The following is a 56,154-nucleotide window of genomic DNA, read 5'->3' on the forward strand; positions in this document are numbered from 1 at the left end:
GATGTCGTGCATGGTCCGAGGCACCGCGCCGACGCCGGTGAGCGACGGCGGCAGAGCATCCGGCCCACACCCCCACGTGGAGGGTGAGGGTCCCATCCGGAAGTCCAGCACAGCCCCGTCGGCGAGCACCGAGTGCGGCACGTACACCCTGTCCCAGGGCTTCCCGTTGATGGACAGGCTCTGCACGTACACATTCGTAGGACTGTTGCCCGGCGCGTTGACGACGAGGGACCTGCCGTTGTCCATCCGCACCACAGCACGGGTGAACAACGGCGACCCGATCACGTATGCCGGACTGCCCACCCGCAACGGGTAGAACCCGAGCGCGCTGAACAACCACCACGCGGACATCTCGCCGTTGTCCTCGTCGCCGAGGTAGCCCTGCCCGATCTCGCTGCCCGCGTAGAGCCTCGCCAGGATCTCGCGGACCTTCGCCTGCGTGGCCCAGGCCGCCCCGGCGTAGGTGTACATGTACGGAATGTGGTGCGAAGGCTGGTTGCTGTGCCCGTACTGTCCCATCCGGACATCCCGGGCCTCGAGCATCTCGTGGATGGTCTTCCAGTAGGCCCCCCGCGCCCGCCCGGTCTCCTGCGTGGCGAAGAACTCGTCGAGCTTGGCGGCAAGCGCGGCCAGACCACCGAACAGGCTCGCGAGCCCGACGCCGTCGTGCGGCACGCTGAAAGCGGTGTTCCACCCGTTCGTCTCGACGTAGTCCCCGCCCCACGCCCGCGGGTCGTACTGCTGCGGCGTGTGCCGCAGGCGGCCGTTCTCCTTGCGTCCCTGGAAGAACCCGGTGCTGGGGTCGAACGAGTGGACGTACCCCTGCGCCCGGTCGAGGAAGTACTCGTGGTTCTCGGTGTCGCCGAGCGCGTGGGCGAGCCCGGCGAGCGCGAAGTCGTTGACGCAGCCCTCGAGCGTCCACGACAGACCGAACTCGGTCGTGGTGGGCGTGTAGCCGAGGAAGATGGACCGGTCGATACCCTTGCGCCCCACGCCCGGCCGATCCGGGGCGACGGTCGCGTTGCGCAGCGCGGCCTCGTAGGCGGACTCGATGTCGAAGTTCCGCACGCCCTTGAGGTAGGCGTCGGCGAACGCGACGTCGGAACTGGTGCCGGTCATCAGGTCGGCGTAGCCGGGGGAGGACCAGCGGGCGATCCAGCCGCCGTCCCGGTACTGCTGCACGAACCCGTCGATCAGCTCACCCGCATGGTTCGGGGTGAGGAGCACGTACGCGGGCCACACCGTGCGGTAGGTGTCCCAGAACCCGTTGTTGACGTAGACCTTTCCCGCCTGGACGGTCTTCCCGGTGTGTGTCGGCGTGTCCTTGCGGGCGTCCGGTGCCACCGGGCTCGCGTAGGCGATCGAAGGCACCTCGTCGGTACCGGTGTTCTCATGCCCGCGGTTGGGATAGAGGAAGAGCCGGTACAGGTTGGAATACAACGTGATCAGCTGGTCCTCGGACGCCCCGTCCACCGAGATCCGGGACAGCAGCTCGTCCCACGCGTCGGCGGCCCGGTCACGCACCGACTCGAACGTGTCCGAGTCGGCGATCTCCAACCACAGGTTCTTCTTCGCCTGCGCCACGCTGATCAACGAGGTGGCGATCCGCATGGTGACGACCGTCGGCCCGGCGATGTCCGGCTCGAACTTCACGAACCCGCTGACCCGGCGCGAGAACCCGCGCCACAACCGCCCGGTGGCGGAGATCGTCCGGTCGAACGTCGCGTACACGAACAGCCTGCCCGCCCCCTCGGATAGTCCACTCCGGACATCCGAGTACCCGGTGATCGTGCCGGCCACCGGATCGATGGCGAGCCGCCCGTGCCGGGTGATGTTGTCGAAGACCAGGTTCGCGTCCTCGCCGGGGAACGTGAACCGCATCAACGCGGCGTGGTCGGTCGGCGCGACCTCCGCGGTGATGCCGCTCGTGAACCGCACGCTGTAGTGGTGCGGGCGGGCGATCTCGTTGCCGTGCCGGAACGTCAGCGCCCGCCTGCGCCGCCGGGTGCTCGGCCGTTTCGCCGCCGGGGAGGGCAGCACCTGGAACGTCTGCCGGTCGCCCATCCACGGGCTCGGCAGGTGGCTCGCGGAGATCGCCTCGATCGCGGGCAGGTTCCGGTCGTTGTTGTGCCGGTGGTAGCTGTACAGCCAGTCCTTCGCGCCCGCGTCGGTGACCGGCGTCCAGAACGTGAAGCCGTGCGGCACCGAGGTGGCGGGGATGGTGTTGCCCCGCGAGTACGCCTTGGTGGAGTCCGTGCCTCGGGTGGTGAGCACGTAGTCGACCGGCCGCGGCCGGGTCGCCGGTGCGGGGCGGTCGGCGATCGTGACGTCGTCGAGCCAGCCGGAGAAGTCGGCGGGACCGTGCGGGCTCGCGTAGGAGAGCAGGGCGCGGACCGCGACCTTGCCCTGCGCGACCCCGCCGAGCCGGACCACCCGCTGGTTCCACTGGTTCGGCGTGAGCGCCTTCGACTCGCCCTGGCCGGGTGCGGTCAACGGGAAGCCGAGCTGGTCCGACGCGCCCAGGCCGCTGAGCAGGGTGCCGTCGGAGAACGCGAGGTCGAGCGCCACGTACGTGCTGGGGAAGCGCAGGTCCTCGCCGCTCAGCTCCGGGAAGATCACGTACGACAGCTCGGTGTCCGCGCCGATCGGCAGGTCGAGCAGGAACAACTTGTTGGTGACGCTCGCCGGGCCGCGCGCGCTGTGGCTGCCCTGGTAGCGCAGGGCGCGCAGGCCGGTGAACCCCACACCGGGTTTCGCGGTCGCCGGCTTGGCGGGGCCGCCGCCCTCGCGTGTGCTCATCGTGGCGCCCTCGGCTCTCGGCTCGCCGCTCTGGTCGAGGTCGGTGGCATCGATCCAGGTCAGGGGCGGGTCGGTGTTCTCGAACGACGAGAAGAAGCCCGGACTGCTCATTGCGCTCCTGATCACGAGTCGGAGGGCCGTGATCCTATTGGGTGCAGAATGCCGGTATGCACCCCGCGCGTCTCCTCTGGTCCGTCGTCGAACCCCTGCACGCCGTCGTGTACTTCGCGCCCGAGGTCCGCGCCGCGGGCAAAGAAATCGGGTTGAAGGGTTTCTGGGACACCTACTTCGCGTTCCGCGCCGCGCCGCTCGGGCCCGTCGGCGCGGCGCCCGTGGTCGGGATGTTCGCCGGATTCGAGCCCGGGATGGTCGGCCGGTCGCTGCCCTCGGCCTGGTCGCGGGCGTCGGCGGAGACGTGCCTCGTGACCCGTGCTTCGGTGTCGGCGGACGTGCTGCGGGGGATGGGGGTGTCCGCCGACGCGTGCGCGGCCGCGGTGTCGCTGCTCGACGCCGCGGTGTGCGACCGCACCGGGCGCCCGCTGGGGGCGGCGAACGCGGCGGTGCCGTTGTCCGACGACCCGGTCGCGGCGGTGTGGCAGCTCGCGACGACCCTGCGGGAACTGCGTGGCGACGGGCATGTCGCGGCGCTGGTGACCGCGGGCCTGTCCGGACTCGACGCCCTGCACCTGCAGACCGTGGCGAAAAGGCTCGACCCGGACACCATGCGCCAGGCGCGGGGGTGGTCGGTGGAGCAGTGGGCGGCTGGGCGGGAGTCGCTGGTGGCGCGGGAACTGCTCGACGAGGACGGGCTGACGGTCACCGGTGCGGACGTGCTCGAGTCGGTCGAGGAGCTGACCGACGCCGCGGCGTGGCAGGAGTCCGTGCCGGTCGACGAGGTGGTCGAGGTGCTCTCGGCCGCCGCCGCCGCGGTGTGGGACTCCGGGGTGCTGCCGGACGGGAACCCGATCGGCCTCCCGCGTCCGGCTTGACCTCTACCAAGGTCCAGCCCTTAGCGTCGCGCCGGAATTGTCGGTGTCTCGTGCGAGGGTGGCGTCATGGACATGGAGACCACAGCGTGGATGTCGCTGTACAACACGATGAACAGGACGGACGACCGTCGTCCGTTCTCGATGGCGACGCTGCGCCGGATCGGCCGGTTCGCCCAGCCGCACCGCAGGCTGCTCACGTGGTTCCTCCTGCTCAGCGTCGTGACCGCGGTGCTGGCGGTGGCGACGCCGGTGCTCGCCGGGTGGGTGGTCGACGCGATCGTCGCGCGGTCCTCGCTGCGGGTGGTGGTCGTGCTCGCGGTGCTGATCGCGGTGATCGCCGTGGTGGAGGCCGCGCTGGGGCTGGTCGCGCGGTGGCTGTCGGCGCGGATCGGTGAGGGGCTGATCCTGGACCTGCGCACGGCGGTGTTCGACCACGTGCAGCGGATGCCGGTCGCGTTCTTCATGCGCACCCGCACGGGTGCCCTGGTGTCGCGGCTGAACAACGACGTCATCAGTGCCCAGAACGCGTTCAGCAACACGCTGTCCGGGGTGCTGTCGAACGTCGTGATGCTCGCGCTGACGCTCGCCGTGATGCTCGGGGTGTCCTGGCAGATCACGCTGCTGGCACTGGTGCTGTTACCCGTGTTCGTGGTGCCCGCGCGGCGGATGGGGGCGCGGCTCGCCCGGCTGGAACGCGAGGCCGCGAACCACAACTCGATGATGAGCACGCAGATGACCGAACGGTTCTCCGCGCCGGGCGCGACGCTCGTGAAGCTGTTCGGGCGGCCGCTGGACGAGTCGAGGGAGTTCGGACAGCGGGCCGCGCGGGTGCGCGACATCGGCGTGCGCACGGCGATGGTGCAGACGGTGTTCGTGACCGCGCTGACGCTGTCGTCGGCGCTCGCGCTGGCGCTCGTGTACGGACTCGGCGGGTGGTACGCGTTCGCCGGCTCGCTGGAGCCGGGCGCGGTGGTGTCGCTGGCGTTCCTGCTGACCAGGCTGTACGCGCCGCTGACGTCGCTGGCGAGCGCGCGGGTCGAGGTGATGAGCGCGCTGGTGGCGTTCGAGCGGGTGTTCGAGGTGCTGGACCTCAAGCCGCTGATCGACGAGAAGCCCGGCGCGGTCACCCTGCCACCTGGGCCGGTGTCGGTGGAGTTCGACCACGTGTCGTTCGCGTACCCGGCCGCGTCGGCGGTGTCGCTGGCGTCGCTGGAGGAGGTGGCGAAGCTCGACACGCGGGGCGGGGTGGAGGTGCTGCACGACGTGTCCTTCCGGGCCGCACCGGGGCAGCTGGTGGCGCTGGTCGGGTCGTCGGGGGCGGGGAAGTCGACGATCGCGTCGCTCGTGCCGCGGTTGTACGACGTCGACGCCGGTGCGGTGCGGCTGTCCGGTGTGGACGTGCGGGACCTGTCGTTCGGGTCGCTGCGGGACTCGCTGGGGATGGTGACGCAGGACGGTCACCTGTTCCACGAGTCGGTGCGGTCGAACCTGCTGTTCGTGGCACCGGAGTCGTCCGAGGCCGACCTGTGGGAGGTGCTGTCGCGGGCGCGGCTGGCCGACCTGGTGCGGTCGTTGCCCGATGGGCTGGACACGATCGTGGGGGAGCGCGGATACCGGTTGTCCGGTGGTGAGCGGCAGCGGTTGACGATCGCCCGGCTGTTGCTTGCCCGGCCCCGGGTGGTGATCCTCGACGAGGCCACCGCCCATCTGGACTCCACCTCCGAGTTGGCGGTTCAGGAGGCGCTGGCGGAGGCGTTGTCCGGGCGGACGGCGTTGGTCATCGCGCACCGGCTGTCCACTGTGCGAGCTGCTGATCTCATTCTTGTGGTCGAGGGTGGGCGTGTTGTGGAGCGGGGGACTCATGAGTCCCTGCTCGCCGCCGAGGGGCGGTACGAGGAGTTGTATCGGACGCAGTTCGCCGGGGTGTGACTCCCGTAATCGACTTCGCCCGGGTACGTCAGGGCTGGTTTATGCGGTCCGGGGGTTGGTTCAGTGCGTCCATGATTCTGAAAGCGAGGTCTTCTATCGGCCTTCTGTCGGTGCTGGCCAGCGCTCGGTGCCGGGTCGTCGCCGTTTCTATGATCAGTACGTGCTGGGTGGTGCTCAGGTACTTGATCAGGGTGGTTGTTCTCAGCGTGAACCACGCCAGCGCGGTGATGGTGATCAGTGCCGAGATGGCTTTCAGGGTCACGGCCGACGCCAGGGTCGCCGGGAACAGCCACGAGGTCGCCGCGATCGCGTAGTTTCTGACCGCAGCTCTGCGTTCGGGGTCCGCCTCCGTGGTGGTGACCCTCGTGATGGTGTGCAGCGGGTAGGCGTCGGTGCCGATCCACAGGGTTCCGTTGTCCAGGCGGACTTCCACTGGCTTGTGTGTGATGGACATGCGAGTGCTCCCCTCGTGAGCCGAGGCTAGCTCGGGGACGCGTTCCCGTGGTCGGCGCACGTTTTCTGTCACACTTCTGACCTGTGGATGGTTATACGGTGGACCGCATGATTACTCTGTGAATGTGCTTGACGATCTGATGCGCGCCGGGTGGCCCGCTCTCGAGGAGGTCGAGGTCGACGGCTGGGTGGCCCGGTTCTCCGGTGGGGTCACCCAGCGGGCCAACTCCGTGGTGCCGTTGCGAGAGCCTGGTGATCTGGAAGCCGCTCTCGACCGGGTCGAGCGGCTCTACGCCGCTCGTGGGTTGCCGGTCGTGTTCCAGCTGGGGCCTTCCGCCGCGCCCGCTGGGCTTGACGACGTCCTCGCCGCGCGTGGCTACGTGTTCGGATCACCCACGTCCATCCAGGTCGCTGCCGTGCACGCCGTGGCAGCTGACGCCGTGCCAGGGCCAGACGGGGTCGAGATCAGCGACGTGCCCTCCGACGAGTGGCTTGACCTCTGGTGGCAGGTGGACGGGCGTGGTGATCAGTCCGCCTTGGCCGTGGCAGGCAAGATCCTTCTTGGCGGGGCCGCCGTGTACGCCACCGTGCGGGACTCCGGCGGGGTCGCCGCAGTCGGGCGGTTGGCGCTGGTCGGGGAGTGGGGCGGGGTGTACTGCATGGCGGTACGTCCCTCCGCGCGGCGGCGTGGACATGGCGCGGCCGTGCTCTCCGGGCTGCTGCGTGCCGGCCGGGCGCGTGGGATCACGCGGGCCTGGCTGCACGTGCGCGCGGAGAACACGGCCGCGCTGTCGCTCTACCGGCAGGCCGGGTTCACCGAGACCTCCCGGTACCACTACCGGTCACACCGTGGACAGGAACCTGTCGAGCACGTTCACCCCGAACCGTAGGCCCTCCACCGGCACCCGCTCGTCCACGCCGTGGGCCATCAGCTTGTGGTCGTGGCCTGCCGGGATGAACAGCGGCGCGAACCCGAAGCAGTCGATCCCGAGCCGCACGAACGCCTTGGCGTCCGTGCCGCCGCCCATGCAGAACGGCACCACGATGCCTTCCGGGTCGAACGCGCGCAGCGACTCCGCCATCGCGTCGAACCACGGGGTGTCCACCGGCGCCTGGACCGCCTGCTGTTGCTGCACGAACTCGCGGCGCACGCCAGGGCCGACGATGCGGTCGATCTCCGCCAGCAGGTCGCCCTCGCTGCCCGGGAGGACCCGGGCGTCCACCAGCGCCGACGCCACCCCCGGGATGACGTTCACCTTGTAGCCCGCGGACAGCACCGTGGGCGTGGTGCTGTTGCGGACGGTGTTCTCGATGACCTTCGCGGCCGAACCGAGACGGTGCAGCGTGACGTCCATGTCGCCCCAGTCGACCTCGATGCCCAGCGCCGGTGCCGCTCGCTCCAGGAACGCCTGCACCGCGGGCGTCAGGCGTGTCGGCCAGTGGTGGGACGCCAGCCGGGACAGCGCTTGGATCAGGGTGACCACCGCGTTGTCGTCGTTGCGGCGGGAACCGTGACCGGCCCGTCCGGTCGCGGTCAGCCGCATGTGGGCGGTGCCGCGCTCGGCCGTGGCCACCGGGTACAGGCGGACCTCGTGACCGTCGGCGTGGGTGGTCCGGACCGTGTACCCGCCGGATTCGCCGATCGCCGCGGCGCAGTCGGCGAACAGGTCACGGTGTTCCTCGACCAGCCAGTGCGCACCCCACTCGCCGCTGTCCTCCTCGTCGGCCACGAACGCCAGCACGATGTCGCGCCGCGGCCGGATGCCCGCCGCCGACCACCGCGACAGCACCGTGAGGAGCGCCGCGCACATGTCCTTCATGTCGACGGCACCACGGCCCCACACGTAACCGTCGCGGATCTCTCCCGCGAACGGGGGGACCGACCACTCCGACGCGTCCGCGGGCACGACGTCCAGGTGCGCGTGGACCAGCAGCGGCGCGAGCGCCGGGTCGGTGCCGGGCACCCTGGCCACCACGTTCGAGCGTTTCGGGTCCCGTTCCAGCAGTGCCGGCGTGAGGCCGACGTCGGTCAGGTGCGCGGCCACGAACTCGGCGATCGCGCGTTCGCCGAGCAGCGACTTGCCGTCGCCGAGGTTCGTGGTGTCGAACCTGATCAGTTCCGCGCACAGCTCCTCTACCGCCAACTCACCCATAGCTACCTTCCACGGCCCCGCTCGCGATCGCGGTGACCACTTTGAACGCCTTCATCGCCTCCGTCATCGACACCGCGTCGAAGCCGACCCGCCGCACGTCGAGCTGCTCGACCGTGGGCACCACGGCGGCGGCCGCCGCCAGGTGCGCGGCGTCGAACTCGACCTCGATACGGTGCCCGCTGATCGACCCGGCGAAACGTCCCGCCCGTGCCATCGCCGCCCGTGACCCGGCCTCGATGGCCGCCGCGGTCACCGACGGCGGGGTGCAGATCGCGGCGTACCGGCTCACGCACTCCTTCACCGCGACCGTCTGCGCGTCCCGCACGTAGTCGTTCGCGTCCTCGCAGGTCAGGTCGTCGCCGGTGACCAGGAGTACCGGCACGCCGTGCTCGGCGGCGAGTGCCGAGTTGAGCCTGCCCTCGCTGGCGTGGACCCCGTCGAGCCACACGCCGGTGATCTGGTTGGGGAGGTAGGTGTGGGACAGGACGCCCTCGACACCCGCGCCGGTGTGGTAGCCGAGGAACACCACCCCGTCCATGCCCGAGTCGATGCCCTGCATCATCGACAGCGGCTTGTGCCTGCCGGTGAGCATCCGCGCCCGCGTGTCGAGGTCCTCCAGCAGCACGTTGCGCTGACTGGAGTGCGCCTCGTTCACCAGCACATCGGTGGCACCGCCCGCGTACAACCCGGCTATGCACGCGTTGACATCGCTGGTGAACATGGTCCGGAACCGTTGCCATTGTTCCGTTCCGACCTGCACATCCGCCGTCCACGTGACGCCGCTGGCGCCTTCCATGTCGGCTGAAATCATGATCCGCACAACTGCACACGTTACGTCTTGGCACACGTTGCCGACACAGATTGACTTCAAGCCCCCATAGGTGGTTACTTCCTCTCAACTTACGAGGAAGAGGTGATCATCGTGAGATCGAGGCTACTGGCGCTCGGTGTCACCCTAATGGCGTCTGCCCTGGTCACGGCACCTGTAGCGGTGTCGGCCAGCGCGTCGCCGGCCCCAGCGCGGGCAGCCGAGGCGACGAGCGGCCAGGACGGCAAGGTACTCCGGATCGGGGTCAGCCGGGAGGTCGACACGCTCAACCCGTTCATGTCCATCACTCTGATGGGCACGAGCATCCTGCGGTCCCAGTTCGAGTTCCTGACCACCTACAGCCAGGGCTCGATGACCCCCGAGGGCGCGCTGGCCGAGAAGTGGGAGACCTCTGAGGACAAGCTGACCTGGACCTACCACATCCGCAAGGACGTGAAGTGGTCGGACGGCAAGCCGGTCACGGCGAAGGACGCGGCCTGGACGTTCCAGAAGATGCTGGACGACGAGACCGCCCGCACCGCCAACGGCAGCTACATCACGCAGTGGGAGTCGGTCACGGCCACCGACGACTGGACGCTGAAGATCAAGACCAAGGTCCCGCAGGCGACGATGGACGCCCTCGACATCCCGATCGTGCCCGAGCACGTGTGGTCGAAGATGTCCGACATCAGCGCCGCGCCCGAGTTCCCGATGGTCGGCAACGGGCCGTACTACATCACGGAATTCAAAGAAGCCCAGTTCACCAAGATGAAGGCCAACAAGAACTACTGGCGCGGGGCTCCCAAGGTCGACGAGATCCACTTCGTCTACTACAGCAACTCGGACGCCGCGGTGTCCGCGCTGCAGAGCGGCGAGGTGGACCTGATCAACCCGCTCACGCCGACCCAGTACGACGCGTTGCAGGGCGAGCCGGACATCCAGCTCAACAACGCGCAGAACCGCCGGTTCAACGAGCTGCTGATCAACCCGGGCGCCGCCACCAACGACGGCACCCCGATCGGCAACGGCAACCCCGCGCTGAAGGACGTCAAGCTGCGGCAGGCGATCGCCCAGGCGATCGACACCAAGACGCTCGTGGACAAGGTGTGGAGCGGCTACGCCACCGAGGCCGCGGGCTACATCCCGCCGATGTTCAAGGACTTCGCGTGGGAGCCGACCGGTGACCAGGTGCGGAAGTTCGACCTGGACGCGGCGAACAAGGCGCTCGACGAGGCGGGTTACAAGAAGGGCCAGGACGGCGTCCGGCTCGACAAACAGGGCAAACCGCTCAACCTCCGGCTCCTCACACACGCCGAACGGGACATCGACGAGAACGCGAGCCCGTTCATCAAGGGCTGGCTGAAGGAGATCGGCATCGAGGTCACCATCGAGCCGAAATCGGACAACCAGGTCAACGAGGAGACCACCCGCGGCGAGTACGACCTCGCGATCTCCGGGTGGAGCGCCAACCCCGACCCGGACTACGTGCTGTCGCTGCAGACGTGCGCCAACCGGCCGAACGCCGACGGCACGGGCGCCACGCCGGACTCGTTCCTGTGCAACGAGGAGTACGACGAGCTGTACGCCAAGCAGCTGTCGGAGTTCGACCGGAGCAAGCGGATCGACATCGTCAAGCAGATGCAGGCGCTGCTGTACGACGAGGCCACGCTGGTGATCTTCGGCTACGACAACGCCCTCGAGGCGTTCCGGAAGGACAAGTTCGAGGGGTTCCCCCAGCAGCCCACGGGCAGCGGCGTGATCATGTTCCAGCAGAGTTACTGGGGCCTGCTCGGCGCGACGCCGAAGGGCGAGGGCCCGGTACCGGTGTACGACGGCAGCCAGGGCACCGAGTCCGGTGAGGACACCACCGACGCGGCGGCTGAGGAGAGCAGCAACACGGGGCTCATCCTCGGCATCGTCGGCGGCGTACTCGTCGTGGTGCTCGTCGTCGGCCTGCTGGTCGCCCGCGGTCGCCGCAAGACGGCCGACGACCGCGAATAAGAATAAGTAGTAAGGACAACTGTGTCGGACATCCTCACCCCGACTGAGGAGGCACTGGCAGAGGCTCCGCCACCCACCCGTGGTGGCGGAGCCCTCCGCTACGTGCTGACGAAGATCGGCGGCGGCCTCGTCAGCTTCGCGCTCGTGATCGTGCTGGGGTTCCTGCTCTTCCGCGCGTTACCGGGAGACGTGGTCGCGACCATGTTCCGCGGCCGCCCGGCGACCCCGGAGATGATCGCGAACCTCAAGCACCAGTACGGCCTCGATCTCCCGCTGTGGCAGCAGTTCGTCAACTACGTCGGCGACCTGTTGCGCGGCGACCTCGGCGACTCGTACGTGTACCGCGTGCCGGTGTGGCAGAAGATCGAGGAGCGGTTCTGGCCGACGGTGCTGCTGGTCGGCGTGTCCACGCTGATCTCGGTGGCGCTCGGGTTGTGGATGGGCACCCGGTCGGGGTGGCGGCGGGGGAGCCGGTTCGACCGGATCTCCACCGGTGTCGCGCTCGCCCTGTGGTCGACGCCGACGTTCTGGCTCGGCATGCTCCTGCTCGCGGCCACGACCGGGCTGTTCCCGACGGCGGGCATCGTCTACTCCGACACCCCGCCCGACTTCTTCTCCCAGGCGCTCGACATCGCCCACCACATGGTGCTGCCGACGATCACGATGGTCGCGGTCACCTACGCGCAGTACCAGCTGGTGATGCGGTCGTCGCTGATCGAGGAGATGGGGGCGGACTACCTCACCACCGCGCGGGCCAAGGGCCTGCGCGACGACGAGGTGCGGCGCAAGCACGCCGTGCCCAACGCGCTGCTGCCCACGGTCACGCTGGTGTTCCTGCACCTCGGCTTCGTGATCGCGGGCGCCATCAGCGTCGAGACCGTGTTCTCCTGGCCCGGCCTCGGCCGCCTGACCTACGACGCGCTCCGCGTCGGTGACCTGCCGTTGCTGCAGGGCACCTTCGTGGTGCTGGCAGGTGCGGTGATCGTCATGAACGTGTTCGCGGACCTGCTGTACCGCGTCCTCGACCCCCGGGTGCGTGCGGCATGACAGTGCCGAAGAACCAGCCATCCCCACGCGCACTGGCCTGGCGCCGCCGCGGTGCCGCGTTCACCGCGGGCTGGCGGGAGTTCGCCAAGCAGCGCGCCGGCCTGGTCGGGCTCGGGCTGCTCGCCGTCATCGTCCTGCTCGCGATCCTCGCGCCGGTCATCACCGACCGCGAGGGCCTCGACGTCACCAAGGCCACCGGCGACCGGATGGAGTCGCCGAGCTGGGAGTTCCTGCTCGGCACCGACCGGCCAGGCCGCTCCGTGCTGCTGCTGACGCTGTGGAGCGCCCGGATCTCGCTGACCGTCGGGTTCGTCGCGACGCTGCTGTCGGTCGCGATCGGCACGATCATCGGCATCCTGGCCGCGCACTACGGCCGCTGGGTGTCCGCAGGCCTGATGCGGATCACCGACTTCTTCCTGGTGCTGCCGTCGCTGGTGCTGGCGATCGCGCTGTCGACCGTGCTGGAGCGCGGCATCGGCACGATCATCCTCGCGATCGGGCTGACGTCGTGGCCGTCCGCGGCCCGGCTGGTCCGCGCGCAGACGCTCACGATCGAGGCGCGGCCGTACATCGAACGCGCGAGAGCCCTTGGCGGCGGGCACTTCCACGTGATCTCCAAGCACGTGCTGCCCGCGGTCCTGCCGCTCGTGTTCGTGAACACGACCCTGGCCGTCGGCTCCGCGATCGTGGCCGAGTCCACATTGTCGTTCCTCGGGCTCGGTGACCCGGACCCGATGCGGCCGTCGTGGGGCTCGATGCTGCGCTCGGCGTGGCTCGACTCGGCGATCATCGCGGGCGCCTGGTGGTACCTGTTGCCACCCGGCATCGCGATCGGCATCGTCGTACTGGCGTTCACCATGTGCGGGCGGGCTCTCGAGTCCGTCCTGAACCCACGACTGCGGGAGGGCTGACGTGCCGCTGCTCGAACTGCGGGACCTGTCGGTCCGGTACCGGAACCGGGGCGTTGAGGCCGTGCGGGGCGTGAACCTCACGCTCGACGCCGGCGAGACACTCGGGCTGGCCGGGGAGTCCGGCTGCGGGAAGTCCACGCTGGCCATGTCGGTGCTGCGGCTGCTGCCGCCGAACGCCGACATCAGCGGCGAGATCCTCCTCGACGGCGAGGACGTGACCACGATGAAGTGGGGCCGTCTGCGTGCCGTGCGGTGGACCTCCGCCGCGATCGTGTTCCAGGGCGCCATGCACGCGCTGAACCCGGTGCAGCGCGTCCGCGACCAGATCGCCGAGCCGATCGAGTTGCACAGCAAGACCGAGTACTCGGCCTCGGCGCTGCGCAAGCGGGTGCACGAGCTGCTCGCGCAGGTGGAGCTGCCCGCGGAGAAGGGCGACTCGTACCCGCACGAGCTGTCCGGCGGGCAGAAGCAGCGGGTCATGATCGCGATGGCCCTCGCGTGCGAGCCCCGCCTGGTGATCGCGGACGAGCCGACCACCGCGCTGGACGTGATCGTGCAGGCCCAGGTCCTGGCGCTGATGTCGGACCTGGTCGCGGAGAAGGACATCGGGCTGGTCATGATCAGCCACGACCTGGCGGTCCTCGCGTCCACGTGCGAACGGCTCGCCGTGATGTACCAGGGTTCGCTGGTCGAGGAGGGCCTCTCGGCCGAGGTGATCACGAACCCCCAGCACACGCACACCCAGACCCTGGCGGCCGCGTTCCCGACCGTCGGCGACCCGGGGTCCCGGTACGCACCGGCGACGTCCACCACGCTGCCGGACGCCGTCCCCGCGCCAGGCGACGAACTGCTGCGGACCTCCGACCTGCACGTCACCTTCCGCACCCGTGGTGTGACCCACGCCGTGGCGGGCGTGGACCTGTCGGTGCGGCGCGGCGAGATCGTCGCGCTGGTCGGGCAGTCCGGCTCCGGCAAGACCACCCTGGCGCGGACGATCCTCGGGCTGCAGGAGCCCACATCGGGTCAGGTGACCTACGACGGGAAGCCGGTGCCGCGCTCGACGCGCGGCCTCAAGGCGTACCGGCGCCAGGTCCAGCTCGTGCTGCAGGACCCGACGAGCGCGCTGAACCCCCGGCACTCCGTGTACGAGTCGATCGCCGAGGGCCTGCGCATCCACAAGGTCCCCGGCGACGAACGCGAGCACGTCGCGGCGGCGCTGGACGCGGCGGAACTGCGGCCACCGCAGGAGTTCATGCCGTTGCTGCCGCACCAGCTCTCCGGTGGCCAGCGGCAACGCGTCGTGATCGCGGGCGCGCTGGCGCTCGAGCCGAAGCTGCTGGTCGCGGACGAACCGGTGGCGTCGCTGGACGCGTCCGTCCGGGGCGAGATCCTGGCGCTCCTGCTGCGGCTGCGGGCCAACCTCGGCCTGGCCGCCCTGGTCATCACCCACGACCTGGGCCTGGCGTGGAACATCGCCGACCGCGTCGCGGTGATGTACCAGGGTGAGCTCGTCGAGGTGGGGCCGGTGGACGAGGTCCTGAACGACCCCAAGCACGACTACACGCGGTCGCTCCTGGCCGCGCTCCCGACCACCCAGCCGAAGGAAACCGACCTCGCGAGCGGGTGACGGTCCCTCTTGGTCGCCGCCCGGCCACGACCGGGCGGCGACCAAGATCGCTACCCCGGGTGTCGCGTCCGGCACGCCTCGTCGGCGGAAACGCCACCGTTCCGACGAACGGACCAACCCGCCTGTGTAATCTCAGACCGCCATGTCAACCACCACCGACGCCCACGGGGTGCCCCCCGCAGTGAGCACCGTAGAAGACGCGACCCCAGCGCCCGCACCGGTTCGGAGCGCGCCCGCGCTCCCGGTGCGTACGATCGCGCTCGGCACCATCGGCAGCCTGCTGATCCTCGCGAGCGCCCTTGGTGCGGGCGCGATCCTCGCGCAGGACCCGATGATCGGCCGCGGCCCCCTGTCCTGGATCCGCTACGGCCACGGCCGCATCCTCGCGACCCTCGTCCTCTACACCGGCTTCGCGCTGGTCGTGTGGGCGTGGGTGCTGCTGGGCCGGCACGTGCTCGCGGGCCGGGTCGGTGCCCGCCCGGTGCTCGTGGCCGCCGCGTGCTGGACGATCCCGATGCTGCTGTCGCCGCCGGTGTTCTCCCGGGACGCCTACCTCTACATCGCGTACGGGACGCTCCCGCTGCACGGCTACGACCCCTACTCGGTCGGCCCCGGCATCCTGGACGTCGACCCGGTCGTGGACAACGTCGACTCGTTCTGGCAGGCCACCCCGGCGCCGTACGGGCCGCTGTTCATCCTGCTCGCCAAGGGCGTCATCTCGATCACCGGCACGAACATGATCGCCGGTGTCGTCCTCATGAAGCTCGGCCTCGTCGTCGGCGTCGCACTGATGGTCATCGCCATGCCGGGCCTGGTGCGCCACCTCGGCGGCAAGCTCCCGGTGGCGCTGTGGCTCGCGGTCGCCGGGCCGATGACCGTCGTGCACCTGGTCGGCGGACCCCACAACGACGTGCTCATGGTCGGCCTGCTGGCCATCGGCACGGTGATGGTGCTCGACCGGAAACACGTCCTGGGCATGATCGTGGTGACCCTCGCGGTCGCCACGAAGGCCACCGCGGGCGTGGCCCTGCCGTTCCTCGTGTGGGTGTGGGCCGGGCACCTGGAGTCGACGCGCTGGCGCAACTTCACCCGGGCGTGCGCCGCCTCGGTGGGCATCTTCGTGGTGACGTTCGCGGCCGCCACCGTCGTGTCGGGTGTGAACCTGGGCTGGATCTCCGCGCTCGACGCGCCGACCGCGATCGTGAACTGGCTGTCCATCCCGACCGGTGCGGGGGAGATCCTGCACGGGCTCGTCGGGGTGTTCGTCGAGGCGCCGAAGGTCTGGTTCGTGACCGTCATGCGCGTGGTCGGCGGCATCCTGCTGTTGTGGATCCTGGTCCGCCAGTGGTGGCTGGCCCGCGACGGCGGCCCGGATGCCATCCGCCGCGCCGCTATCGCGCTGTTCGCGTTCGCGGTCCTGTCGCCCGCGACGCTGCCGTGGTACCTGGTGTGGGGTTTCGTCCTCGCCGCCGCGCTGCGCTGGGAGCGCCGCCAGCTCGCCGTGCTGGTGGCGTTCAACGTGTTCCTCGTGCTGACCTACACCCCGGCCGGTGACGACCTGCTCTACGACTGGCTGTTCATGACACTGGCCGCGGGCATCTCGATCCTCGCCGGGCTGTCGCTGCTGCGCCGTGACCCGCTGAACCTCTTCCCCGCTCGCGATCCGTTCCTGCGCGGGACGGGCGTTGAGCGCTGACACGGCCGAGAAAGCGGCCGACCCGGAACCGCACGCGCCCCCGCACCCGAGGGGCACGATCGTGCTCGGCACGGTCGGCAGCGTCGTCCTGCTGCTCGCGAGCTTTGCTGCCGCTGCGGGCTCGGTGCGCCACCCGTTCCTCGGTGGGTCACTCGACTGGCTGAACTACGGCCACGGCCACATGCTCGCCGAGCTGGTCACCTACCTCGGCTACGGGCTGCTGGCGTGGGCGTGGATCCGGCTCGGGCGCCTGGTGCTCACCGACCGCGTGCGGACCAGGTCGGTGCTGGTCGCGGCCGCGTGCTGGACCGTGCCGATGTTGTTCGCGCCCGCGCTGTTCACCCGCGACGTGTTCTCCTACCTCGCACAGGGCGCGGTGGCGCTGCAGGGGTTCGACCCGTTCACGGTGCCACCGACCGTGCTGGGGTACTCCTCGGAGATCCTCGGCAACGTCCACCCGTTCTGGCAGGGGACGCCCGCGCCGTACGGGCCGCTGTTCATCCTGCTCGCCAAGGGCACGGTGTGGCTGGTCGGCTCGCACGTGTACGCGGGCATCGTCGTCACCCGGCTCATCGAGGTCGCGGGGCTCGCGCTGCTGGTGTGGGCGCTGCCCGGGCTGGTGCGGCACCTCGGCGGGAAGCTGCCGGTCGCCGCGTGGCTGCTGCTCGCGGGACCGTTGACGGTGGTGCACCTGGTCGGCGGGCCGCACAACGACCTGCTGATGATCGGGTTCCTCGCCGCCGGGACGCTGCTCGTGCTGGACCGCAGGCACGTGCTGGGCATCGCCGTGGTCACGCTCGGCGTGGCGGTGAAGGCGAGTGCCGGGATCGCGCTGCCGTTCCTGGTGTGGGTGTGGGCGGCGCGCCTGCCGTCCACGCGGTGGCGGAACTTCGTGCGGGCCACGGCGTGCGCGCTCGGGGTGTTCGTGGTGGTGTTCGCGGTCGTCTCGCTGGCGGCGTGGGTGAACCTCGGCTGGCTGACGATGGTGAACGCGTCGTCCCGGCTGGTGAACTGGCTGTCGCCGCCGACCGCGCTCGGCGAGCTGGTGCACGGGCTGGTCGGCATCTTCGTGGACGTGTCGCGGGACCCGTTCGTCACCGTGACCCGCATCCTGGGCCTGGTGGTCCTGGTCGTGCTGGTGGTGCGGCAGTGGTGGCTCGCGCGTGCCGGCGGGCCGGACGCGGTGCGGCGTGCCGCGATCGCGTTGCTGCTGGTCGCGGTGCTGTCGGCGACCATGCTGCCGTGGTACCTGACGTGGGCGCTCGCCCTGGGCGCTGCGCTGCCGTGGAAGCCGAGGTGGCTGGCGGTCGCGGCGGGGGTGTCGGTGTTCATGGTGGCGCCGTACTCGGCGTCGGGGGAGCAGCTGCTGTACGAGTGGCCGCTGATGATCGCGGCGATCGCCTTGTCGGCGTGGGCGGGTTACGCGCTGGTGCGGCCGGCCGCACGCGCGTAGCGGCCGCGGGTCGAGACTGGTGAAGGTCGCCCCGCGGGGCAGCGGCGTGTTCATCACTTGACATGCAGCCATCCGACTGCCTAAGTTAGGCAACCAGATGGCTGCATAACGAACGGAACCCGCGATGGACGACGTGTTCAAGGCACTCGCCGACCCGAACCGGCGGGCACTGCTCGACCGGCTCAACGCACGCAACGGCCAGACCCTGCGTGAGCTGTGCGCCGGCCTGGACATGGCCCGCCAGTCGGTGAGCAAGCACCTCGCCCTGCTCGAGGAGGCCAACCTCGTGAGCACGGTGTGGCGCGGCCGGGAGAAGCTGCACTACGTCAACGCGGAGCCGATCAACGCCATCGCCGACCGCTGGATCAACCAGTACGACAAGGCGCGGGTGCGCGCACTCGCCGACCTCAAGACCGCGTTGGAGACTCCTGTGAGCAAGCCCGAGTTCGTCTACACCACCTACATCAACACCACACCGGAGCGCCTGTGGCAGGCACTGACCGAGCCCGGGTTCACCAAGCAGTACTGGGGCGTCGAGTTCGAGTCCGACTGGACCAAGGGCGCGCGGATGACCTGGACCGACCCCGGCGGCGTGATCAGCGACCCCGAGCAGGTCGTCGTGGAGTCCGACCCGTACACGCGGCTTGCCTACACCTGGCACACCTACACGCCGGAATGGGCCGCGGGCAACGGGATCAGCGACGAGGACCGCGCCAGGCTGGCCGCGGAGCCACGGTCGACCGTCACCTTCCAGCTTCACCAGCAGGGTCCCGTGGTCAAGCTGACCGTGGTCCACGAGGGCGGCCCGGCGTTGATGGAAGCCATCGGCGAGGGCTGGCCCGCGATCATGTCGAGCCTGAAGTCACTCCTGGAGACCGGCGCCGTCCTGCCTACGGCCTGAGGCTCCGCACCGCGGCGACCACCCGGTCCATCTGCTCCGGCGTGGTGACGATGCTCGGGCCGAACCGCAGGTACTGCTGCTCGTAGGGCGTGACGCTCGCGACGACCCCGGCCTGCCGCAGCATCACGACCGCGTTGTAGGCGTCCATGCCGTCCACCTCGCAGCACACGATCCCTGCCGACATGCCCGGGTCGTCGGGGGTGATGAGGGTGACCGACGGGATCTTCGCCAGGCCCTCCTTGAGCCGGGTCGCCTGTACCGCGATCCGATCCGCGATCCGGGTACGGCCGATCGCCTCGTGCAGTTCGAACGCCTCCTTCACCGCCCAGCGGTACTCGAACGAGTGGTAGCCGCCGGGGGTGAAGAGGGCACCGGGGGAGTCGCCGTTGGCGAACGTGGGGATCACCGGGTCGAGCGCTTCCCAGGCTCTGCCCCACAACACGCCGGTGCCCCGCGGTCCGAACAGCCACTTGTGCGTGCCGGTCGACAGGAAGTCGCAACCCAGTTCCGCGACCGGGTGGTCGACCGCGCCGAATCCGTGCACCCCGTCGACGCACAGCAGTGCCCGCGCTTCGGGGGCGCGGCCCGCGTTGACCTCGGCGACCATCGCCGCGATCGCGGGCACGGGAAGACGTACACCTGTACTGGAATGCACCCAGGTGATCGCGACGACGCGGGTGTTCGGTGCGATCGCTGCGCGCAGGCGAGCGACGACCTCGGTCTCGGTGGCGGCTCGCGGGTCGTCGTACAGGGCGACCTTGCGGACCTTCGCGCCCGTGCGCCGGGCCATCAGGTCGAGCGCGGCGTGGTGGGCGACGAAGTCGTGGGTGGTGGTGACCACGTCCTGCCCGGCGCGCAGCTTCATGCCGGAGTACAGGATGCCGAGGCCCATGGTGGTGCTGTCGGTGAACGCGACCTGGTCCGGGGTGCCGCCGAGGTAGGTCGCCGCGGTCTTGCGAAGCTCCTCCTCTGTGGTGTCGTGGGTGTGGAGGTAGTCCGCGGTGTCGGCGTCGAGTCCCTTGCGGTGCCGGTCGATCGCGTCGCGGACCGGTGCGGGGTGCGCGGCGAGGACGAACGCGGCGGTCTGCACGAGGTCCTTGTCGAGCGGGAACAGTCCTCGGACGTCGTTCCAGTCGGAGAGGTCGGCGTGCCCGGGTTTCGGCTGGGCCGGGGTGGCGGTCGTGCAGGCGGCGAGCGCGGTGGCCAGCCCAGCCGTGAGGATGGTGCGACGCCCCAGTTCGTCCATCGGACCATGGTATGCGCCGAGAGCGAAAGGGACACCGGTTTCCAGTCGCCTGACTTATGTTGTGCGGCATGGAGATCACCCAGCTGCTGCCGCGGCTGTACCAGGTCGACCTGGACTTCGGTCAGGCCTACCTGTGGCGCGACGGCGACGAGTTGACGCTCGTCGACACCGGCATCCCGGGCAGCGGCGAGATGATCGCGGCGGCGGTCGGGTCGCTGGGCCTGCCGCGGTCGGCGGTGCGCCGGATCGTGATCACCCACGGGCACGAGGACCACGCGGGCTCGGCCGCTGAGATCCGGTCGTGGGACGGCGCTCCGGTACACGTGCACTCGGCGGACGCCCCGGTCGTGCGCGGGGAGCGGCCGCGCGAGGAGCCGGTCATCTCGGATTTCGAACGCCCGTACTGGGAACGCGTGACCGCGCTCGGCATCACGGCGATGACCATCCCACCGTCCACTGTGGACGTGGTGTTGACGGGCGGCGAGGAACTCCCGTTCGGCGACGGCGCACGGGTCCTGCCGATCCCCGGCCACACCGACGGCAGCATCGCGATACACCTGCCCCACCACGGCGTCCTGTTCGCGGGCGACACGGTCGCGTGCCTCCCGAGACCGGCGTGATCCCGGGCGCGTTCAACGTCGACCCCACCACGATGCTCGAGTCTTACCGCATGCTCGCCGACCTGGACCCGCACACCGTCTGCGTCGGTCACGGCACCTCGGTGGTCGGCGACGCGGGTGCGGCCATGCGCACCGCCCTCGGCTAGTGTCGCGACCATGACCGGGTTCACCTGTGCGCGCTGCGGCAACCGGCACGACGAGCTGCCGATGTCCTACGGCGCGGAGGCCCCGGTCTTCTGGTCGCCCGAACTCGCGGACGACCCGGACAGCGAACTGGGCACGGACCAGTGCGTGATCAAGGACGAGCACTTCTTCGTCCGCGGGCTCGTCCCGATTCCCGTGCGCGGCGCGGACTCCACGTTCGAGTGGGGCGCATGGGTGTCGGTGAGCCGGGAGAGCATCGAGCACATGTCCGAACGCTGGCACACCGAAGGCCGCGAGCAGAGCGACCCGTACTTCGGCTGGCTGTCGACCACGTTGCCCGGCTACCCGGAGACGGTGAACCTCAAGACCAACCTCCACACCCGTCCTGTCGGGCAGCGGCCGCTGATCGTGTTGGAACCCACCGGCCACCCGCTCGCCGTCGAGCAGCGGACCGGCATCACCATGGCGCGGATCCAGGAGATCGCCGAGCACCTGCTCCACTGACGGCCGTCAGCGCAGGGCGGGCTCGTCCAGGGTCAGCGTGCACAGGTCGCCGTCGAGGGTGGCCTGTGCGCCCAGCGGGATCGTGAGCTGGTCCACGCAGTGGCCGAAACCCATCTCCCACACGACCGGGATGCCCAGTCCCACAAGGAGATCCGCCGCGACAGCGCGGACCTCCTCCGGTTCACCGCAGCCGGTCCACGAGCCCAGGACGACCCCCGCAACGCCGGTGAACCAGCCCGACCGCAACAGCTGGGTGAGCATACGGTCGACTTGGTACGGCTCCTCGTTCACGTCTTCCAGCACGACGATCGACCCGTCCGGTGGCACGAACTCGCCACCGGCGCCGACCCCGGACGACAGCAGCGACAGGTTCCCGCCCACGAGCATCCCCGACGCCACACCGTCGTTGAGCGCCACCGAGTTCGGGCCGGTCAACGTCCGCACCGACTCCGGCTCGAACAGCGTCTGCCGGAAGTGCTTCTGCCCGCCGACGTCGAACGACAGCTCGCTCGCGATCAGCGGCGCGAACAACGTCACGACGTCCAGCTGCGAACCGATCGCCTGGTGCAGCGCCGTGATGTCGCTCGACCCGGTGAACAGCTTCGGCCCGGCCTCTGCCATCGCCTGCCAGTCGAGGAGGTCCACCATCCGCAGCGTCCCGTAGCCGCCACGGGCGCACACGACCGCGTCGACAGCCGGGTCGCACCACGCCGCCTGCAGGTCCGCCGCCCGGTGCACATCGAGACCAGCCAGGTAGGGGAGCGCGGGGTGGCGGTCGAGCACGTGCTCGGCGAGCTCGACGACCAGCCCCCAGCTCTCCAGGATCGACACGCCACGCGTCAGCAGCGCCTCGTCCACCGGCCCGGACGGCGCGACGAGGCGGACCTTGCTGCCCGCACGCAGCCGCCCAGGCCGCGTCCGTGTCACGACTTCAGCTCCAGCACCGGCACCCCGGGCGGCGTGAACCCGAAGACCTGCCCGTAGAACGACAGCTCCGCCTCCAGCGCCGCGATGACCGTCGACGCGCGCCGGAACCCGTGCTGCTCACCCTCGAACGTCAGGTACGCGTGCGGCAGGCCCGTCCCGTCGAGGCTCGCGACGAACCGGTCCGCCTGCTCCGGCGGGCACACCTCGTCCTCCAGCCCCTGCAGCAACAGCACCGGGCCGGCCAGGCGGTCCACGTGGTTGCTCGGCGACCGGTCCGCGTACCGGTCGGCGTGCTCCGGCAGCGTGCCGACCAGCCCCTCGATGTACCGCGACTCGAAGTCGTGCGTCTCGCCGCCCTCGCTGGTCCAGCCGGTCAGGTCGAGGATCGGGAACATGATCGTCGCGCACGCGTACGTGGACACCGACGTCATCGACGCCGCGGCCGTCCACCCACCGGCACTGCCGCCCCGCACGGCGAGCCGGGTGCCGTCCACGACGCCCTCCTCGGCGAGCGTGGCGGCGACCGTCGCGCAGTCGTGCACGTCGACCACGCCCCACTGCTCGTTGAGCGACTCGCGGAACGCCCGCCCGTAGCCTGCCGAACCGCCGTAGTTCACCGCGACCACGCCGAAACCGCGGCTCGTGAAGTACGCGATGTCGCGCTTGAGCACGTCGGAGACCTTGCCCGTCGGTCCACCGTGGACGTGGACCAGGAGCGGCGGCACCGCCTCCGGCGGGCCCGCGAAGCCGGGGTTGCGCGGCAGGTACACGAACGCCGGGATCTTCCGCCCGTCGTCGCTGGTGAACACCCGGTGCTCCGGAACGGGCAGGTACGCGGGGTCCAGCGACTCGTGCGGTTGCCCGTTCACCACCGTCTCGACGCCGGTCCCGAGGTCGAGCCGCACCACGGCGACCTCCCGCTGCGGTCCACCGGCCGCCGCCACCACGACGCCGTCGACCGCCAGCAGGTCCGAGGACCACGCGGTGAGGTCGGTGTCGACGTCGGTGACCGTGCCGGTCTTCTCGTCGAGGATCGCGAGCCGGTCCGACCGCAGCACCGCGTGCCTGCCGCCGCCCAGCGGGGCGAACCAGCGGCCGCCGAGCACCCACATCGGCCCGCCGAGCTCCTCCTCGCAGGGGGCGAGGTTCACGGCGGCGCCGTCGAGCCCGACGCGGAACAGGTTCCACCAGCCGTCCGGGTCGGTCAGCACGAGCAGCGAGTCCGGCGACTCCCATTCGGCCTGGCAGACGCTCTCCCTGGGCCCGCCGGCCAGGACCCGGTGGGGCTGACCGATCTCCGCGACGCACAGCTCCGCGCCGTCCCACGGCATGTTCGGGTGGTCCCAGCCGATCCACGCGAGCCGCGTGCCGTCCGGCGACAGGCGGGGTCCGGACATGAAGTGGTGGCTCGCGCCGAGCGTGCGCGGGCCGGTGCCGTCGAGCGGCACCTCGACCAGGTCGCGTGCCACGTCGGTCGGCCGGTCACCGGTGACCGTCTCGCGCACGCACAACACGGAGGTACCACCAGGGCCGGGGGAGAGGTCCCCGTACCGCAGGCCGTGGCCGCGGGCGGGCATCGGCGTCAGCGGTCGCGGGTCACCTGACCCGTCATAGGCGTAGATCCGCTGGTCAGCCCAGTTCGTGAACACCACGGTGTCCCCGAGCACGGTCCACGGCCGCCCGCCGTACTCGTGCACCCGGTTGCGCACGTTCCACGGCGCGGCCAGCACCTCCACCGGCGTCCTGTCCGGCCCCTCGCGCATCAGCGCGACCCGTCCCTCTTCCGTCGGCCTGCTCTCGGCCCACCACACGACACCGTCGTGCACGTCGACCCATCTGGGGGAGACGCCGGCTGTCGCCACCGTCTCCGCCGTGAGCGGCGACTCCCAGCTACCGAACTGCGCGATCTTCACCACGCGGGAGACCCTAACCGGGCGACCGCGTCGATGGTGGATCCGGCATGCCCCTGATCCGTTGCATCCGCACGCGTGTCGAGCCCGGAACAGGCCTGCTCGAACGCCGCCTTTGCCGTAGGGTCGGAGATGCCATGGCTCGAGTAATCCACATCTTCCGCCAGCCCGATCGGTTCGTCGCAGGCACCGTCGGCCAACCTGGCGACCGCACCTTCTACCTACAGGCCTCGGAGAGCGCCCGCACCGTGTCCGTCGCGCTGGAGAAGCAGCAGATGGCGGTACTGGCGGAGCGCATCGGCTCGCTCCTGGAGGAGGTCCACCGCCGCTTCGGCGCGGACCTCCCGGACGAGACGCCGGGCGAGCTCGTCGACGCCGACCCGCTCAACGTCCCGGTCGAGGAGGAGTTCCGCGTCGGCACGATGGGTCTCGGGTGGGACTCGGAGACCAGTGCCGTCGTGATCGAACTGCTGGCCATCACCGAGACCGAGGTCGACGAGGCGATCGTCCTCGACGACACCGAGGAGGGCCCGGACGCGGTCCGGGTGTTCCTCACCCCGTCCGAGGCGCGCGCGTTCGCGGAGCGTGCCGACCGGGTGATCAACGCGGGCCGCAAGCCGTGCCCGCTGTGCGGTGAGCCGCTCGACCCGGCGGGGCACGTGTGCCCTCGCCAGAACGGCTACCGGCGCACCGAGGACGACGAGGCGGAATAGGGGTTGCTGCCGTCGGACCCGGGTGTCCTCGAACTGCTCACGCGAGGACGGATCGAGATCGAGGGTCGCCTTGTCGACGCCTCCAACGCCACGCTCTACTGCGAGATCTCCGGTGGGGACGAGGTCGCGCACTGCGTGTACAAGCCGGTGAGCGGTGAACGCGCGCTCTGGGACTTCCCGGACGGCACCCTCGCGGGTCGCGAGGTCGGCTCCTACCTCGTGTCGCAGGCCGCGGGCCTGTCGCTTATCCCGCCGACCGTGCTGCGCACCGGGCCGTTCGGCCCCGGCATGGTGCAGCTGTGGGTGGAGACCAAGGAGGGCGACGACCTGGTCGACGTGTGCGCACCGGAGGACCTGCCGCCGGGGTGGCGGATGGTGCTGCGGGCACACGACCGATTCGGTGAGCCTGCCGTGCTGGCGCACGCGGACCACCCGAGCGTGCGGATGATGGCGGCGCTGGACGTCGTGCTGAACAACGCGGACCGCAAGGGCGGGCACGTCCTGCACGGCACCGACGGGAACGTCTACGGCGTCGACCACGGCATCTGCCTGCACACCGAGCACAAGCTGCGGACCGTGCTGTGGGGCTGGGTCGGCGAGCCACTGCCCGATGACGTGGTGGACATGCTGGGGACGCTGCGCGCCGGCCTCGACGAGCTGTCCTCGGGGCTGGCCGAGCACGTGACGAAGGCCGAGGTCAAGGCGCTGCGCGCGCGGGTGTCGGCGTTGGTGTCGGCGCGGGAGTTCCCGACGCCGGGCTCCGACTGGCGGGCCATTCCCTGGCCCGCGTTCTGACACGCGACCGTGTCAGCGTGCCGCCCCCATGACGCGGGCGGCGGCCACGATGATGTTCCACAGTGGACTGCTGGTGGTCTCGTAGTAGACCCGGCGGCTGCCCGCCTCGCGGTGTTCGGTGAGCATCCCGAGGTGGACGAACCTGCGCAGCTCGGTGCCTGCCGCGCTCTGCGGGATCACCTCGTCCGGCGGCTCGGACTGGTAGAAGCGCCGCATGCCGCGGTCGTTGATCCACAGCGCCACCCGCAGGCGGCACGGGCGGCCGAACAGCAGTCGCCCCACTTCACCGACGTCGATGTCCATGCGCACCTTCCTATTATAAACAGCTATTTGCTATATAGTTTTCCGATTTTAGCCGCCCGCCGCGCGCACGTCCAGACCCGAAACGATCAACGAAAGCGCAGGGAGGGGAGGGCTGGTCGGCGACGGTCAAGGCACGCCGATGCGGCCGAGCCGGGGGCCGGCGCGGCGCACGGCGGACGTGGTGCTCGGGGGCCTCCGGCGATGCCGGCGCGGCGCTCGGGAGGGTCGCGAACGAACCCGGCGCACTCCCCTAACTACAGGTATCAGGTATTAACTATATAGATGTCCAATTTTAGTGGCGCCATTGGCGTCGCACGACAGCCGTCCCTCTACAAGCAGCACGGAAGGGGAGGGGTCGAGTCGCCGAGGTCGGGTGGCGCCTGAGGTCACGACACGACTCGCACGTCCTTGGTTTCCTCAGTGGGGGCGTGGAACTCGAGCAGGCGCGTACCTTCCTTGGTGAGGGCGGCGAGGTCTTTCTTGGTGGTCCGGGCCCATGGCGTGATGGTCAGTACGGCTGACTTGCGTTGCTTGGTGATGCGCCATTCGCCGCGCACGAAGCCGTCGACGAGGAAGGTGCCGGGGAAGACGCCGTTCTTGACGCCGAAGAGCCGTTTGCGGTGTTCCTCGGTCAGGACGCGGGTGCGGTCGGCATACGAGAGCAGGAGGTTGTCGAACTCGGGGAGGAAGCGGACCGGTGCCGGGGTGTCCTCGTCCGGGTGTGGTGCGTCGGGGAGGTCGAGCAGTTCGCGGCCGTCGTCGGTGGTGACGGTGCGCAGGTCGAGTGTGTCGGTGACTTCGCGGAGCCGGGTGAGGCCGGACCAGGTCTGGAGGTCGGCGACGGAGGCGGGGCCGAACGCGGCGAGGTAGCGCTGGGTCATGCGTTTCGGGTCGGGTGACTTGTCGAGTTCGCGGCCGAGCCAGTGTTCTGCGGTGTGGTACTTGGTGAGGCCGCTGCGGCCCCACACGGCGCGTGGCGGGACTTGGACGAGGGGGAGGAGTCCTCGGGCGGCGTGGGCGAGGGCTCCGGGTTCGCGGTCGGGCCAGTGTTCGGTGAGTGCGGCGCCGAGTTCCTTGGCGGTGAGGGGCCGGTCTGCGAGTACGTGGCGGGTCGTGTCGGTGAACTTGGGCAGGTCGAGGTCGGTGAGGTGTCGTGCGTGCTGGGTGTTGGTGCGCAGGTCGCGGTCCAGGAGTGGCTGGATGAGCGGTCGGAGGAAGCAGGCGTCGGCGGCGCTGACGAGGTGGACGGTGCCGCGCATCAGGGCGATACGGACGACGTGTCTGTTGACGAGTGCGTCGGCGAGTGTGTCGGGCTGGAAGTCGGTCAGCCGGGTCCACAGTCCGGTGTAGGGCGGGAAGGGTGCTTGTGCCTGCAGGCCGACGAGGTGTTCGACCATGTCGACTGCCGGCGTGGTGGTTCTGGCGAGCAGGTGCTGGCGTGCCAGCGTGGTCCGGTTGATCGCCCGCGTGCTCAGTGTGCGCACCCTGTGGTCCTCTTTCGTGTCGGTGTTCGTGTCAGCGCAGGCCGCGGAAGAACTTTCGCATGTCGGCGATCAGGAGGTCCGGTGCTTCGAGTGCGGCGAAGTGCCCGCCGGTGTCGAAGTCGGTCCAGTGCGTGATCGTGTTGGTCTGTTCGGCGTGGCGGCGGATCGCGATGTCCTCGGCGGAGGCGGCGACGCCGGTGGGTACGCCGGTGCGGTGGGGCCAGGTACCGGAGTGGGTGTTCTCGTAGTAGATGCGGGCGGCTGAGCCCGCGGTGCCGGTCAGCCAGTAGGGCATGACGTTGGTGAGGAGCCGGTCGCGGTCGATGATGGTGTCGGGGAGTGCGTCGACAGGGGAGTCGGTGAGTGCGTAGGCGAGGGTTTGGGGGCGGGTGGCCTGGAGCTGGAAGTAGGCGTTGCCGTCGTTCATGTACCGCTGTTGGCGTGTCCAGCGGGTGCGTTCGAGGTCGGTGAGTTGGTCCTGGTCGACGTCGCCGAGGGGATGAAGCCGACGGTTGCGGCGTTGACGTGCAGGCCGACGACGTGTTCTGGGTCGACGCGGCCGAGGTCGGAGCTGTCGGTGGTAGGGCGGTTTCCGCCGCGGGAGCCGCCGGCGGACGATGTGGCGGCGTACGTGTCGCGGGCGATCTCGAGTGCGCCGTACCGGTATCAGGGGAAGATCCTGCTGCGCGTGGCGGCGGAGGTGGCGGCGGAGGTGGCGGCGGAGCGGGTGTCGCCCGCGTCCGGGGTGATCGAGGCGCGGGATGCCGGTTCGTGTGTGTTGCATGTTGGTGGGCGGTCGTTGGACGAGTTCCCGGTGTATGTGGCGCAGCTCGGGTTCGAGTTCGAGGTGCTTGAGCCGCCGGAGCTGGTGGAGCAGGTGCGGGTGCTGGCGGGGTTGTTCGGGCGGGCGGCGGGGGTCAGCCGGTGAACAGGTCGTCGAGGTGGTCGTCGAGTGCCTGTTCGGCGTCCTGGGCGGAGTGGTGGCCGACGAGCACGTGGGCGGTGAGGCCGTCGAGGACGGCGAGGAGGGTGCGTGCTTCGCGGGCGGGGGCGAGGTGGACCGCGACCGTGCCGCGGCGTTGTCCTCGGCGGATCTGGTCGGCGACGAAGGTGTGCAGGTCGGTGTGTGCTTTGCCGAGGTGGGCGGCGAACTCGGTGGAGACGGCGGACCGGGCGAGGAACATGAGCCGGTAGTGGGCTTCGGTCCGGCGTTGTTCGTCGAGTGGGAGCAGTTCGGCGAGTGCGTCGCGGATGGTGTCCCGTGGCCGTGGTTCTTCGATGTCGTGAGGGTGGTCGCGTTGGGTGACGCGTGCCGTGAGGCGGTCGGTGAGCAGTTCGTGGGCGAACGCGAGGAGTTCGTCTTTGGCGGTGAAGTAGTGCTGGACCTGGCCGAGTGACATGCCGGCGGCCGCGGCGACGTGCCGCATGGTGACCGCCTCGATGCCACCGTGCGCGGACAGCTGCCACACCGCCCCGGCGATGGTGTTCCTGCGCGTGCGGTGATCGACTTTTTTGGGCATGGCTTTCCTATGGGTGGGACTTGGGGTGCGGTCGTGTCTCGTCGTCGAGTGCGCGGCCGCGGCCACGGTGGGGAACCGGCCGGCGACGGAGTGCGACCCGTCGTCGGCGAGCACGGTACTCGATGTCCGCTGTGGCGCCAGTGGCTACGTGTTCGCCACGCGGTGAACGGCTGGTGTGTCTCGGCCGGTGTGCTGGTGGGTGCTGAGGTGTCGGCCGGTGGGGGTGTTCTGGGTGGCGAGGGCTGCGGGTGGGCCGGTGAACAGGATCTGGCCGCCGTGTCTGCCCGGTCCGGGGCCGAGGTCGATGACGTGGTCGGCGCGGCGGATGACGTCGAGGTCGTGCTCGATGACGATGACGGTGGCGCCGGTGTCGACGAGCCGGTCGAACAGTGCGACGAGGTCGTCGACGTCGGCGGGGTGCAGGCCGGTGGTGGGTTCGTCGAAGACGTACACCTGGCTTGGTTTGTCGAGTTCGGTGGCGAGCTTGAGGCGTTGTCGTTCGCCGCCGGACAGGGTGGTGAGTGGCTGGCCGAGTGCGAGGTAGCCGAGGCCGACTTCGACGAGCCTGGCGAGTCGGTCGTCGGGGAACAGTTCGAGTGCGTCGCGGGCGCTCATCCGGAACACGTCGCCGATGTCGATGCCTTGGCAGGTGTATCGCAGCGCTTCGTCGGTGAACCGTTTGCCGTGGCAGCGTTCGCAGGTGGACACCATGGGGTCGAGGAACGCGAGGTCGGTGTAGATGACGCCGACGCCGCCGCAGTCGGGGCAGCCGCCGTCGCCGTTGGGGGTGAACAGGCTGGGGCTGACGTCGTTGGCGTCGGCGAACCGGGTGCGGATGGTGTCGAGTACGCCGGTGTAGGTGGCGGGGGAGGAGCGGCGTGAGCCGCGTACGGCGCGTTGGTCGATGAGTACGGCGTCGGGGACGAAGCCGTGGACGAGGGTGGTCTTGCCGGATCCGGCGACGCCGGTGACGGCGGTGAGGACGCCGGCGGGGATGTCGACGTCGACGTTGTGGAGGTTGTGGCGGGTGGCGCCGCGGATCTCGATGACGCCGGTGGGTGTCCTGGGCTGGGTTTTGATGGTTCTGGTGCGCCTGTATTGCTTGCTGGTGGGGGTGTCGGCGTTGGCGAGGCCGGTGACGTCGCCGGTGTAGGTGATGGTGCCGCCGTCGCGTCCGGCGCCGGGGCCGAGGTCGATGACGTGGTCGGCGGCGGCGATGACATCGGGGTCGTGTTCGACGACGAGTACGGTGTTTCCCTTGTCCCGCAGGGATTTGAGCATGGTGGTCAGTTGGGCGACGTCCTGGGGGTGGAGGCCGACGCTGGGTTCGTCGAACACGTACAGCAGGCCGGTGAGGGTGTTGCCGAGGTGCCGGACGGTTTTGACGCGCTGGGACTCGCCGCCGGAGAGGCTGGTGGTGGCGCGGTCCATGGTGAGGTAGCCGAGGCCGATGGTGGTGAGCCGGTCGAGTTGGGTGGCGAGTGCGGTGGCGACGGGTTCGGCTGTGCGGGTGTGGAGCTGTCGGATGATGTCGGCGAGTTGTTCGGCCTCGATGGCGGCGCAGTCGGTGATGGTCCGGCCGTCGATGGTGACGGCGCGGGCGGCGGAGTTGAGGCGGGTGCCGTCGCAGTCTGGGCAGGTGCCGTGGGTGACGACGCGTTCGTAGGCGGCGCGGGTGTTGCCCTTGAGTGACGTGACGTCCTTGGGCAGCCAGATGCGTTCGAACCGGGGTATGAGTCCTTCGTACTGTTTGGGTACGGGTGCGGTGTCGGTGGGTCGTTCCACGAGTGCGTCGGCGCCGTGGAGGAACGCGCGCCATTCGTCGGCGGTGTAGTCGCGGAGTGGTGTGTCGTTGTCGAACAGCGCTGAGCCGGTGAAGGTGCGCCATGTCCAGCCGCCGACGCCGAAGGTGGGGAATCGGATGGCGCCGTCGTTGAGTGAGCGGTCGCGGTCGACGAGTTGTTCGAGGTCGATGGACTTGACTGTGCCGAGGCCGTGGCAGCGGGGGCACATGCCCGCGGGGTCGTTGAACGAGAAGGCGCTGGATTCGCCGATGTGTGGGGTGCCTGCGCGGGACCAGAGCAGCCGCATGAGTGAGTGGATGTCGGTGATGGTGCCGACGGTGGAGCGGCTGTTGCCGCCGAGGCGTTTCTGGTCGACGACGACGGAGGCGGGGAGGTTCTCGACTTTGTCGACGTCTGGCCTGCCGAAGTTGGGCAGCCGGTTGCGGACGAACGCGGTGTGGGTCTGGTTGAGCTGTCGTTGTGACTCGGCGGCGATGGTGTCGAACACGAGTGAGGACTTGCCGGAGCCGGACACGCCGGTGACGACGGTGAGCCGGCCGGTGGGGACGGTCACGTCGACGTTGCGGAGGTTGTGCTCGCGGGCGCCGGTGACAGTGATCATGCGGTCGACGCTAACCCGGGTTGTGGACACATGTTGGCCACATCTCGTGCGATGCTGGCGGGGATGAACGGACCCAGTTCACGTCTGCTCGAGTTGCTGTCGCTGTTGCAGACCGGTCGGGCGTGGCCCGCGCGGGACCTGGCGGAGCGGCTGGGGACGACGCCGCGGACGCTGCGCCGGGACCTGGACCGGTTGCGGGAGTTCGGGTATCCGGTGGAGTCGGCGCGCGGTCCGGGTGGCAGCTACCGGCTGGTCGCGGGGAGGGCGATGCCGCCGCTGGTGCTGACCGATGAGGAGGCGATCGCGGCGGTGGCCGGGTTGCGGATGGCGGCGGCGGTGAGCGAGGCGGCCGATGGCGCGTTGCGGAAGCTGGAGCGGGTGCTGCCGCCGCGGTTGCGGCGTCGGGTGTCGGCCCTGTCGGCGGTGACGCACTCGGTGGCGCGGCGGGCGCCGGACCTGGCGGTGGTCGACACGCTCGCCGTGGCCGCGCATGCGCGGCGGGATGTCCGGTTCACCTACCGGGACGAGGCGGGCCGGCGTGTGGAGCCGTACCGGGTGGTGGTGCTGGACCGCCGCTGGTATCTGCTGGCGTGGGATCTGGACCGGGCGGACTGGCGGACGTTCCGGGTCGACCGGATCGCGTCGGTGGAGGTGCCGGGCAGCACGTTCGCGCCCCGGGAGTCTCTCCCGGACTCGATGGTCCACCGCGGGGCGTCGGGGCCGCGGGGTGTGATCGATTTCGAGGCGCCGGTGTCGGTGGTGTCGCCGCGGTTGCACGCCGAGGCGGGTGAGCTGGCGGCGGTGGGGGAGGACCGCTGCCGCTACACGAGCCCGCCGGACGACTGGGCTTGGCTGGCGGCGATGGCGGCGATGGTCGGTGTGCCGTACCGGGTGGAGGGGCCGCCGGAGCTGGTGGCGGAGACGGAGCGGCTGGTGGCGCGGGCGGCGCGGGCCACGGCCCCCCGATCACCAGCGTAGCCGCCGGCACCGACAGTGCGTCGCGTCCGGCGTGGGGTTGTCCACAGCGCACCGGGTTGTCCACAGGTCGGGCCGTGCGCGGGGTTCTTGTCGGTGCCGGCCGGTAGACTGGCATGGCGGGAGGCCCCCGGGACAGGGTGGGGGTTGGGTTCCGGGTGGTTGGCGGTGGGCAGGTCAGTTCGGGGGCTGCCACAGCTGGAAGTGGGTGCCCTGGTCGTCGACGCATTCCGACATCAGCCCGTGCGGTTCCCGGACTGTTTCCGCCGCGTGTCCGCCTGCCTCGCGTACTCGTGCTGTCGCGGCCGCGATGTCGTCGACTCGGTAGCACAGCTGTACCTGCGGCTCGGTGTTCTCCGGGGACCACATGCTCAGCTGCGGCCGGGTCTCCTCGGTGCCCCACGCGCCCGCCGCCCGGCCCGGTTGGAACGGCACCTGCAGCACCGTCTCGTAGAACTGGCGTGCGCGTGCCGGGTCCGGGGTCACCATCGTCACGTGGGCGATGTCGCCCTGCCGGTACCTCGTCGCGTGTGCCGGGGGTTGGAGCAGCAGCCAGCGGTGGCCGAACGGGTCCACGATCACCCCGGCGCGGCCGTATGGCTCGTCGCGGGGTGGGCGTTCCACGGTGGCGCCCCGGCGTTGTGCCAGTGCGACTGTGTCGTCCACGTTCGGGAGCTGCAGGTGCAGTGAGTGGCTGAACGTCGTCGGGGACTCCGGGGCCCTTACCGGGACGTCGGGATACAGGTCCGAGTGCTCGGCGAACATCAGGACCGCGTCGCCGATGTCGACCTCCATGTGGCCGACGGTGCCGTCGGCGTCGACGTGTGCCTCGCCGCGTTGGCGGGCGTCGAAGACCTCGGTGTACCAGTCCAGTGCGGCCCGTGCGTCGGACACCACCAGGTACGGGGTCAGTGCGGGTGGCCATGCCGGTTCGCGGCGGGTCAGTGGTGCTGCCATGTCGTCTCCTCGGGTGCGGCCGGGGTTGAGCACGGCTCGGGTCAGGCGCTCCCGCAGCCGTGCGGTGAAGGATGGGTCGGGCTGTGCCGGGGGCGCCGGGGCGCGCAGCGCGTCGAACGGGTCGGTCATGACGAGCCCTCCTCCCGGTAGCTCCTGCGGAACGCGTTGCGGGCCCGGACCAGCAGTGCCTCCGTCGCGTGGACGGTCCGGCCGAGGAGGGCCGCGACCTCGCCGACCGGCAGTCCGTCCACGTACCGCAGCGTCAGTGCCGCCCGGTGGTGTGGGCCCAGGCCGGCGAGGACCGTGCGGGCGCGGATCGCGTCGACCGTCTCGTCCCACGGGTCGTCGCGGTGTTCGGTGCCGCTGTCGATGAGGCGCAGTCCGCGCTGCTCGCGTTCGAGGCGGCGCCAGTGGTCGGCGAGCTTGTGCCGCGCGACCCCGATGAGCCAGGCCACGGTCGGGTCCGGGGCCGCGGGCCCGCGCACGGCGACCACCGCGGCGAGGAACGCCTCCGCGGTCAGGTCCTCCGCGAGTGACCGGTCGCCGCAGCGGGCCAGGAGGTAGCCGTAGACGTGCGGCAACGCCTCCTCGTACCGCTCCAGCAGACCCAGCGCCGGGTCCGGCATCACGCCCATGCCCCCATCGTCGTCCGGGACACGCGTTCTCCGACGCCTGAGGTCCCAGGTTTTCTCCCGCGTCCTCGATAGGGTGACCAGCCGTGCGATCGGAGAACTACGGCGACATCCTGTCCCGCGGCGGCCGCCGCAAGCAGATCCCGGAGGTGGTCGCCGAACCGGGGCTGGTCGCGGAGGACCCGGCGAGCGGGTTCACCGGCGCCGTCGTCCGCTTCGAGAGCGGCAACGTCGTCCTCGAGGACCGGCACGGCCGCCACCGCGTCTTCCCGCTCACCCCGGCCGGTTTCCTGATCGACGGCAAACCGGTCACCCTCGTGCGGCCCACCCGGAAGAAGGCACCCGAACGAGTGATTTCGGCGTCCGGGTCCGTGCGCGTCGAGGGCCACACGGCCCGCACCGCGCGCGACTCCCGCCTGTGGGTCGAGGGCATCCACGACGCCGAGCTGGTCGAACGCGTGTGGGGCCACGACCTGCGCGTCGAGGGCGTGGTGGTGGAACCGCTGCACGGCATCGACGACCTCGGGGCGCTGGTCGCCGGGTTCGGCACCGCGCCGCACCGCAGGCTGGGCGTGCTCGTCGACCATCTCGTCGAGGGCAGCAAGGAATCCCGCCTCGTCGCCGCGGTACGGGACGAGAACGTGCTGGTCACGGGCCACCCGTACGTGGATGTGTGGCAGGCGGTGAAACCCGCCGCGGTCGGCATCGGGCAGTGGCCGGTCATCCCGCGCGGCACGCCGTGGAAGGAAGGGATCTGCGCGGCCCTTGGCTGGGGCGAACCCGCCGACGGCTGGCGGCGCGTCCTCGCGGGAGTGCGCAGCTACCGGGACCTGGAGACACCGCTGATCGGTGCGGTGGAGCGGCTCATCGATTTCGTCACCACCGGTGAAGAGTAGTGACCGGAGTGGCGCGGTTCTGAGATCATTGCGGGCATGGCCGCATTGTTCTGGCTCATCGGCGGAATCGCGCTGATCGCCGCCGAGATCCTGTCGGGGGATTTCTTCCTGCTCATGGTCGGCGTCGGCGCGCTCGCCGGCGCGGGCTCCGAGGTGATTTTCGGCAACACGCTGGTGAGCTGCGCGGTGTTCGCGCTCGTGTCGATCGGGTTGGTGACCTTCGCGCGGCCCTGGCTCAAGACAAGAATGCACGGCGAGCTCGTGCACACGAACGCCGACGCGCTGATCGGGCGCAAGGCGGTCGCCGTGTCGGAGGTGAACTCGGCGGGCGGGCAGGTCCGGCTCGACGGGGACGTGTGGTCGGCCCGCGCGTTCGACGGCAAACACGCGATCGCGGCGGGGTCGCAGGTGACGGTCGTGGAGATCGCCGGAGCGACCGCGGTCGTGATGGCGGACGCGGATTGACCGGCACCGGGGTGGGCGCGTTCCAACTTCTGGTTGGACGCGGCCCTGACATGCGCATGTTCGGGTGGCTGATGTGATCTACTTCCACCACACCGCCCAGGAAGCGCCGTCCGGAGTGGAGGCACGTTGACCATTCTCATCATCGTCGCGGTCGTGGTTTTGTTCGTACTCACGGTCGTGGTGAAGTCGATCCTCGTGATCCCGCAGGCACAGTCCGCGGTGATCGAGCGGCTCGGCAGGTTCCGGTCGGTCGCGGAGCCCGGCCTGAACTTCCTGGTGCCCTTCCTCGACCGGGTCCGCGCGCGGATCGACCGCCGCGAGCAGGTCGTGTCGTTCCCGCCGCAGCCGGTGATCACCCAGGACAACCTGACGGTGTCCATCGACACGGTCGTGTACTTCCAGGTCACCAATCCGCGTGACGCGGTGTACGAGATCTCCGACTACATCGTGGGTGTCGAGCAGCTGACCACCACGACGCTGCGCAACGTGGTCGGTGGCATGAGCCTGGAGGAGACGCTGACGTCGCGTGACTCCATCAACGGGCAGCTGCGCGGTGTGCTCGACGAGGCCACCGGCCGGTGGGGCATCCGCGTCGCGCGTGTCGAGCTGAAGGCGATCGACCCGCCACCGTCCATTCAGGACTCGATGGAGAAGCAGATGCGCGCGGACCGGGAGAAGCGCGCGATGATCCTGACCGCGGAAGGTACCCGCGAGGCGGCGATCAAGACCGCGGAAGGTCAGAAGCAGAGCCAGATCCTGTCCGCGGAGGGCGCCAAGCAGGCGGCGATCCTCGCGTCCGAGGGTGAGCGGCAGTCGCGGATCCTGCGGGCGCAGGGTGAGCGGGCGGCGCGGTACCTGCAGGCGCAGGGGCAGGCGAAGGCCATCGAGAAGGTGTTCGACGCGATCAAGGCCGGCAAGCCGACACCGGAGGTGCTGGCCTACCAGTACCTGCAGACGCTGCCGCAGATGGCGCAGGGCGACGCCAACAAGGTGTGGATGCTGCCCAACGACTTCGGCAAGGCCCTGGAGGGTTTCGCGAAGGCGCTCGGCGCGCCCGGCGACGACGGGGTGTTCCGGTACGAGCCGCCCGCCTACGACCCGCCCGCGCGCCGCGACGACGAGGAGGACGAGATCGCAGGCTGGTTCGACACCTCGACCGACCCCAAGGTCGCCGAGGCCGTCCGCGCGGCGGAAGCCGTTGCGCGGCAGGAGGTGCCGGGCCCGCTGGGCACGTCGGCGGCGCCCGCGGTGCTGTCACGTCCGCCGCTGCCCGCGGGACCGCCTGAGCCGGAGCCCGAGCCGGACCTGCCGACCGCGGTCACACCGGCCTACGAGCCGCCGCAGCGGCTGAGTGGCTCACTGCCGCCCACGCCGCCGGCGCCCGGACGTCCGATCGAGTCGACGGAACTGTCCGACGAACCGCCGCGCTATCAGTGAGGTGGCGCTGAGCTGACGAGATGGCCCCGATTCCCGGTGGGAGTCGGGGCCATTGTTTATTCGCGGGCGGACAGTTCCGTTGTGGACGATTCGGAATGGCCCGCCGTGATTGTGGTGTGGCGGAGGAATCGTTCCTGGCCACCGCGCTGACGACCACGCCGGGAACACGTCCAGCGCCGGTGAGTTCGCGGTCAGCGGAACGTGGCCGGCCGCCGCCCGCGATGCCCCATAGTGGGCGCATGACCCGGCTCGATGGTGCGATCCAGCTCCCCGACAGCGCCTGGGTGCGGGGACGCGGACTGCGCGACCCCGCACCCGGCGGCCCACCGCCCGAGTTCGGGCTCTACCTCGGCACCCGCAAGCTCCGGGAACGGCACTCGTTCACCTGGCCGCACGACTGGCTGGAGTGGCCCGACTTCCTCCTGCCCCGCGACACCGGCGCGGCCGTCACCCGCATCCGCGACCTGCACCGCCGCGCGCTGGACGGGCAGCGGGTCGAGGTCGCCTGCGGCGGCGGGATCGGGCGCACCGGCACGGTCATGGCCGCGCTCGCGATCCTCGCCGGGGTGCCCGCCGCCGACGCCGTGTCCTGGACGCGGGCCGGCTACCACCACCGCGCGGTCGAGACGCCGTGGCAGCGGCGCTGGCTCACCACCCGGTTCGCGCCCGCGCTACCGGCGGGCGCTGACGGATAGCGCGGTCAGCGCGACCGCCGGGGTCGGTGCCGCGCCGCAGCTCGCCGCCCGGCCGGGCGAGATCTCCCGCTCGGCGACCGTCACCCGCCACGTCCGGCCGTCCCGGTGCGCGACCGTCACCACCCAGCCTGCCTCGACCGGCTCCTCGACGGTCGTCACCGCCAGCGCGTCGACATCCGCGATCCCGGTCGACTCGCGCACCGCCACCTCCGCGACCTGACCCGGCGGGGACCAGGTGGAACGGCCACGGCAGTCGACCAGATCGGGGCCGCCCGCCAGCAGCCGCGTCGCCGCCCCGGTGGTCAGCCGGCCATAGGAGTACCCGGTCGGCAGGAGCACCGCGGTCGGGGCGAACCGGTGCCCGCCGATGTGCGTGCACTCCCACACCCGCTCACCGTGCATGGCAGCCAGCTCCGCCGCGACCGGACGGCCCAGCAGCGCACAGCACACGTCACGCCTGCCGTTCGTGCACACCAGCAACAGCGGATCCGATACAGGTGTACCGAGAAGGCCGGGAGCACCGGCGCCCGCGCGGGCGAAGTCCAGGTCCAGCAGCTCCTTGGGATCGGTGAGCGTCGTGCGCTCCAGCCAGGTGCGGCCGGGCGCGGTGTGGGCGAGGTAGACGCGGCGCGGCACCGGCCGGTGCCGGTCGGGATGGCTGCCCGGCCTGCGGATGAGCACGATCCGCACCCCGGTGCCCGCCGCGAGCGCGGCCAGCTCCTTCGCGACCCCCTCGTCGAGGTGGCTCGCCGCCAGCGCGTCCCGGCCCCACGGCCCCGGCTGCTCGATCGCGAGCCACGACCGGGCGAACGCGGCCGTCCCCGCGAGCGGCTCACCGAGCTCGACGGACAACGCCGCGCACCTCGGCTGCCGAGCAGGGGTGCCGTCCGGTTCCATCGCCATCAACGTCTCATCCCAGGTGCCGCCGGTAATGTCATGATCATGATCCCGTCGAGTGCTGTCCCATCCCTGGTCGGGGGTTCCGCGACGGGCGCGATCCATGCCAGGAAATCGCTGCCGTGGGTGCCTAGGGTGGGAATCATGCGCCCGAAGGTCCCCTACGCCGACCCCGGTGTGCCCGACGCGCGTGGCCCGCTGCGGTTCCTGCTGTGGCTCGTGCGGAAGCAGCGCTGGCGAGTGCTCGCCGGCGCGACGCTGGCCACCACGTGGATGGTGCTGCTCATGCTCCCGCCATACCTGATGGCCCGCGCCATCGACGACGGGCTGCGTGCCCGCGACCTCGGCGCGCTCGGGTTCTGGGTCGCGGTACTCGCCGTGACCGGGGTGGTCAACGCCGCCATCGGGATCGTGCGGCACCGGACGATGACCTTCATCCGCAACGACGCCGCCTACCGCACCGTGCAGGTCGTGGTGCGGCACTCGGTGCGGGTCGGGGCCGAACTGCCGCGCCGGGTCACCTCCGGTGAGGTGGTGAGCATCGGCGCCGCCGACCTCGACCGCATCGCCCGCACCATGACCTCCACCGGGCCCGGGGTCGGCGCGATCGTCACCTACGGCACGGTCGCCGTGCTGCTCGTGTCGATCTCCCCGCTGCTCGCCGCCGTCGTGCTGGTCGGGGTGCCGCTGTTCGTGCTGTCGATCGGGCCGCTGCTCAACCGGCTGCGCCGCACCGAATCCGCGTACCGGGAGAACCAGGGCTCGCTCACCGCCCGCGCGGGCGACATCGTCGCCGGGCTGCGGGTGCTGTGCGGGATCGGCGGCAAGGACCTGTTCGCCGACCGGTTCCGGCGCGACTCCCAGGAACTGCGGGCCGAGGGCTACCGGGTGGGCGCGGTGGCGAGCTGGATCGAAGGGGTCGGGGTCGGGTTGCCGAGCCTGTTCCTCGCCGCCGTCACCTGGCTCGCCGCGCGGATGACCGCCGCGGGAGAGATCACCATCGGCGAGATGGTCGCCGTGTACGGGTACGTCGCGGTGCTGTCCACACCGGTGTACTTCCTCATCGAGGGCGCACAGGACATCAGCCGCGGCCTGGTCGCCGCCCGCCGCGTCACCAACGTCCTCACCATCCAACCCGCCGTCGCCGACCGAACCGGCGGCAAGTCAGATGTATCGGCACCCGCCGGTCCTGCGCCACTGCACGACCCGGACAGCGGCCTCACCGTCCGCCCCGGTGAACTGCTCGCCGTCGCCGCCGCCACCCCCGCGGAGGCCACCGCCCTCGTCGACCGGCTCGGCCGCTACACCGACTCGGCGGTCACCTGGGGCGGCGTGCCGCTCGCGGACATCCCGCTCGCCGACGTGCGGTCCCGCGTCCTGGTCGCCGACAACGACGCCTACCTGTTCGCCGGCGCGCTGCGGCACGTGGTCGCCGCCCGCGACGGACACGACGACCGGGCCGTCACCGAGGCCATCCGGGTCGCGATGGCGCAGGACGTCGTCGACGCCCTGCCCTCCGGGGTCGACTCGTTCGTCGAGGCCCAGGGCCGGTCGCTGTCCGGTGGCCAGCGGCAGCGGCTGCGGCTCGTGCGGGCACTGCTCGCCGACCCCGAGGTGCTGCTGCTCGTCGAACCCACCTCCGCCGTCGACGCGCACACCGAGTCCGTCGTCGCCGAACGGCTGCACACGGCCCGCCGTGGCCGTACGACCGTATTGGTGGCGACGTCGCCGCTGCTGCTCGACCGCGCGGACCGAGTCGCCTACCTGGTCGACGGGCGGGTCGCCGCCACCGGGAGCCACGCCGACCTCCTCGCGACCGAACCCGGGTACCGGACGGTCGCGTTCCGGGGCAGTGAGGAGGACCTCGTCCGTGACTGAGGGGTGGCAGCTGCCGGTCGCCGACGCACGCGGGGTGCGGCGGGCGACCTGGGCGATCGTCCGCGCGGACCCCCGCGCCACACTGCTGGTCGTCCTCACCACCTGCCTCGCGGCCGCCGCCGGGCTCGGCGCGCCGTGGCTCATCGGCCGGATCGTCAACCAGGTCGAGTCCGGTACCCCCGACCTGGCGGCCGTGGACCTCCTGGCGCTGGCCATCGTCGGGTTCGCGGTCGGGCACATGGTGCTGACCCGGTTCGCCCGCTACTTCGCGCACCGGTTCGCCGAACGGTCCCTCGCGCGGCTGCGGGAGGAGTTCGTCGACCGGACACTCGCGCTGCCCACCGCGGTGGTCGAACGTGCCGGTACAGGTGACCTGATGTCGCGCACCACCGCGGACGTGGCGACCATCGGCGGCGCGCTGCGCGACGCCGCACCCGAGGTGTTCATGGGCACGCTGCAGGCGACGCTGATCTTCGGCGCCATGTTCCTGCTGAGCCCGGTGCTGGCCGCGGCCGCGCTGCTGAGCCTGTCCGGGCTGTGGTTCGCGAGCCGCTGGTACCTCAAGCGCGCCAGGACCGCCTACCTCGCAGAAGGCGCGGCCAACTCCGAGCTGTCCGAGTCCATCGCCGCGACCGTCGACGGCGCGCGCACGATCGAGGCGTTCGACCTGCGTGCCCGCCGCGTGGCCGACGGCGACGCCGCCGTCGGGGAAGGGTTCCGCACCAAGGTCCGCACGCTGTTCCTGCGTTCCGTCCTGTTCCCGATGATCGACTCCGCCAGCATCGCGGCCATGGTCGTCGTGCTGCTCGGCGGCGGCGCCATGTACGTCAACGGCCTGATCAGCCTCGGCGCCGTGATCTCGGCGAGCCTCTACGCCATGCAGCTGGTCAACCCCATCAACCAGGTGCTGATGTGGCTGGAGCAGGTGCAGCGCAGCGGCGCGTCGCTCGCCAGGCTCAAGGGGGTCGGCGAGGTCGAACCCGCCGCCGTGAGCGACACCGTCCCGGCCGGCGACCGGCTCGAGGTCAGCGGGGTGCGGTACGCCTACAGCGGTGGCCGGGACGTGCTGCACGGCGTGGACCTGTCGGTGCGGCCGGGGGAGCGGCTCGCGATCGTCGGCCCGTCCGGCGCGGGGAAGTCGACGCTGGGCCGCCTGCTGGCCGGGGTCGACGTGCCGACCGCGGGCCGGATCACCGTCGGCGGCGCGCAGGTCGCGCTGCTCGCCCCAGAAGAGCTGCGGCGGCGGATCGTGCTGGTCACCCAGGAACACCACGTGTTCATCGGCACCGTGCGGGACAACCTCGCCATCGCCGCCCCGGCCGCGGACGACGACGCGATGCACGCGGCGCTCACGGCCGTCGACGCGACCTGGGTGCGGGACCTGCCGCACGGGCTGTCGACCCAGCTCGGCGCGAACGCCATGACACTCGACGCGCCCGCCGCCCAGCAGCTCGCCCTCGCCAGGGTCGTGCTGGCCGACCCGCACACGGTGATCCTCGACGAGGCCACCGCCCTGCTCGACCCCGCCACCGCCCGGCACGCCGAACGCGCCATGGCCGCCGTGCTGACCGGCCGCACCGTCATCGCGATCGCGCACCGCCTGCACACCGCGCACTACGCCGACCGCGTCGCGGTCATGGCGAACGGCCGCATCACCGAACTGGGCAGCCACGACGAACTCGTCGAAGCAGGAGGCGAGTACGCCACCCTGTGGCGGCACTGGCACGGCAGCTGACACAACTCCCGGTTATCGGGATGACAGCCTGCGGTAGCTGCGGTAACCTCACCAGTTGATCTTTGTCGCGACGAGAGGTGAGGGCATGGCACGCATCGAGATCGTGGGCGGCATGTCCGCCGCGCGGGGCCGCTGACACTTCTGCTCCCGGACTCCCGGCGATAGCGGACGACACCGTCGACCTGTCGCTATATCGCCATGTCTACATTTCGGGAGTCCTTTCATGCCTCGACACAGTCGAGCGCTCAGCCCTGCCTTCACCCGCCACTGGACCGCCGTCGCCGTCTCCAACCTCGGCGACGGCGTCACACTCGCCGCCGGACCACTGCTCGTCGCCACCCTCACCACCGACCCGCTCGCCGTCTCGGCAGCGCTGTTCGCCCAGCAACTGCCATGGCTGCTGTTCGCGCTGACCGGCGGCGCACTCGCCGACCGCCTGCCGAGGCGCACCCTCGTCGTCGCCGGCAACACCGTCCGCGCCGCCACCATCGGCGGCCTCGCCCTCGTCATCGCCGCGGGCACACCGGCGCTCTGGCAGCTCTACCTCGTCTCGTTCCTCTTCGGCACCATCGAGACCGTCGCCGACACCGCCCACAGCGCACTCATCGTCGACTCGGTGCCCGCCGACCGGCTCGGCCGCGCCAACGCCCGGCTGTACCTCACGGCCATGCTCAACAACCAGCTCGCGGGGCCACCGCTCGGCGCGCTGCTGTTCGGGGTGGCGGCGGCGGTGCCGTTCGGGCTGCACGCCACCGCGTGCGCGGTCGCGGCACTGATCGTGCTGCGCATCCCGGTCCAGCACCGGCCGCCACCCCCGCGCACCACCCTCCGCGCCGACATCACCGACGGGGTGCGCTGGCTGTGGGGACACGCGGGACTGCGGATCCTCGCGGCCTGCATCTTCATCATGAACCTCGCCGGTGTCGGCGCGTTCGCCATCTGGGTCCTGTACGGCACCCAGCACCTCGGCCTCACCACCACCCAGTACGGCCTGTTCATCGCGACCGGCGCCGTCGGCGGGATCTGCGGCGCGTGGACATACGAGCGACTGGAAACCAGGTTCGGGCACACCACGCTGCTGCGCGGCGGACTCGTCGTCGAAGCGCTCACCTACCTGGCGCTCACGCAGACCAGCGACCCCTGGGTCGCCGGCGCGATCATGACCGTGTTCGGGGTCCACGCCGTCGTGTGGGGCTCGGTCGCGGCCACCGTGCGCCAGCGCGCCACCCCGTCGGAACTCCTCGGCCGCGTCGGCAGCGTCTACCAGCTCGCCTCGGTCGGCGGCTCGGTGGCCGGAGCCCTGCTCGGCGGGCTCGTCGCCGCCCGGTTCGGTCTGCTCGCCCCGTTCTGGTCCGCCTTCGCCCTGGTCGCCGTCATGACCGTGGTCGCGTGGCGGCGCCTCGCCGACGTGCGGCCCGGCCAGACCGTGCAGCAGTAGCGACGTCGATGTCCTTCCGGCCTCACACACTCCTACGACGTCGGCCCACTGCCCGCCTCGGCGTAACGCGCCACCAGCTCCGCACCCAGCCGCGCCAGCTCCGCACGCACCCCGGGGGAGTCCTCGACCTCGACCATGGCGCCCCAGCCCGCGAGCGGCTGCGCGATCATCAGCGGAGTGGGCGCGGCCAGCCGGACCCGCACCCGGCCGTCGCCGACCGTGTCGAGCACCTCGCAGTGCCGCCCGTACTGGTCCTGCAGCACGAACACGAACCGCGCCGCCACCAGAACCGTCGCCGAGACAAGCGACCTGCGTTGCTCGACCTCGGACACGACCCGCTCCCACACCGACGACAGATCGAAGTCCACCGGCCGCTCGAACGTCCCGGCAGTCACCTCCACGCCGTCCATACGGTCGACCCGGAACGTCCGCTGCCCACGTTCGGTACCGGCCACCAGATACCAGATCTCGTCCTTGTCGACGAGCCCCCACGGCTCCACCGTCCGCTCGGCACGTTCCCGGTTACGTGCGGCGTAGGAGAACCGCACCCTCCTGCGCCGCACCACCGCCCCCTGCAACAACTCGACCACAGGAGAACGCGGCACGGCACGCTCACCCCACCGCGCCGGATCCAGCACCACCGCGTCCGCAGCCGCCTCCGCATCGGCCCGGAACGTGTCGGGGAGCGCCCGTACCAGCTTGCGCAGCGCGGCCTTCACCTCCGGCGCGACCGCGGCGGCCGGACCGACCAGCAGGAACAACGCCTGCGCCTCGGCCGCCGTCAACCCCGACAGATCCGTACGCGCACCACCCACCAGCGACCAGCCACCACCACGGCCCTGCTGCGGGTACACCGGGATCCCCGCCGTCGACAACGCCTCGAGATCCCGCCGCGCCGTCGCCACCGACACCTCCAGCTCCGCCGCGACCTCCGCGGCCGTCACCCGGCCACGCGCCTGCATCAGGAGAAGAGTCGCCACGAGACGGTCAGCACGCATGAGAACATTCTCGCCGGGAAAGTGCTCACTCGGTGAGCACTTTCCCGAGGAGAGTGGATCCCGACAGCACGAAAACGCCGAAGGGATCACCGACATGTTCCGCGGATTCGCCACCATCAGCTACTACGCCGACGACATGACCGCCGCCGAGGCCTGGTACACCGAACTGCTCGGTCTCCCGCCCTACTTCCGCCGCGACCACGACGGCGCCCCCGCCTACCTCGAATACCGCATCGGCGACCACCAGGCCGAACTCGGCCTCATCGACGCCCGCTTCGCACCCCACGACGTCAGGAACGGCCCAGCCGGCGTGATCATGAACTGGCACGTCGACGACCTGCCCGCCACACTCGAACGCCTGCTCGCCATGGGCGCCACCCAGCTCGAAGGCATCACCGCCAGGGGAGAGGGCTTCGTCACCGCCTCCGTCGTCGACCCGTTCGGCAACATCATCGGCATCATGACCAACCCGCACTACCTGGCAGTCCTCGCCGAACGGACCCCGTGACCGTCACTCAGCGGGTCACCGGGGTCTCCCGCGCCACTCGCGACAACTTCTCCGGATTGCGCATGTAGAACAACCCGGAGATCAGGCCGTTCTCGACCCGCAACGACATCACACCGTCGACCTCGCCGTCCATCCGCACGAGCAGCGCCGGGAAACCGTTCACCTGCACCGGCTCCAGCGAACCCCGCGCACGGAGCGCACCGAGGCCGGCACCCAGCAACCGCGCCACCTTGTCCGCACCGGCGACCGGACGTGGCACAGCCTGCTTGACCCCGCCACCGTCACTCAGGATCACCACGTCCGGCGCCAGGATGTCGACGAGCCCCTGCAGGTCCCCGGTCTCGATCGCCCGCTGGAACGCCTCGAGCGCGGCCCGGCTCTCGACGGGGGAGACGACATCACGTGGCCTGCGCGCGGCCACGTGACCCCGCGCCCGGTGCGCGATCTGACGCACCGCGGCAGGGCTCTTGTCGACGGCCTCCGCGATCTCGTCGTACTCCAGCGCGAACACCTCACGCAGCACGAACACCGCACGCTCCGTCGGCGTGAGCGTCTCCAGCACCAGCAACATCGCCATCGACACGCTGTCGGCGAGCTCGACGTCCTCGGCCACGTCCGGCGCCGTCAACAACGGCTCCGGCAACCACTGACCGACATAGGACTCCTTGCGCCGCCCCAGCGTCCGCAACCGGTTGAGCGCCTGCCGCGTGGTGATCCGCACCAGGTACGCACGAGGGTCCCGCACGGTGCCCAGGTCCACGGTCACCCACCGCAGCCACGTCTCCTGCAGGACGTCCTCGGCGTCCGCCGCCACGCCGAGCATCTCGTAGGCCACCGTGAACAGCAGGTTCCGGTGCGCGACGAACAACTCCGTCGCGGAGTCACCCTCGCCCACACCACTCATCGCCGTCTCCTGTCGCTTCATCACACCCACCCGACACCAGATCCTGGCATCTTGTGACACGACACAAAGGATCGTAATGGGGGAGAAGGAGGTGACATGCGCAACGACGCCATGGAGCGCCTGGACGCCCTTGTCGGCTCGTGGCGGGCGACCATGCGGAACGCGTGGTTCCTGGAGCCCGCCGACCTCGAGGTGCCCGGCACGGCCACAGCCGAGTGGCTCGCCGACGCGTTCGTGGTCTTCCGCTGGACCATGGGCGGCGCTGTCGGGAAAGCCACCAACGAGATGGTCCTGGTGCTCGGACGCAGCGACCCGAACAACGCCTACACAGCCCTCTACAACGACGAACGAGGTGTCTGCCGGGTCTACGCCATGACCTTCGACGGCACGCACTGGACCTTGAGCCGCGAAGACCCCGACATGTGCCAGCGGTTCGTCGCCGAGGTCGCGCCCGACCGGATCGCCGGACGCTGGGAAGCGTCCGAGGACCGCGGCTCGACGTGGCGCACGGACTTCGACCTCGTCTTCGAACGTGCCTAGCACTCGGTCGAGCGTCACTTCCTCTTCCACGCATCCGGAGGAGGCCCCAGGGGATCCCTGCTGTGCCCACCACCTCGTTGACTTAACATAATGTAGATTATCGAACTTATCGGGATGCTGGTGAGAAGGTTAGTGTTCGCCGCATGGTCGCCTGTTCCGTGTGTGGTCGTCCGCTCCAGGTGGTCGCCGGACGCGGACGCACGTCGGTGTACTGCTCAGCCGCCTGCAGGCAGAAGGCCTACCGGGCCCGCCGGTCCACGACGTCCTCTGCGTCCTCTGTGGACTCGTTCGGCTCGCTGGGCCCGGTGCACCGCGTCATCGCCGACATGTCGCTGCGGATGCAGCTGCTGGCAGTCGAACCAGCGCGCGATTCGAGCCCCGCGGCGGAACCGGTCGCCGAGAAATCTCAGGAGAACGCTTCTGAGGGAACTTTCGCGGATCTCGTCGAGCCGTACCGGCGTGAGATACAGGCGTATTGCTACCGGATGCTCGGCTCGTACGACGACGCCGAGGACCTGGTGCAGGATGTGTTCCTGCGGGCCTGGCGCGGCCAGGACGGGTTCGCGGGCCGCGCCAGTGTGCGCACGTGGCTGTACAAGATCGCCACCAACGCGTGCATGGACTTCCTGCGCCGCAACCAGCGGCAGGTCCAGCGCTACGAGCCGGTGCCCGGGTTCGACTCCGGCGCGGGCGAAGGCCCGGAACGGGTGCCGTGGCTCCAGCCCTACCCTGATCAACTTCTGGATCTCGACACCGCGCCGGACAGTGCCGCGGTGTCGCGGGAGACGCTCGAACTGGTGTTCCTCACCGCGATCCAGCACCTGCCGCCGAGACAGCGTGCCGTGTTGCTGTTGCGGGACGTGCTGGACTGGTCGGCCGCCGAGGCCGCGGAGCAGCTCGACGTCACCGTGGCGACGGTCAACAACGACCTGCAGCGGGCGCGGCCGGTGCTGCGGGACCGCCTGCCGGCGCGGCGCGCGGAATGGACGTCGGCGACCGGGCCGACGCCCGAGGAGAAAGCGATCCTCGAGCGGTACATGGCCGCGGCACTAGGTGGTGACGTCGACTCCATGGCGGAGCTGCTGGCCGACGAGACGATTCTGACGATGCCGCCGAACCCGTTGTGGTTCGTCGGGCGGGACGCGATCGTGAAGTTCCTGCGGCCCTCGTTCGAGCCGGGTTCGCCGGGTTATGTCGGTGCGTGGCGGAGTCTGCCGACCTCGGCGAACCGGCAGCCCGCCGTGGCGCACTACCTGCGGCGGCCCGGGACGGCGGTGTTCCGCGCGCAGGTGTTCGACGTGCTGCGCATCGAGGGTGGCCGGATCACGCAGATCACCGCGTTCGAGCCGCACCTGTTCCCCGCGTTCGGGTTGCCGCTCAAGCTTCCTCCCCCACCTCTCCCCTGACCTCGGCCTATTTTCGTCACGTGACGTTGCCGAGGTCAGGGTGAGAGAGAGGAAAGCTACGCAGCCTTCGCCATCGCCGCTTCGACCAGTACCCGCTCGACCCTCGCGATCAACGAGGCCCTGCGCAGGCACCACACCCGGAACGCGCGCCGGTCCCCGTTGTCCAGCGCCGCGTCGATCTGGGCGTCGGTGTTGACGATGCAGATCTGCAGGCCGCTGATCTCCGCCGAGGTGTTCGACTTGGACATTGCGCACCACCGCCCACCAATGGTTTCGACCCGACCGGGTCGTCCCTTATGTGTACAGCGGCGCCCTTGAGTGGCGGTCGAGCACGTCCAGTCCTCAGGTGGAGTTCTGGGCGTCCAAGGTCATCGCCTCGCCCGCGGCGTCGGCGTTGGGCATGAGCCGCGGCTTGCGCATCCAGGTGCCGTGCGAACGGGCCAGCAGCTCGGTGAGCGGTTCGGGCTTGCCGAGGTGGAACCCCTGCGCCACCCGCACCCCGAGCCGGGACAGCGCGTCGACCTGGCTCGCGCGTTCCACCCACTCGGCGACCACGGACACGCCGAGCCCGCGCGCGATGTCGACGATGCCCTGTACCAGCACGGTGTCCCGGCTGCCGTAGTCGATGCCGCGGACGAACTCGCCGTCGATCTTCACGCCGGTGATGGGCAGCTGCTTGAGGTGCACGAACGAGCCGAAGCCCGCACCGAAGTCGTCGAGGGAGATGCGGCAGCCGCTGGCCCGCAGCTGCTGGGCGAGGCTGCGGGCGGCGGCGAGGTTGGTGACCGCGGCGGTCTCGGTGATCTCGAACCCGAGCCTGCCCGGCGCGACGCCCGCGGCGGCGAGGCGGTCGAGGACGTAGTCGCCGAAGTCCTCGTCCTCCAGGGTGCGGCCGGAGACGTTCACGTTGAACCGCAGCCCCGGGTACGGGTGGGCGACGAGCGCGTCGATGGCGGTGCCCGCGACCCAGCGGTCGATGTCGAGGACGAGGCCGCTGCGTTCGGCGGCGGGCAGGAACTCCCCCGGGCCGAGCCTGGGCTGGCGGCCGTCCTCCAGGCGCAGCAGCAGTTCGTGGCCGACGACGCGGTTGCTGCCGAGCTTGACCATCGGCATGGCGTGCAGCTCGAGGCCGCCGTGGGCGAGTGCGTTGCGGAGGCGGTCCAGGACGGTGACGCGCAGGGCGGTGTCGGCGTAGTGGCCCTGTTCGTAGACGGTGACGCGGTTGCGGCCCGCGTCCTTGGACGCGTACAGGGCGAGGTCGGCGTTGGCGAGCACGGCCTGCCAGCTCTCCCCCGACCCGAAGCCCGCGACACCGGCGCTGACCGTGATGCGGGTGGTGCCGACGCCGCCGGTGACCGGGATGGTGGCGACGGCGTTGCGGAGCCGGTCGGCGATGCGGACCGCGGTCGCCTCGTCGGTGTCCGCGAGGACCACCGCGAACTCGTCGCCGCCGAGCCTGCCGAGCACGTGGCCGTTGCCGATGCGTTCGCGCAGGACGTTGGCGAGGGTGCACATGACCCGGTCCCCCGCCGGGTGGCCGCGGAGGTCGTTGATGTCCTTGAAGTTGTCGAGGTCCAGCAGCAGCAGCGCGCCGTCACCGCCGAGCGCGAGCTGGCGCTCCAGCTCCCTGGTGAGGGCGCGGCGGTTGAGGAGGCCGGTCAGCGGATCCTCGTCGGCCATCCGGATGAGAGCTTTTTGCCATTCATCGCGTTCGGCGGGAGCGACGTCGCTGTCCCGCCAACGGCTCACATCACTCACCCGGTAGAGGTAACCCTCGTTGAGCCGAGTGCAGCGGACCTCGAGCCAGCGATGTTGATCGGTGCCGGTTCGCAGGGACACGACGACGCTGTCGGCGCCCTCCCCTTCTCCGGGCCCCTCTGGCGCGCCGACCAGAAGAGCGGGCAGGGAACGGCCGACGCACTGCTCCGGCGTGAGGGCCAGGAGCTCGGCCATGACACGGTTCGACCAGCGCACACGGCATCGTGTGTCGGTCACGGCGAACGCCGTGTCGGCGGCGTCCAGCACCTCACTCAGTGAGGTGCCGTCGGTGTCCATCCGCGTGCCTCGCGTGGTTTGATCGGGCAATTGCGCACGAAGCGTAGTCGAATGCGCGGAGCTTGCGAAGCGCACATCGTCAATGCGCGGAGCTTGCGAAGCGCACATCGTCAATGCGCGGAGCTTGCGAAGCGCACATCGTCAATGCGCGGAGCTTGCGAAGCGCACATCATTGCTGTGTGGCTTCAGCGCAGCCGCTCCAGCCCATGGGCGTTCTCGACCACCGCGGCGGCGAGGTTCTTGAGTTCGAGCGGGCCCGCGCCGTCGTCGACGGCGGTCGCCACGTCCTCGGCGGCGCAGCGCAGCTGGAACAGCCGGTCCTGCAGGTCCGCGAGCTCCGCCGCGGACAGGACGACGGCGTCTTCCGGGAGGCCACCGCGTTGGACGGCGGAGCGGCGTTCGTAGGCGCGCTGGCGGCAGGACTGGGAGCAGTACCTGCGGGGGCGGCCGACCTTCCCGTCTTCCGGTAAGCGCAGACCGCACCAGCCGCAGTGCCGGACGTCGGCGCGGGTCTTGAGTCGTTCTGGAGCGATCACCTGGCGAACCTCACGAGTCTGACGCTAGCTGGCCACTGCCCGTGCACCGGCGAGCCACGCCGCTGAGGCACACTCGACAGTGTGCATGACCACGCATTTTTCGCCGGTCCCTACCCGCGTGCGTTCGTCCACCGGGGGTGGCACTACGACGAGCTGGACGGGATGGAGAACTCGCTGTCGGCGTTCCGCCGTGCGGTGAGCGAGGGTTACCAGTACCTGGAGACCGACGTGCACGCGACGTCGGACGGGGTGGTCGTGGTGCACCACGACGCGGTGCTCGACCGCACGACCGACCTGTCCGGTCCGATCGCGCGGCAGCCGTGGCAGGTCGTGCGTACCGCGAAGATCCGCGGGCAGGAGCCGGTGAGCAGGCTGGAGGACGTGCTCGAGGAGCTGCCGGACGCGTTGCTGAACATCGACGTGAAGGCGTCGCGGGCGATCGAGCCGTTGATCGACACGCTGCGGCGGACGAACTCCTTCGGGCGGGTGTGCGTGGCGTCGTTCTCGGAGGCCAGGCTGGAGCAGGTGCGGCGCAGCGCGGGTGACGAGCTGCTGACGTCGATGGGCACCAAGGCGATCGCCCGGTTGTGGGCGGCGGGCAGGCTGCCCGCGTTCGTGCGGGCCAGGCGCGGGCACCAGCGGATCGCGCAGGTGCCGGTGCGGCAGGGGCGGCTCACGATCGTGGACAAGCGGCTGATCGCCGCCGCGCGGCAGCGGGGCATCGAGGTGCACGTGTGGACGATCGACGAGCCGGACCAGATGCACGAGCTGATCGACCTCGGGGTGGACGGGATCATGACCGACAAGCCGGGCGTGCTGCAGGACGTGCTGCGGGAACGCGGCCTGTGGGCCGTCGCCGATGGTGGCCAGGCCGGCTGAACAGGCCCGCGCGATCGGGCTGCTGATCCTCTGCACCGGACCGCGGGTCGACGCGCTCGGCACGGCGAACCCCTAGAACATGGACTCGGCGATCTCGATCGCCTGCCGTTGACGCAGGTCGCCCTCCACGCGGTAGGTGACGCCGTCCTTCTCCCAGATCAGGGTGCTGGCCGCCAGGCGGGCGGACTCGTCGCGCAGGGTGCCGTCACGGTCGGTGTAGAGGACCGGGTGCGGGCGGTCGACCCAGATCGCGGGGCTGCTGTCGACGGTCACGTGGTGGATGTCGGCGGCGTGGGTGAACTTGGTGAACATCGGGGCGAGGCCGCCGTCGAACTGGTCGACGCGGACGGCTCCGAACGCCATCGTGACCACGCGGCCGTCGTCGATCAGGCGGACCGCGCCCGGCGGCCCGAGCGTGGTCGGCAACCGCAGCGGGAAGTCGGCGGCCTCGGCGGCCTCGGCGAGCGTGACGTCCCGCTCCCCCGGCAACGGCGGGTCCAGGGACGGGGTGACGGGCGCGGGCTGGTTCTGGTGGATCTCCACGGCGCCGATGCGGAGGAATTCGACCACCGCGGCGCGGACCGCCGGGGACACGACCATGGCGGTCGCGAGAGCGACGACCGCGGCCACCGCCGCGGTGAGCACCCGTCGTGGCCACACCGGCGGCGCGGGCTCGTCCAGGCGGGCCAGCACCGCGCTGGTCAGGTGAGGTGCGTCGGGCACGTCCAGCCGGGCGCCGAGTGAGCGCAGGGCGGACTCCAGGTCGAGGTCGTCGACGTCGTCGACGTCACTGTGGTCGGCCACGTGTCACCTCCTCCGCCAGGTGCGACGGCAACGCGCGGCGCAGCTTGTCCAGCGCGCGGGACAGCCGGGACTTCACCGAGCCGCGGGGCCAGCCCAGCACCTGCGCGGTCTCGGCCTCGGACAGGTCGAGGAAGTAGCGGCAGGTCAGGACGAGGCGGTCGCGGTGCGGCATGGTGTTGACGGCCGCGAGGAGGACCGCGTGGGTGTCCGCGGCGACCGCCGACTGCTCGGGTGAGGCCGGGTCGGCGTCGTCGGGGCGCAGCGCCATCCGCAGTTCGAGGGTGGTGCGGCGGCGCCAGGAGCGGCGCAGGTTGTGGGTCTCGTTCGCGACGATCCGCAGCAGCCACGGCCGGAACGCGGCGCCGGTGCGGAACGAGCCGAGCGCGCGGTAGCCCTTCACGAACGCCTCCTGCACCACGTCCTCGGCCTCGTGGGAAGCGCCGAGCAGGTAGGCGGTCCGGTGCGCGAGCGCGCTGTACCGGGCGACCAGGTACGCGTACGCCTGCTGGTCACCTTCGCGTGCTCGCGCTACTGCCTCGTCCTCTTCCGTCTCGTGCTCCTCGACCGGTTCTTCTGCTGGTGGTACACCGCCGGAACCGGATCGGTTCCACCGGTGTAGTCAGGTCATGAGAACGCGGCGATTGCTCGTGGTGACGTTGACGGTGCTGGCGACCGGGCTGCTCGCGGCCGCACCGGCACAGGCGGGTGCGTGGGAGGAGACCCTGCTCGACCCGCCGCCCGCGCGGGTCGAGGCCGGCGTGACCTACACGTTCGGCTACTGGATCCTCCAGCACGGTTCGTATCCGTTCCAGGGCGGTGACCTGGGGCCGACCTCGTTGCGGGCGACGGACGAGGACGGCACGGTGGTCGACTTCCCCGGCACGTCGGGTGCGACCGCGGGGCACTACTCGGCGGAGGTGGTGTTCCCGCACGACGGGCGGTGGACCATCGGGTCACAGCACGAGGTGATCATGCCCGACGCGCTGGTCGCGACGGTGACGGTGCCGGGTGCGGTGGAGATCGCGCCGAGCATGATGCGCTCGCGGGCCCCGTACGAGTGGGGTGCCATGCGGCCGTCGTTCCCGCCTGCCGCGCCCGGCGCGAACATGGGTGCGCCGCAGGCGGGGCCGCCAGCGGAGCCGAAGGCGTTGATCGACCCCCAGCGGGTGGAGCCGCGCAGCCAGGAGACCGCGGTGCCGGCCGACGAGCCCGGCGCGCCGCTCCCGTTGTGGCTGTTCGTCGCTGGTGGGGTCGTGGTGGCCGGGCTCGCAGGCTGGTTCCTGCTGCGGTCGCGGCGGGCTAACGCCTAGGCGGGTTGCCCTGCCACGCGGCGTTCCAGGTCTTCGGGCCGAGCAACCCGGAGTCCTTGATGCCGTTCGCGCGCTGCAGCGCCAACACCGCCGTGCGGGTTTCCTCGCGGTAGCAGCCGGTGCCCTGGAAGTCGTAGCCGAAGGCGTTCATCCGCAGCTGGAACGTGCGCAGGGCGTCGTGGCAGTCGCCGAACCGGAACACGACCCCCGGCCACGGCGGCACCCCGGTCGCCGGCGGTGCCGCCGTGGCCCCGCCGATGTAGGCGGACTCGGCGTAGGTGGGGACGCGTTTGCTGCGCGCGTCGCCGTCCTCGCGGAGGCCGAGCGTGCCCGCGCAGGTCCAGGGCTGCCAGCCACGCATCCGGTACAGGTAGAGCGCGCGGAAGTCCTGTTCGGCCGGTGCCGCCTGGTGCGGGAGACCGGTGCCGCCGACACTGCGCCAGGTGGGCAGGTCGAACTGGTAGGCGCCGTAGTACTTGCCGCTGGCCGAGACGATGTCGTAGCGGCCGGACGCCTCGCACTGGCGCAGGCGGGCCCAGTCGTCGGCGCGCGGGTCGGCCGCGGCGGTGGTCTGCGCGAGACCGAGCACGGTGCCCAGCGCCAAGAGTGCACAAAGGACGAATCGTCGACCGCTCATGATCTGGGACGGTACGTTCTGGTCACAGAAGTCACAACCGCACCATCAGTCACACCAGTCACGGCACTGTTTCGTCACGCCTGTCCCAAGTGGATCAGTGGGCACCCCTGTCCCTGTAGTGTCCGCGTGCCAGCACCGGGACGGAGGATCGATGAGCGTGGTGGACAGCCCCGAGACGGTGCCCAACGCACCCGACCGCAAGCGTGAGCAGAGTGGCTGGGTCTGGTACGACTGGGCGAACTCGGTGTTCCCCACGTCGGTCATCACCGTGTTCGGGTCCCTGTACCTGACCGCGGTAGCGGCCGACGCGGCCCTCGCGGACACGGCACTCAACGGCCCGAACCCGTGCCCGTCCGACGGTGACGGCGGCACCAACAAGCTCGTCGACTGCCAGATCTCCGTGTTCGGCCTGCACTTCCAGGCCGGCTCGCTGTGGGGCTACCTGCTGGCCGCGGCGACGATCATCCAGGTGCTGATCGTGCCGCTGCTGGGCGCGATCGCCGACCGCACGCAGCACAAGAAGCGGATGCTCGCGATCTCCGCGTTCGGCGGTGCGATCGCCACGGCGCTGATGGCGCTGGTGAGCGGCACGAACTGGCAGCTCGGGGTGATCCTGTTCATCCTGGGCAACATCGGCTACGGCACGTCGGTGGTGATCTACTACTCGTTCATCCCGGAGATCGCCACCGCCGACGAACGGGACGGACTGTCCACACGGGGCTGGGCGTTCGGGTACCTGGGCAGCGGGCTGGCGCTGCTGGTGCAGCTCGTGGTGTACCTGGCGCACGAGTCGCTCGGGCTGACCGAGGGCGGGGCGGCGCAGATCGCGTTCCTGCTGTCGGGCATCTGGTGGGCGGCGTTCACGCTGATCCCGCTGCGGCGCCTCAAGGACCACCAGCGCCCGCACGGTCCCGAACACGGCCTCGGCGGCGTCCTCACCGGAGGTTTCCGCGAGCTGGGCAACACGCTGAAACTCGCGCGGGCCTACCCGCTGACACTGGCGTTCCTGGGGACCTACCTGATCTACACCGACGGCATCGCGACCGTCGCGAACGTGTCCGCGCAGTACGGGTCGGAGGAGCTGAACTTCGACGACACCGTCCTCATCTCCACGATCCTCATCGTCCAGTTCGTCGCGTTCATCGGCGGCGTCCTGCACGGCATCGTCGCCCGCCGCGTCGGCGCCAAGCGCACGATCATGATGAGCCTGACGGTCTGGCTGTTCGTCGTCGGTGCCGCGTACTTCGTGCAGGCCGGGCAGGCACTGCAGTTCTACCTGCTCGCGGCCGGGATCGGGCTGGTGCTGGGCGGGACGAACGCGCTGTCGCGGTCGCTGTTCAGCCAGATGGTGCCGCCGGGCAAGGAGGCGCAGTACTTCTCGATCTACGAGATCGGCGAGCGCGCCACCTCGTGGATGGGCCCGCTCCTGTTCGCCGCCGTCGCGGGCGCGACGGGCTCCTACCGGCCGGCGATCATCTCACTGGTCATCTTCTTCTTCGTGGGCCTGGTCCTGATGTTCTTCGTCCCCGTCCGCAAGGCCATCCGCGCGGTCGGCAACCCGGAGCCGTCGGTCCTCTAACGAGGACTGACCGGCTGGCGGAGCACCGTCTTCAGCTTCTCCGGGGCCGTCTTGCGTGGGTCGCCCAGGTAGATCTCGTGGTGGCGATCCCGTTCGGTCAGGTCGTTCGCCGGCAGGTACCGCTCGTGCAGGGCCGTCATGATCGGGGTCTCGTCGTCGTAGGAGCCGACGTGGAGGACCTGCGCGCACGTGCCCTCGTGCAGGGTGTCGTGTTCCACCAGTTCGATCGCCGGGAGTTTCTTCTTCGCCAGCGCCGCCCCCGCGGCTTTCTCGACGTCCCGTGCGGTCAGCCACTCCGGCAGGCTGATCAGCATGCGCCACAGCCACTCGTCCTTGGCGCGGGCCGTGAACACCTCCGGGTTCGGTGACCACCACAGGCCCTCCAGCGGACCCACCACGAAGTCCCGGCCCGACCGCTTGCTCGCGAACTTCAGCGTGTACGCCACCGCGTACAGCGCCTCCACCGCCCGCGCGTACTCCGGCACCGTGTTCGGGTTTCCCTTGCCCGACACCGCGATGAACTCCTGCGCAGGCACCTCCAGCAACGCCCACTCGCGGTTCTTCGGCGCGTACAGCTCCTTGCGCTCGCGCTTCACGTCGTATGGGCTCATGACTCCGCTCATGACATCTCCTCCTGATACCTGGCCAACCAGG

The 56,154-nt window shown here is 70.4% G+C and carries 55 protein-coding genes (2 of these 55 only partly in view); 30 read left to right on the forward strand and 25 right to left on the reverse strand.

From position 1 onward, the window contains the following. A protein-coding gene (locus tag FHR82_RS34210) for a GH92 family glycosyl hydrolase (protein ID WP_184814757.1) crosses the window boundary here: on the reverse strand, positions 1–2,910 show its 5' portion. The gene continues 393 nt to the left of window position 1, outside the view; 2,910 of the gene's 3,303 nt are visible here — the first part of the coding sequence; the start codon lies at positions 2,908–2,910; the stop codon falls past the left edge of the window. A 56-nt stretch (positions 2,911–2,966) separates the two neighbouring features. Here FHR82_RS34210 and FHR82_RS34215 point away from each other — a divergent pair, with 56 nt between their 5' ends. Continuing rightward, positions 2,967–3,788: an SCO6745 family protein gene (locus tag FHR82_RS34215; RefSeq protein ID WP_184814758.1), complete on the forward strand. Its 822-nt coding sequence runs from the start codon at positions 2,967–2,969 to the stop codon at positions 3,786–3,788. 72 nt (positions 3,789–3,860) lie between these two features. Beyond that, positions 3,861–5,717 carry an ABC transporter ATP-binding protein gene (locus FHR82_RS34220; protein WP_376706464.1) on the forward strand — a complete coding sequence of 619 codons (1,857 nt, stop codon included), beginning with the start codon at positions 3,861–3,863 and terminating at the stop codon, positions 5,715–5,717. A 28-nt stretch (positions 5,718–5,745) separates the two neighbouring features. Here the strand turns inward: FHR82_RS34220 and FHR82_RS34225 are convergent, their stop codons facing one another. Then, on the reverse strand, positions 5,746–6,150 hold the full coding sequence (locus FHR82_RS34225) for a DUF6232 family protein (protein WP_184814760.1): 405 nt from the start codon (positions 6,148–6,150) through the stop codon (positions 5,746–5,748). 145 nt (positions 6,151–6,295) lie between these two features. Between FHR82_RS34225 and FHR82_RS34230 the strand changes: the two genes are divergently transcribed. After that, positions 6,296–7,060 carry a GNAT family N-acetyltransferase gene (locus FHR82_RS34230; RefSeq protein WP_221464651.1) on the forward strand — a complete coding sequence of 255 codons (765 nt, stop codon included), beginning with the start codon at positions 6,296–6,298 and terminating at the stop codon, positions 7,058–7,060. Here the strand turns inward: FHR82_RS34230 and FHR82_RS34235 are convergent. Beyond that, positions 7,013–8,323, reverse strand: coding sequence for a M20/M25/M40 family metallo-hydrolase (locus FHR82_RS34235; RefSeq protein ID WP_184814761.1), 1,311 nt, complete (start codon positions 8,321–8,323; stop codon positions 7,013–7,015). The two genes, FHR82_RS34230 and FHR82_RS34235, sit on opposite strands and share 48 nt — an antisense overlap. Then, positions 8,316–9,143, reverse strand: coding sequence for a M55 family metallopeptidase (locus FHR82_RS34240; RefSeq protein ID WP_184814762.1), 828 nt, complete (start codon positions 9,141–9,143; stop codon positions 8,316–8,318). The genes FHR82_RS34235 and FHR82_RS34240 overlap by 8 nt, the downstream gene beginning before the upstream one ends. Before the next feature lie 102 nt (positions 9,144–9,245). Here FHR82_RS34240 and FHR82_RS34245 point away from each other — a divergent pair, with 102 nt between their 5' ends. The 7 genes from FHR82_RS34245 (at position 9,246) to FHR82_RS34275 (ending at position 18,767) form a co-directional block, all read left to right on the forward strand. Then, positions 9,246–11,132, forward strand: a complete 1,887-nt coding sequence (locus FHR82_RS34245) for an ABC transporter substrate-binding protein (RefSeq protein WP_311771413.1) — start codon at positions 9,246–9,248, stop codon at positions 11,130–11,132. Positions 11,133–11,153: 21 nt separating this feature from the next. Then, positions 11,154–12,179, forward strand: coding sequence for an ABC transporter permease (locus tag FHR82_RS34250; protein ID WP_184814763.1), 1,026 nt, complete (start codon positions 11,154–11,156; stop codon positions 12,177–12,179). Continuing rightward, complete coding sequence (locus FHR82_RS34255; protein WP_184814764.1) at positions 12,176–13,090, forward strand: ABC transporter permease; 915 nt, start codon at positions 12,176–12,178, stop codon at positions 13,088–13,090. Before FHR82_RS34250 ends, FHR82_RS34255 begins: the two co-directional genes overlap by 4 nt. 1 nt (position 13,091) lies before the next feature. Beyond that, positions 13,092–14,717 carry a dipeptide ABC transporter ATP-binding protein gene (locus FHR82_RS34260; protein ID WP_184814765.1) on the forward strand — a complete coding sequence of 542 codons (1,626 nt, stop codon included), beginning with the start codon at positions 13,092–13,094 and terminating at the stop codon, positions 14,715–14,717. Positions 14,718–14,859: 142 nt separating this feature from the next. After that, positions 14,860–16,413: a polyprenol phosphomannose-dependent alpha 1,6 mannosyltransferase MptB gene (mptB, locus tag FHR82_RS34265; RefSeq protein WP_184814766.1), complete on the forward strand. Its 1,554-nt coding sequence runs from the start codon at positions 14,860–14,862 to the stop codon at positions 16,411–16,413. Beyond that, positions 16,403–17,866, forward strand: a complete 1,464-nt coding sequence (mptB, locus tag FHR82_RS34270) for a polyprenol phosphomannose-dependent alpha 1,6 mannosyltransferase MptB (protein WP_184814767.1) — start codon at positions 16,403–16,405, stop codon at positions 17,864–17,866. The genes mptB (FHR82_RS34265) and mptB (FHR82_RS34270) overlap by 11 nt, the downstream gene beginning before the upstream one ends. A 124-nt stretch (positions 17,867–17,990) precedes the next feature. Next, entirely contained in the window at positions 17,991–18,767 is a 777-nt protein-coding gene (locus FHR82_RS34275) for an ArsR/SmtB family transcription factor (protein ID WP_184814768.1), read from the forward strand. On the opposite strand, the gene FHR82_RS34280 is transcribed toward FHR82_RS34275, so the two are convergent. Next, positions 18,757–20,013: an aminotransferase class V-fold PLP-dependent enzyme gene (locus FHR82_RS34280; RefSeq protein ID WP_184814769.1), complete on the reverse strand. Its 1,257-nt coding sequence runs from the start codon at positions 20,011–20,013 to the stop codon at positions 18,757–18,759. The genes FHR82_RS34275 and FHR82_RS34280 overlap by 11 nt on opposite strands. A gap of 68 nt (positions 20,014–20,081) precedes the next feature. On the opposite strand from FHR82_RS34280, the gene FHR82_RS34285 reads away from it, so the two are divergent. The 3 genes from FHR82_RS34285 to FHR82_RS34290 are packed head-to-tail and all read left to right on the forward strand — an operon-like array spanning position 20,082 to position 21,281. Continuing rightward, positions 20,082–20,633, forward strand: a complete 552-nt coding sequence (locus tag FHR82_RS34285; protein WP_221464653.1) for an MBL fold metallo-hydrolase — start codon at positions 20,082–20,084, stop codon at positions 20,631–20,633. Next, positions 20,612–20,779, forward strand: a complete 168-nt coding sequence (locus FHR82_RS45365; protein WP_221464654.1) for a hypothetical protein — start codon at positions 20,612–20,614, stop codon at positions 20,777–20,779. Before FHR82_RS34285 ends, FHR82_RS45365 begins: the two co-directional genes overlap by 22 nt. 10 nt (positions 20,780–20,789) lie before the next feature. After that, entirely contained in the window at positions 20,790–21,281 is a 492-nt protein-coding gene (locus FHR82_RS34290) for a DUF2199 domain-containing protein (protein ID WP_184814770.1), read from the forward strand. 6 nt (positions 21,282–21,287) lie between these two features. Here the strand turns inward: FHR82_RS34290 and FHR82_RS34295 are convergent, their stop codons facing one another. Both FHR82_RS34295 and FHR82_RS34300 read right to left on the reverse strand, forming a co-directional pair. Continuing rightward, positions 21,288–22,208 carry a S66 peptidase family protein gene (locus FHR82_RS34295; RefSeq protein ID WP_184814771.1) on the reverse strand — a complete coding sequence of 307 codons (921 nt, stop codon included), beginning with the start codon at positions 22,206–22,208 and terminating at the stop codon, positions 21,288–21,290. Next, a complete protein-coding gene (locus tag FHR82_RS34300; RefSeq protein WP_184814772.1) occupies positions 22,205–24,124 on the reverse strand; it encodes a S9 family peptidase in 1,920 nt (639 codons plus the stop codon). The genes FHR82_RS34295 and FHR82_RS34300 overlap by 4 nt, the downstream gene beginning before the upstream one ends. Before the next feature lie 131 nt (positions 24,125–24,255). On the opposite strand from FHR82_RS34300, the gene FHR82_RS34305 reads away from it, so the two are divergent. Beyond that, positions 24,256–24,831, forward strand: coding sequence for an Rv2134c family protein (locus FHR82_RS34305; protein ID WP_184814773.1), 576 nt, complete (start codon positions 24,256–24,258; stop codon positions 24,829–24,831). A gap of 3 nt (positions 24,832–24,834) precedes the next feature. Then, a complete protein-coding gene (locus tag FHR82_RS34310; RefSeq protein ID WP_184814774.1) occupies positions 24,835–25,626 on the forward strand; it encodes an Rv2133c family protein in 792 nt (263 codons plus the stop codon). 12 nt (positions 25,627–25,638) lie between these two features. On the opposite strand, the gene FHR82_RS34315 is transcribed toward FHR82_RS34310, so the two are convergent. The 3 genes from FHR82_RS34315 to FHR82_RS34325 all read right to left on the reverse strand — a co-directional run bounded on the left by FHR82_RS34315 (position 25,639) and on the right by FHR82_RS34325 (position 27,840). After that, positions 25,639–25,929 (reverse strand): hypothetical protein, encoded by a 291-nt coding sequence (locus FHR82_RS34315; RefSeq protein ID WP_221464698.1) that lies wholly within the window; start codon positions 25,927–25,929, stop codon positions 25,639–25,641. Between the two features lie 386 nt (positions 25,930–26,315). Further along, on the reverse strand, positions 26,316–27,413 hold the full coding sequence (locus FHR82_RS34320) for a winged helix DNA-binding domain-containing protein (protein ID WP_311771415.1): 1,098 nt from the start codon (positions 27,411–27,413) through the stop codon (positions 26,316–26,318). A 31-nt stretch (positions 27,414–27,444) separates the two neighbouring features. Beyond that, the gene (locus tag FHR82_RS34325) at positions 27,445–27,840 is read right to left on the reverse strand and encodes a hypothetical protein (protein ID WP_184814775.1); all 396 of its coding nucleotides are present in this window, start codon (positions 27,838–27,840) and stop codon (positions 27,445–27,447) included. Between the two features lie 45 nt (positions 27,841–27,885). Here FHR82_RS34325 and FHR82_RS34330 point away from each other — a divergent pair, with 45 nt between their 5' ends. Beyond that, on the forward strand, positions 27,886–28,341 hold the full coding sequence (locus FHR82_RS34330) for a WYL domain-containing protein (RefSeq protein ID WP_184814776.1): 456 nt from the start codon (positions 27,886–27,888) through the stop codon (positions 28,339–28,341). Here FHR82_RS34330 and FHR82_RS34335 read toward each other — a convergent pair. Both FHR82_RS34335 and FHR82_RS34340 read right to left on the reverse strand, forming a co-directional pair. Then, positions 28,331–28,933, reverse strand: coding sequence for a TetR/AcrR family transcriptional regulator (locus FHR82_RS34335; RefSeq protein WP_184814777.1), 603 nt, complete (start codon positions 28,931–28,933; stop codon positions 28,331–28,333). The genes FHR82_RS34330 and FHR82_RS34335 overlap by 11 nt on opposite strands. Before the next feature lie 144 nt (positions 28,934–29,077). Then, the gene (locus tag FHR82_RS34340) at positions 29,078–31,339 is read right to left on the reverse strand and encodes an ATP-binding cassette domain-containing protein (protein WP_184814778.1); all 2,262 of its coding nucleotides are present in this window, start codon (positions 31,337–31,339) and stop codon (positions 29,078–29,080) included. Between the two features lie 63 nt (positions 31,340–31,402). Here FHR82_RS34340 and FHR82_RS34345 point away from each other — a divergent pair, with 63 nt between their 5' ends. Beyond that, a complete protein-coding gene (locus FHR82_RS34345) occupies positions 31,403–32,317 on the forward strand; it encodes a helix-turn-helix transcriptional regulator (protein WP_184814779.1) in 915 nt (304 codons plus the stop codon). A 174-nt stretch (positions 32,318–32,491) separates the two neighbouring features. Here FHR82_RS34345 and FHR82_RS34350 read toward each other — a convergent pair whose 3' ends face one another. Further along, positions 32,492–33,400, reverse strand: a complete 909-nt coding sequence (locus FHR82_RS34350; RefSeq protein WP_184814780.1) for a VOC family protein — start codon at positions 33,398–33,400, stop codon at positions 32,492–32,494. Then, entirely contained in the window at positions 33,397–33,906 is a 510-nt protein-coding gene (locus FHR82_RS34355) for an RNA polymerase sigma factor (RefSeq protein WP_184814781.1), read from the reverse strand. The genes FHR82_RS34350 and FHR82_RS34355 overlap by 4 nt, the downstream gene beginning before the upstream one ends. A gap of 83 nt (positions 33,907–33,989) precedes the next feature. On the opposite strand from FHR82_RS34355, the gene FHR82_RS34360 reads away from it, so the two are divergent. The 4 genes from FHR82_RS34360 to FHR82_RS34375 all read left to right on the forward strand — a co-directional run bounded on the left by FHR82_RS34360 (position 33,990) and on the right by FHR82_RS34375 (position 37,396). Then, entirely contained in the window at positions 33,990–34,799 is an 810-nt protein-coding gene (locus FHR82_RS34360) for a DUF3097 domain-containing protein (protein ID WP_184814782.1), read from the forward strand. Positions 34,800–34,835: 36 nt separating this feature from the next. Then, positions 34,836–35,264 carry an NfeD family protein gene (locus tag FHR82_RS34365; protein WP_184814783.1) on the forward strand — a complete coding sequence of 143 codons (429 nt, stop codon included), beginning with the start codon at positions 34,836–34,838 and terminating at the stop codon, positions 35,262–35,264. Positions 35,265–35,390: 126 nt separating this feature from the next. Beyond that, a complete protein-coding gene (locus tag FHR82_RS34370; protein ID WP_221464655.1) occupies positions 35,391–36,701 on the forward strand; it encodes an SPFH domain-containing protein in 1,311 nt (436 codons plus the stop codon). A 239-nt stretch (positions 36,702–36,940) separates the two neighbouring features. Further along, positions 36,941–37,396, forward strand: a complete 456-nt coding sequence (locus tag FHR82_RS34375) for a protein-tyrosine phosphatase family protein (RefSeq protein WP_184814784.1) — start codon at positions 36,941–36,943, stop codon at positions 37,394–37,396. Here FHR82_RS34375 and FHR82_RS34380 read toward each other — a convergent pair. Further along, positions 37,373–38,299: a ferredoxin family protein gene (locus FHR82_RS34380; RefSeq protein ID WP_221464656.1), complete on the reverse strand. Its 927-nt coding sequence runs from the start codon at positions 38,297–38,299 to the stop codon at positions 37,373–37,375. The genes FHR82_RS34375 and FHR82_RS34380 overlap by 24 nt on opposite strands. Before the next feature lie 138 nt (positions 38,300–38,437). Between FHR82_RS34380 and FHR82_RS45370 the strand changes: the two genes are divergently transcribed. The 3 genes from FHR82_RS45370 to FHR82_RS34390 all read left to right on the forward strand — a co-directional run bounded on the left by FHR82_RS45370 (position 38,438) and on the right by FHR82_RS34390 (position 43,344). Next, positions 38,438–40,171: an ABC transporter ATP-binding protein gene (locus tag FHR82_RS45370; protein WP_221464657.1), complete on the forward strand. Its 1,734-nt coding sequence runs from the start codon at positions 38,438–38,440 to the stop codon at positions 40,169–40,171. Further along, entirely contained in the window at positions 40,164–41,906 is a 1,743-nt protein-coding gene (locus FHR82_RS34385) for an ABC transporter ATP-binding protein (protein WP_311771416.1), read from the forward strand. Before FHR82_RS45370 ends, FHR82_RS34385 begins: the two co-directional genes overlap by 8 nt. 223 nt (positions 41,907–42,129) lie before the next feature. Next, positions 42,130–43,344: an MFS transporter gene (locus tag FHR82_RS34390; protein WP_184814786.1), complete on the forward strand. Its 1,215-nt coding sequence runs from the start codon at positions 42,130–42,132 to the stop codon at positions 43,342–43,344. A 32-nt stretch (positions 43,345–43,376) separates the two neighbouring features. Here FHR82_RS34390 and FHR82_RS34395 read toward each other — a convergent pair whose 3' ends face one another. Continuing rightward, positions 43,377–44,342 carry a helix-turn-helix transcriptional regulator gene (locus FHR82_RS34395; protein WP_184814787.1) on the reverse strand — a complete coding sequence of 322 codons (966 nt, stop codon included), beginning with the start codon at positions 44,340–44,342 and terminating at the stop codon, positions 43,377–43,379. Positions 44,343–44,436: 94 nt separating this feature from the next. On the opposite strand from FHR82_RS34395, the gene FHR82_RS34400 reads away from it, so the two are divergent. Further along, a complete protein-coding gene (locus FHR82_RS34400; RefSeq protein WP_184814788.1) occupies positions 44,437–44,850 on the forward strand; it encodes a VOC family protein in 414 nt (137 codons plus the stop codon). A 7-nt stretch (positions 44,851–44,857) separates the two neighbouring features. Here the strand turns inward: FHR82_RS34400 and FHR82_RS34405 are convergent, their stop codons facing one another. Next, positions 44,858–45,754 (reverse strand): RNA polymerase sigma-70 factor, encoded by an 897-nt coding sequence (locus FHR82_RS34405; protein WP_184814789.1) that lies wholly within the window; start codon positions 45,752–45,754, stop codon positions 44,858–44,860. A 96-nt stretch (positions 45,755–45,850) separates the two neighbouring features. Here FHR82_RS34405 and FHR82_RS34410 point away from each other — a divergent pair, with 96 nt between their 5' ends. Both FHR82_RS34410 and FHR82_RS34415 read left to right on the forward strand, forming a co-directional pair. After that, positions 45,851–46,294 (forward strand): hypothetical protein, encoded by a 444-nt coding sequence (locus FHR82_RS34410; RefSeq protein ID WP_184814790.1) that lies wholly within the window; start codon positions 45,851–45,853, stop codon positions 46,292–46,294. A 206-nt stretch (positions 46,295–46,500) separates the two neighbouring features. Further along, positions 46,501–47,700: a sigma-70 family RNA polymerase sigma factor gene (locus FHR82_RS34415; protein WP_311771417.1), complete on the forward strand. Its 1,200-nt coding sequence runs from the start codon at positions 46,501–46,503 to the stop codon at positions 47,698–47,700. 56 nt (positions 47,701–47,756) lie between these two features. On the opposite strand, the gene FHR82_RS34420 is transcribed toward FHR82_RS34415, so the two are convergent. From FHR82_RS34420 to FHR82_RS34430, 3 genes are all read right to left on the reverse strand, one after another. After that, the gene (locus tag FHR82_RS34420) at positions 47,757–47,948 is read right to left on the reverse strand and encodes a hypothetical protein (RefSeq protein WP_184814792.1); all 192 of its coding nucleotides are present in this window, start codon (positions 47,946–47,948) and stop codon (positions 47,757–47,759) included. 94 nt (positions 47,949–48,042) lie between these two features. Next, positions 48,043–49,755 carry a putative bifunctional diguanylate cyclase/phosphodiesterase gene (locus FHR82_RS34425; RefSeq protein WP_184814793.1) on the reverse strand — a complete coding sequence of 571 codons (1,713 nt, stop codon included), beginning with the start codon at positions 49,753–49,755 and terminating at the stop codon, positions 48,043–48,045. A gap of 185 nt (positions 49,756–49,940) precedes the next feature. Next, positions 49,941–50,291, reverse strand: coding sequence for a hypothetical protein (locus FHR82_RS34430; RefSeq protein ID WP_184814794.1), 351 nt, complete (start codon positions 50,289–50,291; stop codon positions 49,941–49,943). Positions 50,292–50,372: 81 nt separating this feature from the next. On the opposite strand from FHR82_RS34430, the gene FHR82_RS34435 reads away from it, so the two are divergent. Beyond that, positions 50,373–51,170, forward strand: a complete 798-nt coding sequence (locus FHR82_RS34435) for a glycerophosphodiester phosphodiesterase family protein (protein WP_311771418.1) — start codon at positions 50,373–50,375, stop codon at positions 51,168–51,170. A 72-nt stretch (positions 51,171–51,242) separates the two neighbouring features. On the opposite strand, the gene FHR82_RS34440 is transcribed toward FHR82_RS34435, so the two are convergent. Next, entirely contained in the window at positions 51,243–51,974 is a 732-nt protein-coding gene (locus FHR82_RS34440) for a hypothetical protein (RefSeq protein ID WP_184814795.1), read from the reverse strand. Continuing rightward, positions 51,958–52,464, reverse strand: a complete 507-nt coding sequence (locus tag FHR82_RS34445; protein ID WP_184815076.1) for an RNA polymerase sigma factor — start codon at positions 52,462–52,464, stop codon at positions 51,958–51,960. The genes FHR82_RS34440 and FHR82_RS34445 overlap by 17 nt, the downstream gene beginning before the upstream one ends. A gap of 136 nt (positions 52,465–52,600) precedes the next feature. Between FHR82_RS34445 and FHR82_RS34450 the strand changes: the two genes are divergently transcribed. Further along, positions 52,601–53,284 carry a hypothetical protein gene (locus FHR82_RS34450; protein WP_184814796.1) on the forward strand — a complete coding sequence of 228 codons (684 nt, stop codon included), beginning with the start codon at positions 52,601–52,603 and terminating at the stop codon, positions 53,282–53,284. Here the strand turns inward: FHR82_RS34450 and FHR82_RS34455 are convergent. Continuing rightward, the gene (locus tag FHR82_RS34455; RefSeq protein ID WP_184814797.1) at positions 53,274–53,921 is read right to left on the reverse strand and encodes a transglycosylase family protein; all 648 of its coding nucleotides are present in this window, start codon (positions 53,919–53,921) and stop codon (positions 53,274–53,276) included. The genes FHR82_RS34450 and FHR82_RS34455 overlap by 11 nt on opposite strands. A 151-nt stretch (positions 53,922–54,072) precedes the next feature. On the opposite strand from FHR82_RS34455, the gene FHR82_RS34460 reads away from it, so the two are divergent. After that, on the forward strand, positions 54,073–55,500 hold the full coding sequence (locus tag FHR82_RS34460; RefSeq protein WP_184814798.1) for an MFS transporter: 1,428 nt from the start codon (positions 54,073–54,075) through the stop codon (positions 55,498–55,500). Here the strand turns inward: FHR82_RS34460 and FHR82_RS34465 are convergent. Together FHR82_RS34465 and FHR82_RS34470 are read right to left on the reverse strand one after the other, a co-directional pair. Continuing rightward, complete coding sequence (locus tag FHR82_RS34465; RefSeq protein WP_225943841.1) at positions 55,497–56,123, reverse strand: GyrI-like domain-containing protein; 627 nt, start codon at positions 56,121–56,123, stop codon at positions 55,497–55,499. The two genes, FHR82_RS34460 and FHR82_RS34465, sit on opposite strands and share 4 nt — an antisense overlap. Then, a protein-coding gene (locus tag FHR82_RS34470; RefSeq protein WP_184814799.1) for a PadR family transcriptional regulator crosses the window boundary here: on the reverse strand, positions 56,120–56,154 show its end. 481 nt of this gene lie beyond the right edge of the window; the window shows 35 of its 516 coding nt (coding positions 482–516); its start codon lies beyond the right edge, outside the window; the stop codon is at positions 56,120–56,122. The genes FHR82_RS34465 and FHR82_RS34470 overlap by 4 nt, the downstream gene beginning before the upstream one ends.

It is taken from the genome of Actinophytocola algeriensis, from assembly GCF_014203735.1.
Lineage (GTDB): Bacteria > Actinomycetota > Actinomycetes > Mycobacteriales > Pseudonocardiaceae > Actinophytocola > Actinophytocola algeriensis.

Bases quoted from the DNA above. Each gene is read 5' to 3' on its own strand.
- FHR82_RS34340 (WP_184814778.1), bottom strand. From the start codon at position 31,339: ATGATCACTGTCACCGGCGCCCGCGAGCACAACCTCCGCAACGTCGAC.
- FHR82_RS34345 (WP_184814779.1), top strand. From the start codon at position 31,403: ATGAACGGACCCAGTTCACGTCTGCTCGAGTTGCTGTCGCTGTTGCAG.
- FHR82_RS34460 (WP_184814798.1), top strand. From the start codon at position 54,073: ATGAGCGTGGTGGACAGCCCCGAGACGGTGCCCAACGCACCCGACCGC.
- FHR82_RS34395 (WP_184814787.1), bottom strand. From the start codon at position 44,342: ATGCGTGCTGACCGTCTCGTGGCGACTCTTCTCCTGATGCAGGCGCGT.
- FHR82_RS34420 (WP_184814792.1), bottom strand. From the start codon at position 47,948: ATGTCCAAGTCGAACACCTCGGCGGAGATCAGCGGCCTGCAGATCTGC.
- FHR82_RS34465 (WP_225943841.1), bottom strand. From the start codon at position 56,123: ATGAGCGGAGTCATGAGCCCATACGACGTGAAGCGCGAGCGCAAGGAG.
- FHR82_RS34315 (WP_221464698.1), bottom strand. From the start codon at position 25,929: ATGGACATCGACGTCGGTGAAGTGGGGCGACTGCTGTTCGGCCGCCCG.
- FHR82_RS34285 (WP_221464653.1), top strand. From the start codon at position 20,082: ATGGAGATCACCCAGCTGCTGCCGCGGCTGTACCAGGTCGACCTGGAC.
- FHR82_RS34365 (WP_184814783.1), top strand. From the start codon at position 34,836: ATGGCCGCATTGTTCTGGCTCATCGGCGGAATCGCGCTGATCGCCGCC.
- FHR82_RS34380 (WP_221464656.1), bottom strand. From the start codon at position 38,299: ATGGCGATGGAACCGGACGGCACCCCTGCTCGGCAGCCGAGGTGCGCG.
- FHR82_RS34455 (WP_184814797.1), bottom strand. From the start codon at position 53,921: ATGAGCGGTCGACGATTCGTCCTTTGTGCACTCTTGGCGCTGGGCACC.
- FHR82_RS34220 (WP_376706464.1), top strand. From the start codon at position 3,861: ATGGAGACCACAGCGTGGATGTCGCTGTACAACACGATGAACAGGACG.
- FHR82_RS34275 (WP_184814768.1), top strand. From the start codon at position 17,991: ATGGACGACGTGTTCAAGGCACTCGCCGACCCGAACCGGCGGGCACTG.
- FHR82_RS34305 (WP_184814773.1), top strand. From the start codon at position 24,256: ATGGCTCGAGTAATCCACATCTTCCGCCAGCCCGATCGGTTCGTCGCA.
- FHR82_RS34335 (WP_184814777.1), bottom strand. From the start codon at position 28,933: ATGCCCAAAAAAGTCGATCACCGCACGCGCAGGAACACCATCGCCGGG.
- FHR82_RS34410 (WP_184814790.1), top strand. From the start codon at position 45,851: ATGCGCAACGACGCCATGGAGCGCCTGGACGCCCTTGTCGGCTCGTGG.
- FHR82_RS34405 (WP_184814789.1), bottom strand. From the start codon at position 45,754: ATGAGTGGTGTGGGCGAGGGTGACTCCGCGACGGAGTTGTTCGTCGCG.
- FHR82_RS34235 (WP_184814761.1), bottom strand. From the start codon at position 8,323: ATGGGTGAGTTGGCGGTAGAGGAGCTGTGCGCGGAACTGATCAGGTTC.
- FHR82_RS34280 (WP_184814769.1), bottom strand. From the start codon at position 20,013: ATGGACGAACTGGGGCGTCGCACCATCCTCACGGCTGGGCTGGCCACC.
- FHR82_RS34215 (WP_184814758.1), top strand. From the start codon at position 2,967: ATGCACCCCGCGCGTCTCCTCTGGTCCGTCGTCGAACCCCTGCACGCC.
- mptB (WP_184814766.1), top strand. From the start codon at position 14,860: ATGTCAACCACCACCGACGCCCACGGGGTGCCCCCCGCAGTGAGCACC.
- FHR82_RS34355 (WP_184814781.1), bottom strand. From the start codon at position 33,906: ATGGGCGTGATGCCGGACCCGGCGCTGGGTCTGCTGGAGCGGTACGAG.
- FHR82_RS34290 (WP_184814770.1), top strand. From the start codon at position 20,790: ATGACCGGGTTCACCTGTGCGCGCTGCGGCAACCGGCACGACGAGCTG.
- FHR82_RS34390 (WP_184814786.1), top strand. From the start codon at position 42,130: ATGCCTCGACACAGTCGAGCGCTCAGCCCTGCCTTCACCCGCCACTGG.
- FHR82_RS34375 (WP_184814784.1), top strand. From the start codon at position 36,941: ATGACCCGGCTCGATGGTGCGATCCAGCTCCCCGACAGCGCCTGGGTG.
- FHR82_RS34255 (WP_184814764.1), top strand. From the start codon at position 12,176: ATGACAGTGCCGAAGAACCAGCCATCCCCACGCGCACTGGCCTGGCGC.
- FHR82_RS34325 (WP_184814775.1), bottom strand. From the start codon at position 27,840: ATGAACGACGGCAACGCCTACTTCCAGCTCCAGGCCACCCGCCCCCAA.
- FHR82_RS34425 (WP_184814793.1), bottom strand. From the start codon at position 49,755: ATGGACACCGACGGCACCTCACTGAGTGAGGTGCTGGACGCCGCCGAC.
- FHR82_RS34400 (WP_184814788.1), top strand. From the start codon at position 44,437: ATGTTCCGCGGATTCGCCACCATCAGCTACTACGCCGACGACATGACC.
- FHR82_RS34350 (WP_184814780.1), bottom strand. From the start codon at position 33,400: ATGACCGACCCGTTCGACGCGCTGCGCGCCCCGGCGCCCCCGGCACAG.
- FHR82_RS45370 (WP_221464657.1), top strand. From the start codon at position 38,438: ATGCGCCCGAAGGTCCCCTACGCCGACCCCGGTGTGCCCGACGCGCGT.
- FHR82_RS34450 (WP_184814796.1), top strand. From the start codon at position 52,601: ATGAGAACGCGGCGATTGCTCGTGGTGACGTTGACGGTGCTGGCGACC.